Source organism: Klebsiella sp. BIGb0407 (assembly GCF_024807845.1).
In the GTDB taxonomy this organism is placed as follows: Bacteria; Pseudomonadota; Gammaproteobacteria; order Enterobacterales; family Enterobacteriaceae; genus JGM124.
In genome coordinates, this window is sequence record NZ_JANUEQ010000006.1 from 230,687 (window position 1) to 288,357 (window position 57,671).

The window sequence follows — 57,671 nt, forward strand, 5'->3', positions numbered from 1 at the left end:
ATATTTTATTTTCAATGGGATATATAAATTATTCGTTATGCTAACTATTCACAGACAGCATATAGCGACCTGCTAAATTATGTTGCAGAGTGCGATTACCGTTTCTCAGGTAAATTTGAACGATTGTAACGCAAAAAAGAGTATTTTCGCAGTCTTGCGAAGCCATTATTAGTGCGTATGATAGCTTCACTGGAGTTGGCGGTTGTTTCGCCTTTTGTATTTTATCTGTTCACAGCCATTCGACCCAGGAATTCGTAACATGCGTATTGAAGAAGATTTGAAGTTAGGTTTTAAAGATGTTCTTATCCGCCCGAAACGTTCTACTCTGAAGAGTCGCTCTGACGTTGAACTCGAACGTCAATTCACCTTCAAGCATTCAGGTTTATCCTGGTCTGGTGTACCGATTATCGCTGCGAATATGGATACGGTTGGCACCTTTGAAATGGCCCATGCTCTGGCTTCTTTCGATATCCTCACTGCCGTTCACAAACACTATACTGTTGAACAATGGCAGAAATTTGTTCAGTCATCTTCTGAAGAACAGCTGAAATTTGTCATGGTTTCTACCGGCACTTCTGACGCTGATTTTGCGAAAACGAAGCAAATTCTGGCGCTGACGCCGATGCTGAAATTTATCTGCATCGATGTAGCTAATGGTTATTCTGAACATTTTACCCAGTTTCTCAGCAAGGCTCGTGATGCCTGGCCAGATAAAGTCATTTGTGCCGGAAACGTGGTGACCGGTGAAATGTGTGAAGAGCTGATCCTGTGTGGCGCAGATATCGTTAAAGTCGGTATTGGCCCGGGTTCAGTTTGTACTACTCGTGTGAAAACCGGCGTTGGCTATCCACAACTTTCTGCCGTGATTGAATGTGCCGATGCGGCACATGGTCTGGGCGGACAGATTGTCAGTGACGGTGGTTGTAGCGTACCTGGTGATGTCGCAAAAGCCTTTGGCGGCGGCGCTGACTTTGTGATGCTCGGTGGAATGCTGGCGGGTCACGAGGAAAGTGGTGGCACGGTTGTTGAAGAAAACGGTGAAAAATTCATGCTGTTCTACGGTATGAGTTCAGAGTCTGCGATGACCCGTCATGTTGGTGGTGTCGCCCAGTACCGTGCAGCCGAAGGTAAAACCGTGAAGCTGCCATTACGTGGGCCGGTAGAAAACACCGCGCGTGATATCCTCGGCGGCCTGCGTTCAGCCTGTACCTATGTGGGTGCCTCTCGTCTGAAAGAGCTGACTAAACGTACTACCTTTATCCGCGTTGCAGAGCAAGAAAACCGCGTATTTAATAGCCTCTAATCGGCAATAATAATGGCGCAGCTTTGCTGCGCTATGTTATCCCATCACCTCGCCCAGGTTAAAAATGGGCAGATACATGGCAATCACCAGTACGCCAATAATTGCGCCAATAATCACTATCATCAAAGGTTCGAGCCGTGCGGTGAGGTTCTCAGCCTGTTCCTCGGCTTGCTGAGTATGCCAGTTTGCCAGGCGTTCCAGCATTAAATCCAGTGATCCGGACTCTTCACCAACCCGAATCAATTGCCGGCATAAGGGTGTAAAACAGACTGTTGTCCCTAGTGCCTGCCAGAAAGGCGTTCCCACGGCGATTTCACCTCTGATATTGTTAATCTGCTGATGCCAGAGTCGTTGTGACAGGGTGTTACCTGCTGCTGACAACCCTTGTAATAGCGGAATACCGGCTTGCTGAGTCAGTGCCAGAACGGTAAATATCTGGCTCAGGATCTGACCACGCCAGAGAGGGGCAATAAGCGGAAGAGTCAGTAACACTCGCTGCTCCTGTATTTGCCATTCTGGCTTGTGCTTACGGACAAACATTATCATCACTCCCAGCAATATTAGCAGAGGTCCGCCAGGTAAAGCCCACTGTGTGAGCCATTCAGCACCCGTAATAATTGTTCGGGTCAGCGTGGGAAGTGGAGCATTAAATGACTGATAGATCTGTGCAAACTCCGGCAATACAAAACCCAGCATACCGACAGTCACCATTGAGGCGATAAGCAGAATAAAGAGTGGATAACGCAGAGCCTTATGCACTTTCTTTTGTAGCTGATAAAGCTGTTCTTGTTGTATCGCGAGGTGCTGGCAGCACTCTGCAAGTTTACCCGTGAGTTCGCCGGTATGGAGCAGGGCGATAAAGAGAGGCGGAAAGATTCGCGGCCAGGCTTGTAATGCTTCTGCAAAGGGTATGCCTTTAGTGACCTGACTTTTAATATTTTGTAGCAGGGCAGACCACTCCGGTTTGGGATGCTGTTCGGCTATTAGCGTTAAGGTATCTGTCAGGGTGATACCCGCTTTGAGTAACACGGCTATTTGTTTTATGAATTCAATCTTATCGGGCATTGCGGAACGAAACAGCGATATTCCCCAGCGCCTTCTGGCCGAGACTAACAATAACTGCTGTTCCGCCAGCTGCTGCGTCAGAGTGGATTTTCCGTTAATTAACATTACACCCCGTTTGAGTGCGCCCTGGCTATCAATCGCTTTCCAGTTCCAGAGATGAATATCAGCCATCATGGTGGCCCAGAACGCGATAAACCTCATCCAGGCTGGTTATTCCTTGAGCCGCGGCGCGACAGCCATTTTCGAACAGCGTCGTCATTCCCGATTGCCTGGCGATATCTTCCAGTTCAGTTGCATTCTGGCCCTGGTTGATAAGGCCTCCCAGCGTTTCAGAGACAGGGAGCACTTCAAAAAGTGCGGTACGCCCGTAATAGCCGCTGTAACAGTGGTTGCAGCCTGTAGCTTGCCAGTAGGCTGCTGATAATGGCTGTTCAGGCGAGTTTTGCGGCGGCTGGCGGCAATGCAGGCAAAGTTTTCTTACCAGGCGCTGAGTGACTATCAGCCGCAAACTTGAGGTCAGGACATCACGTGGAATATTGAGTTGTTCCAGGCGCATTAAGGTTCCAATGGTGGAGTGGGTATGCAGCGTTGACAGAACCAGATGCCCGGTTTGAGAGGCTTTAATGGCGATATCGGCCGTTTCACTGTCACGAATTTCGCCGATCATTATCACATCAGGATCCTGGCGTAACAGTGCGCGCAAAAGCGTGCTATAGGTCAGGCCTGCTTTAGTATGGAGTTGGGTTTGATTTAAGCCGCTTAACGGGATCTCAATAGGATCTTCAACCGTACAAATATTACGATGAACCTGATTTAATCGGGTCAGGGCGCTATAGAGTGAAAGTGTTTTACCGCTGCCTGTTGGGCCGGTTATCAGTATCAGCCCTTGTGGAGAAGCGAGAGCGCGGTGAAAACGTAACGACTCTTCAGCAGGCATACCCAGCGTATCAATATCAAAACAGTGGCTGGTTTGCTGTTGCAGGCGTAACACCAGTTTTTCACCGTAACGACAAGGCAGGGTGGAAACCCGAAATGAAGCCTGATGCTCTCCATCCTGATAATCCATCTGTCCATCCTGGGGCAGGCGTTTTTCTGCAATATCGAGACTGGCCAGAACTTTAAGCCTGGCGGTGAGTTGAGCGGCAATCGAGCCGGGCAGTAAGGGCTGAGCATGCAGTACGCCATCAATGCGCAAGCGAATGCGATAAGTCGTCTGACCGGGTTCAAAATGGATATCTGAGGCGCGCTGCTGAATGGCGGTGCTCAATACTTCATTTAATAGCTCGGCGAGGGAATTGCCTGATACCTCTTTGCTGGCTGACAGAGCATAGAGAGCCTGCCATAGCGCTATCCGTTGAACGGGCCAGGTCTCTAGTTGAATCGGCTTATCGCAGATAAAACTTAATGCAGAGAGCATCTGTTCTGCTGGTGGCTTCGACGATGCAATACGTAAAGCCTGGTCTGTCTCTTCTATCAGTAGCGCATTATATTGCTGACAAATGGAGCCTATTTGTTGTGACGTCGTCATTACATTGCGCCATCATTATCAAAATGGAAAACGTCTTCACAGGAATGAAGCAGTTTACTGTTCTGAGGTGCACGACACTCGCGTGTCCAGCGTATTGTGCCTTCACTGGCATTCCACTGTGGAGTGAGTACCACAATCAACCCTTGAAGCGTTTCCCGCCCGGCTAAAGCTACTACCCCACGAGTGATATTCATTTCACCGATATAACGTGTCGTATAAGGGAGAGGGATATCATGGCTGCCACTATTACAGTTTTCCAGGCCACCCTGGGTTAATCCACATAGTTCGATATGATTACGCTGGTGACCAAAGGTTTGCAGCATATCGGTCAGCGCCGCTTTACTGATATAGCCCTGATAGGCGGGAATACCGATGGCACTGAGGATGGCGATGATGGCGATAACCACCATCAGTTCAATTAAGGTGAATCCTTTCTGGTTATGCATAGCCTGCTCCGGGTGATGTATTAATCCCAGAGTGACAGGCACAACTTACGATAACCAGCCAGCAAAAAATCAAACAGGGAGTGTGCTTCAGGAAAAGCGGGGAGGGTTGCAGAGGATGACAATGAAAGTGGAAGCAGCAGCGATAACAGCACAACAGGGCGAGTTTAACCTCGCCCTGTCAGTGTACTTATTTAAAGCGCATCGACAGGTCGAGGGCGCGAACATGTTTGGTCAGTGCGCCGACCGAGATATAGTCAACGCCAATCTGAGCCAGGCTACCGATGGTCTCTTTGGTGACATTTCCAGAGACTTCGAGGCGCGTTTTTCCCTGGGCCATTTCAACCGCTTTGCGCATCTGCTCTTCATCGAAGTTGTCGAGCATAATGATATCAGCACCTGCATTCAGGGCTTCGGTAAACTCTTCCAACGACTCAACTTCCACTTCGACCGGCACATCCGGATGCAGCCAGAAGGCTTTTTCTACTGCCTGACGCACTGAGCCTGAAGCAATAATATGGTTTTCTTTAATCAGAAAAGCATCGGATAAGCCCAGGCGATGGTTGCTGCCGCCGCCGCAAAGTACGGCATATTTTAAGGCAGTACGTAACCCAGGCAGAGTTTTCCGGGTATCCAGCAGGCGCGTTTTCGTGCCTTCGAGTAGTTTAACGTAAGTGCGGACTTCGCTGGCGACACCGGAGAGAGTCTGTACAAAGTTCAGGGCGGTACGTTCACCGGTTAATAAAATGCGCGCTGAACCTTCCAGTTCAAACAACGGCTGGTTAGCGGTAATTTCATCACCATCTTCCACATGCCAGGTAATTTTGACGCTTTTATCTAACTGGATGAATACTTCTTCAACCCAGCGTTTACCGCAAAAAATGCCATCTTCACGTGTAATAATCACCGCATGAGAGCGACTGTCGGCAGGTAATAACTGAGCAGAGATATCATTATCTGGGGAGGCATCTTCGCCTAAGTCTTCACACAAGGCTTGTGAAACAGCTCTGGGAATATCAAGACTCATACGTTCAAGAAGCTCGTCACGTCTGTGGTCGGGATTATAAATACGCGGCGGCATGATAAAACTCCAAATGAATAAGTGATTAATGTTTCATGCTACTCTGAAGCGATATCAAGTACCACTCAAAGGAGAGCCTCGGATGCACCTGAAAGACGGTTGGTTGTCGGATGTTAAACACGTCCCCTCCCCACATTGTGACGAACGTCCGGAGGAAGAAAAGCCATCATTGCTGATCGTGCACAATATCAGTTTGCCGCCGGGAGAGTTTGGTGGTCCGTTTATTGACGCTCTGTTTACCGGAACTCTTGATCCACAAGCCCACCCCTATTTTGCCGGAATTGCCCAGTTACGTGTTTCTGCGCATTGCCTTATTCGTCGGGATGGTGAGATTATTCAATATGTTCCGTTTGATAAACGGGCATGGCATGCTGGCGTCTCTCAATATCAGGGGCGGGAACGCTGTAATGATTTTTCTATTGGTATCGAGCTGGAAGGGACAGATACTCTGGCCTATACCGAGGCGCAGTATCAGCAGCTTGCACAGCTGACTGCATTATTGATAGAACAGTATCCCCAGATAGCACAACATATGACGGGGCACAGCGATATTGCCCCAATACGTAAAACCGATCCCGGACCGGCATTTGACTGGCGCTATTTCCATCAGCATGTCGGCCAGATAATAAATAAGGACAGCCAATGACACTCTTTACTCTGTTGCTGGTATTTATTTGTGAACGGTTTTTTAAAACCGGCGAACACTGGCAGTTTGATAGTCGGCTGAGTGTCCTGTTTAAACGCATCACTCATTTTTCTCTGGCAGGAACGCTGGTGATGACAGCGCTTTGTATGCTGGTGGTCTTCCTGGTAATGGAAACCTTGGAGGGCGTGCTGTTTAATCTTCCGTTACTGGTCTTTTGGGTTGCGCTGGGCGTGTTGTGTATCGGTGCTGGAGAGGTACGTTTACACTATCATGCCTATCTTAAAGCGGCGCATCATGACGATGCTAATGCCAGGCAGGCGATGGCGAGTGAGCTAACGCTTATTCACGGCATTCAGCCAGAATGCAGTGAAAGAGAGTATTTACAGGAATTACAGAATGCGCTGATATGGATTAACTTCCGCTTCTATCTGGCACCGCTATTCTGGTTAGTTATCGGTGGCTTATGCGGACCAGTGTTCCTGGCCGGTTATGCTTTTCTGCGCGCATGGCAAACCTGGCTAGTACGCTATCATTCCCCGCACGAGCGTTTACGCTCCGGGATTGAGGTGATTCTGCATGTGGTGGACTGGGTGCCGGTTCGGCTGATTGGCGTTGTTTATGCGCTGTTAGGGCATGGGGAGAAGGCGCTTCCTGCCTGGTTTGCTTCACTGACCGATCGCCATACATCCCAGTATCAGGTGTTGACGGAGCTGGCTCAATATTCGTTAGCGCGTGAACCGCACTTTGATAGCATTAAAACCCCTAAAGCTGCGGTTTCCATGGCGAAGAAAGCCTCGCTGGTGATTATTGTCGTGGTATCGTTACTGACGATTTACGGGACATTGATCTGATAATGATTAACCAGGAAGGGGTCTCCTTCCTGGTTTTTAGTGCAGACTTATGCAGCCTTACGTTTCTTCTCTTTAATCAAGTAGCCTACCGCCAGAACGGCAATCCACACCGGGATCAGCCAGACAGAAATCGCCATTCCAGGTGTCATCAGCATAATGACCAGTACTGCGGCCATAAACACCAGGCAGAGCCAGTTACCCCAAGGATAGAATAATGCCTGGAAGCGGGTGACAACGCCTTTCTGCTGCATCGCACGGCGGAACTTAATGTGCGCGAGGCTTATCATCGCCCAGTTAATGACCAGGGCTGACACCACCAGTGCCATCAGCAGGCCGAATGCCGAGTCCGGTGCCAGGTAGTTGATCAGCACGCACAGAGCGGTAAAGGCCGCGGAAGTCAGCAGGGTATTAATTGGCACGCCACGCTTATCGACTTTTTTCAGGAACTTCGGTGCATTGCCCTGCTGCGCCAGACCAAACAGCATACGGCTATTACAGTAAACGCAGCTGTTATAGACAGAAAGTGCCGCAGTCAGTACCACGATGTTCAGCGCATTCGCCACAAAACTATCGCCTAGTTCATGGAAAATAAACACAAACGGGCTGACTTCGGAGGTTACACGGGTCCACGGCATCAGCGACAGTAAGATAGTCAGAGAGCCAATATAGAAAATCAGAATACGGTAGATAACCTGATTGGTGGCTTTAGGAATACTCTTTTCCGGATTATCGGCTTCTGCTGCAGTAATACCTACCAGCTCAAGCCCGCCGAAGGAGAACATAATGATAGCCATCATCATGACCAGCCCGGTCATACCGTGAGGTAAGAACCCGCCCTGATCCCAGAGGTTACTGACGGAGGCCTGTGGGCCGCCATTACCACTGAACAGCAACCAGCCGCCAAACAGAATCATCGCAATAACCGCCACGACTTTAATGATGGCAAACCAGAACTCCATCTCACCGAATACTTTGACGTTATTCAGGTTGATAAGGTTGATAATCACGAAGAAGGCAGCAGCGGAAACCCAGGTTGGGATCTCCGGCCACCAGAACTGAATATATTTCCCTACCGCAGTTAGTTCGGCCATGGCGACCAGAACATACAATACCCAGTAGTTCCAGCCGGAAGCAAAACCGGCGAAAGGTCCCCAGTATTTATAGGCAAAGTGGCTGAATGAACCTGCTACCGGTTCTTCAACGACCATCTCACCTAATTGGCGCATGATTAAAAATGCAATAAACCCTGCAATCGCATAACCCAGAATAATTCCCGGACCTGCAGACTGAATAACGGATGCGCTACCCAAAAATAACCCGGTACCGATAGCTCCACCCAGCGCGATGAGCTGAATATGGCGGTTTTTGAGGCCGCGCTTCAGCTGGTCGTCTTGCTGCAGACTTTCCATCATAGAACCCCGTAAAAATATCTGCGCCGTATCTGCCCGTTATACTGTACAGAGATAGGCGCTGGTGTTGTTGTATTATCCCGTAGTATGTAAATTTATATTTACACTTATGGTTTTTGTTATTTTGCGGGTATGACTTCCGCTCAGCAAAGAATAGTGATAATCGCCAGCGTTTGCACCTGCTTTATAGGGGGTAATAATAGGAAAAATGAATGAAATGAGAGATGAACGACAATAATGCCAGCACAAAGAGTCTTAAAAATGAACAATAAGCAGTGAATTAATATGAAACGATTTTAATTGCAGAGGGTCTGATGATTACCGAAGAGGGTTACTCGCTCATTTTAGCGACAGCCACAATGTTAATACCTGTTTATCAATTTGAAACGTTCTTTCTGTAAGGTTAGGAAAATGTGCTCGGGTTAATGTTTTCTGGCAAAACCTTTATGGACAGAAGGTGAATACTTTGTTACTTTTAGCCCTAAGAACTGATAATTGGTCTTACCAATTAACTCTGAGCTACCGGCAAAGATAGGGTACGATGGCCTACAGCAAAATCCGCCAACCGAAATTATCCGATGCGATTGAGCAGCAGTTAGAGTCTCTCATCCTCGAGGGGACCTTGCGCCCTGGTGAAAAGCTGCTTCCTGAGCGCGAGCTTGCAAAGCAATTTGATGTTTCACGTCCCTCATTGCGTGAGGCGATTCAGGGTCTTGAAGCGAAGGGGTTATTACTCCGTCGCCAGGGTGGTGGCACTTTTGTACAAAATAGCTTGTGGCAGAGCCTGAGCGATCCGCTGGTTGAACTCCTTTCCGAACACCCTGAATCTCAGTTTGACTTGCTTGAAACTCGTCATGCGCTGGAAGGGATTGCTGCATACTATGCAGCACTTCGCGGAACGGATGAAGACCTTGAGCGCATCAGTCATTGCCATACCGCTATTAAAGACGCTCAAGAGTCTGGCGACAGTGATGCCGAGTCTGACGCAGTAATGCAGTATCAAATTGCTGTCACTGAAGCTTCACATAATGTTGTTCTGCTTCATCTGTTACGCTGTATGGAACCGATGCTTGAGCAAAACGTTCGCCAAAATTTTGAATTACTCTATGCCCGTAGCGAAGTGCTGGGGCAGGTGAGTAGCCATCGCGCCAGCATTTTTGCGGCGATTATGGCTCGCCAGCCCGAACAGGCTCGAGAAGCCTCGCATCGTCACCTGGCTTTTATTGAGGAAATATTGTTGGAACGTAGTCGTGAGCAAAGCCGTCGTGAACGCTCGCTTCGTCTCTTCCAGCAACGCAAGGATTAAGCGTTATACATACCCAAAATAATTTGAGTTGCTTGAAGTATGACGGGTATAAGCGCGCGGTAATGAAAGGTAGAACCTGTCTTATTGGATTTTTCCACAAAAGTGCAATAAGACAGGTTCCAGATAATCAACTTTAAACACAGATAAGGAATACCCCCCATGTCAGAACGTTTACCCAATGACGTGGATCCGATCGAAACTCGCGACTGGCTCCAGGCGATCGAATCGGTCATCCGTGAAGAAGGTGTTGAGCGTGCTCAGTATCTCATTGACCAACTGTTATCTGAAGCCCGCAAAGGCGGAGTGAAAGTAGCGGCTGGTGCAGGTACCAGCAACTATGTAAACACGATAGCTGTTGAAGATGAGCCGGAATATCCGGGCAATCTGGAACTGGAACGTCGTATTCGTTCTGCTATCCGCTGGAACGCCATTATGACCGTACTGCGTGCGTCTAAAAAAGACCTCGATCTGGGCGGCCATATGTCATCATTCCAGTCTTCAGCAACAATCTATGAAGTGTGCTTCAACCACTTCTTCCGTGCACGCACTGAGGCTGATGGCGGTGACTTGGTTTACTTCCAGGGCCACATCTCTCCGGGCGTTTATGCTCGTGCCTTCCTTGAAGGTCGCTTGAGCGAAGATCAGATGAATAACTTCCGTCAGGAAGTTCACGGTAACGGTCTGTCTTCTTATCCGCACCCGAAATTGATGCCAGAATTCTGGCAGTTCCCGACCGTATCTATGGGTCTGGGTCCAATCGGTGCTATCTATCAGGCTAAGTTCCTGAAATATCTTGAGCACCGTGGTCTTAAAGATACGTCTAAGCAAACCGTTTATGCCTTCCTGGGCGACGGTGAGATGGATGAACCAGAATCCAAAGGTGCGATTACTATCGCAACCCGTGAAAAACTGGATAATCTGGTCTTCATCATTAACTGTAACTTACAGCGCCTTGATGGCCCGGTTACAGGTAATGGCAAAATTATCAACGAACTGCAAGGTATCTTTGAAGGTGCTGGCTGGAACGTGATTAAGGTTATGTGGGGCGCCCGTTGGGACGAACTGCTGCGTAAAGACACCTCCGGTAAACTTGTTCAGCTGATGAACGAAACCGTTGACGGTGACTACCAGACCTTTAAATCTAAAAACGGCGCTTATGTTCGTGAGCACTTCTTCGGTAAATACGCAGAAACTGCTGCTCTGGTTGCTGACTGGAGTGATGATCAGATCTGGGCTCTGAACCGTGGTGGTCATGATCCTAAGAAAATCTACGCTGCGTTCAAAAAAGCACAAGATACCAAAGGTAAAGCGACTGTTATCCTGGCCCATACCATCAAAGGTTACGGCATGGGTGAAACCGCAGAAGGTAAGAACATCGCTCACCAGGTGAAGAAAGTGAACATGGATGGCGCACGCTATATCCGTGATCGTTTCAATGTGCCAGTATCCGATGAAGACTTGCCAAACCTGCCTTATATTAAATTTGCTGAAGGCAGCGAAGAGCATACCTATCTGCACGCTCAGCGTCAGAAGCTGAACGGCTACCTGCCGACGCGTATGCCAAAGTTCACCGAGAAACTGGATCTGCCTAAACTGGAAGATTTCCAGCCGCTTCTTGAAGAGCAGAACAAAGAAATCTCTACCACCATCGCTTTCGTTCGTGCCCTGAACGTCATGCTGAAGAGCGGTATCAAAGATCGCCTCGTGCCAATCATTGCCGATGAAGCGCGTACCTTTGGTATGGAAGGTCTGTTCCGTCAGATCGGTATCTACAGCCCGAACGGCCAGCAATATACTCCGCAGGACCGTGAGCAGGTTGCTTACTACAAAGAAGACGAAAAAGGTCAGATTCTGCAAGAAGGGATCAACGAACTGGGTGCCGGTTCTTCATGGCTTGCTGCTGCGACTTCTTACAGCACCAACAACTTGCCAATGATTCCATTCTACATCTACTACTCCATGTTCGGTTTCCAGCGTATTGGCGACCTGTGCTGGGCAGCAGGTGACCAGCAGGCGCGTGGCTTCCTGGTAGGGGGTACTTCAGGTCGTACGACTCTGAACGGTGAAGGTCTGCAGCACGAAGATGGCCACAGCCATATTCAGTCACTGACTATTCCTAACTGTATCTCTTATGACCCTTCTTACGCTTATGAAGTGGCTGTCATTATGCATGACGGTCTGGAGCGTATGTATGGTGAGAAACAAGAGAACATTTACTACTACATCACGACTCTGAACGAAAACTACCACATGCCGGCTATGCCAGCAGGTGCCGAGGAAGGTATCCGTAAAGGTATCTACAAACTCGAAACTCTGGAAGGTAGCAAAGGTAAAGTTCAGCTGTTAGGTTCAGGTTCTATCCTGCGTCACGTTCGTGAAGCAGCACAGATTCTGGCAAATGACTACGGTGTAGGTTCTGATGTCTTCAGCGTAACTTCCTTCACTGAACTGGCACGTGATGGCCAGGATTGTGAGCGCTGGAACATGCTGCATCCAACCGAAGAGCCACGTGTACCTTACGTTGCTCAGATTCTGAGTGAAGCGCCTGCTGTTGCTTCCACCGACTATATGAAATTGTTCGCAGAACAAATCCGTAACTTCATCCCAGCCAGCGACTATCGCGTTCTGGGTACCGATGGTTTCGGTCGTTCTGATAGCCGTGAAAATCTGCGTCACCACTTTGAAGTTGATGCTTCTTATGTGGTTGTTGCGGCACTGGGTGAACTGGCTAAACGTGGTGAGATCGATACGCAAGTGGTAGCTGACGCTATCAAGAAATTTAATATCGATGCAGATAAAGTAAACCCACGTCTGGCGTAAGAGGTAAATAGACAATGGCTATCGAAATCAAAGTACCAGACATCGGTTCTGATGAAGTTGAAATCACCGAAATTCTGGTCAAAGTGGGCGATAAAGTTGAAGCTGAACAATCGCTTATTACCGTAGAAGGCGACAAAGCCTCTATGGAAGTCCCGTCTCCACAGGCAGGGATCGTCAAAGAGATCAAAATCTCTGTTGGTGAGAAAACTGAGACTGGCAAACTGATTATGATTTTCGAATCCGCCGAAGGTGCAGCAGCTGCTGCACCGGCGAAGGCTGAAGAGAGCAAAGCACCAGCAGCACCGGCTGCTGCAAGTGCAGCAAAAGAAGTGACTGTGCCAGACATCGGTGGTGATGAAGTTGAAGTTACCGAAATCATGGTTAAAGTCGGCGACAAAGTTGCTGCTGAGCAGTCACTGCTTACCGTTGAAGGCGACAAAGCTTCCATGGAAGTTCCGGCTCCGTTTGCTGGCACCGTGAAAGAAATCAAAATTGCCGCTGGCGATAAAGTGTCTACCGGTTCACTGATCATGGTCTTCGAAGTTGAAGGCGCAGCACCTGCGGCGGCTCCGGCCTCTGCACCTGCTGCAGCCGCTGCGGCACCTGCTGCTGCAACCGGTGCTAAAGACGTGAACGTTCCGGATATCGGCGGTGACGAAGTCGAAGTGACCGAGATTATGGTTAAGGTTGGCGACAAAGTTGCTGCCGAACAGTCACTGATTACCGTTGAAGGCGATAAAGCTTCCATGGAAGTTCCGGCTCCGTTTGCTGGCACCGTGAAAGAAATCAAAATTGCTGCTGGCGATAAAGTGTCTACCGGTTCACTGATCATGGTCTTCGAAGTGGAAGGCGCAGCGCCTGCTGCGGCTCCAGCACCGACTGCTGATGCACCTGCTCCAGCTGCCGCTAAACCAGCAGCTCCGGCAGCTAAAGCTGAAGGCAAGTCTGAGTTTGCTGAAAACGACGCTTACGTTCACGCTACCCCACTGATTCGCCGTCTGGCGCGTGAGTTTGGTGTTAACCTGGCGAAAGTCAAAGGAACCGGACGTAAAGGCCGTATCCTGCGTGAAGACGTTCAGGCTTATGTGAAAGACGCGGTTAAACGTGCAGAAGCGGCACCTGCGGCTGCGGCTGCCGGTGGCGGTCTGCCAGGCATGCTGCCATGGCCGAAAGTTGACTTCAGCAAGTTTGGTGAAGTCGAAGAAGTTGAACTGGGTCGTATCCAGAAAATCTCTGGTGCTAACCTGAGCCGTAACTGGGTGATGATCCCGCACGTTACGCACTTCGACAAAACCGATATCACCGATCTGGAAGCGTTCCGTAAGCAACAGAACGTTGAAGCTGAAAAGCGTAAACTGGATGTGAAAATCACCCCAGTCGTCTTCATTATGAAGGCTGTTGCCGCGGCGCTTGAGCAGCTGCCACGCTTTAACAGTTCACTGTCTGCAGATGCTCAGACGCTGACGCTGAAGAAATATATCAATATCGGTGTTGCGGTTGATACGCCAAACGGTCTGGTTGTGCCAGTATTCAAAGATGTGAACAAGAAAGGCATCATTGAACTGTCACGCGAACTGATCGAAGTGTCTAAAAAGGCACGTGCGGGTAAACTGACCGCAGGCGATATGCAAGGCGGATGTTTCACCATCTCAAGCCTTGGCGGTATCGGAACGACTCACTTTGCCCCAATCGTGAATGCGCCAGAAGTGGCTATTCTCGGTGTCTCCAAGTCAGCTATGGAGCCAGTCTGGAACGGTAAAGAGTTCGTACCGCGTCTGATGATGCCAATTTCGCTCTCCTTCGATCACCGTGTTATCGACGGTGCGGACGGTGCGCGCTTTATCACCATCATCAACAATACGCTGTCAGATATTCGCCGTCTGGTGATGTAATTGACGAAGCCGGCCAATCGGCCGGCTTTTTTCTGTTAATCTCATCAAGTTATCAAGGATTAACGGACGTATACCTAAGACGTTTTGTCGTTTGTTGTTTCAAAATTGTTAACATTTTTGTAAAATAATCAGCGATAGAACGTCCCGGTGGATGATGGGCGTTAAAATAACTAAATAACGTCAGACTGCCGGAAACCAATTAAGAGGTCATGATGAGTACTGAAATTAAAACTCAGGTCGTGGTACTTGGGGCAGGTCCTGCGGGCTACTCTGCTGCTTTTCGTTGCGCAGACTTAGGTCTGGAGACTGTCCTGGTTGAGCGTTATAGCACCCTGGGTGGTGTTTGTCTGAACGTCGGCTGTATCCCTTCTAAAGCTTTGCTGCACGTGGCTAAAGTGATTGAAGAAGCGAAAGCGCTGGCTGAACACGGTATTGTTTTTGGTGAACCAAAAACCGATATCGACAAAATTCGTACCTGGAAAGAAAAGGTTATTAACCAGCTGACCGGTGGCCTTGCAGGTATGGCTAAAGGCCGTAAAGTTAAAGTCGTTAACGGTCTGGCTAAATTTACTGGCGCTAACACCCTGGTGGTTGATGGCGAAAATGGCCCGACTACCGTTAACTTCGATAATGCGATTATCGCAGCGGGTTCACGTCCAATTGAACTGCCATTTATCCCGCATCATGACCCACGTATCTGGGACTCAACTGACGCGCTGGAGCTGAAAACCGTTCCTGAGCGCCTGCTGGTTATGGGTGGTGGTATCATCGGTCTGGAAATGGGTACCGTTTACCATGCTCTGGGTTCACAGATTGACGTAGTTGAAATGTTTGACCAGGTCATTCCAGCGGCAGATAAAGACATCGTTAAAGTCTTTACCAAGCGCATCAGCAAGAAGTTTAACCTGATCCTGGAAACCAAAGTTACCGCCGTTGAAGCTAAAGAAGACGGTATCTATGTGACCATGGAAGGCAAAAAAGCGCCTGCCGAACCACAACGTTATGATGCAGTGCTGGTTGCTATCGGCCGCGTACCTAACGGTAAGAATCTTGATGCAGGCAAAGCTGGCGTTGAAGTTGACGACCGTGGCTTTATCCGCGTTGATAAGCAAATGCGTACCAACGTGCCGCACATCTTTGCTATCGGCGATATCGTCGGTCAGCCAATGCTGGCACACAAAGGTGTACATGAAGGCCACGTTGCCGCTGAAGTTATCTCTGGTCTGAAGCACTACTTCGACCCGAAAGTGATTCCTTCAATTGCCTATACTGAGCCAGAAGTTGCCTGGGTAGGTCTGACTGAGAAAGAAGCGAAAGAGAAAGGTATTAGCTACGAAACGGCTACCTTCCCATGGGCGGCATCTGGCCGTGCTATCGCTTCTGATTGTGCAGACGGCGTGACCAAGCTGATTTTCGACAAAGAAACGCATCGTGTTATCGGTGGTGCTATTGTTGGTACTAACGGCGGCGAGCTGCTGGGTGAAATCGGCCTGGCGATTGAGATGGGTTGTGATGCTGAAGATTTAGCACTGACTATCCACGCTCACCCAACCTTGCATGAATCTGTCGGCCTGGCCGCAGAGATCTTCGAAGGCAGCATTACGGATTTACCTAACGCGAAAGCGAAGAAAAAATAATCCGGGTTCTATCCTGCCATCTAAAAAACGATCCATAATGGGTCGTTTTTTTTGTTTATAGCTCATAACGAAAAGTAATCTGTCAGCCTTAACGATTCAGCCAAGATTTAATGTTGCTTTTTTGTAAACACATTAACAGTGGCTGCAAATCCTGCTATGCTGCCCGACGCGAGACCGGGCATTTACCCTACAGACTGCTGCTCACAGGAGCGTGAAGAGAGAAGCCTGGTGGCGCCATATGATAATGATAGTGAGGAGAATGTCGTGCTAGAAGACTACCGTAAGCACGTGGCTGAGCGTGCTGCTGAAGGGATTGTTCCAAAACCCTTAGATGCCACCCAATTGGCCGCATTGGTTGAATTGCTGAAAAATCCACCGGCAGGCGAAGAAGAATTCCTGCTGGACCTTATTACCAATCGTGTCCCGCCAGGTGTTGATGAAGCGGCTTATGTAAAAGCGGGCTTCCTGGCTGCTATCGCCAAAGGTGAAGCAACCTCTGCGCTGATTTCCCCTGAGAAAGCTATTGAACTACTGGGTACCATGCAGGGCGGTTATAATATTCATCCGCTCATCGATGCCCTTGATAACGAAACTCTGGCACCAATCGCTGCTAAAGCACTCACCCATACGCTGCTGATGTTCGATAACTTCTACGATGTAGAAGATAAAGCAAAAGCGGGCAACACCTACGCTCAACAGGTTATTAAAGCCTGGGCTGATGCCGAATGGTTCCTTTCTCGTCCAAAACTTGCTGAGAAAATTACTGTTACCGTCTTCAAAGTCACCGGTGAAACTAACACCGATGACCTTTCCCCAGCCCCTGATGCCTGGTCGCGCCCTGATATCCCACTTCATGCTTTAGCGATGCTGAAGACTGAACGTGAAGGTATTGAACCAGACAACAACGGTACTATCGGCCCGATTAAGCAAATCGAAGCCCTGAATAAAAAAGGTTTCCCGTTAGCTTATGTAGGTGACGTAGTCGGAACCGGTTCTTCACGTAAATCCGCCACTAACTCCGTACTGTGGTTTATGGGCGAAGATATCCCATACGTGCCTAACAAACGCGGCGGCGGTGTAGTACTCGGCGGTAAAATTGCGCCAATCTTCTTTAACACTATGGAAGATGCCGGTGCTCTGCCAATCGAGGTTGACGTCTCTGACCTGAATATGGGGGATGTGATTGACATCTATCCATACCTTGGCGAAGTACGTAATCACGAAACCAACGAACTGATTGCTTCCTTTGAGCTGAAAACTGACGTTCTGCTGGACGAAGTTCGTGCGGGTGGTCGTATTCCACTGATCATCGGTCGTGGCCTGACAACCAAGGCGCGTGAAGCTTTATCTCTGCCGCACAGTGACGTTTTTGTCCAGGCGAAAGATGTTGCTGAAAGTACTCTCGGTTACTCCCTGGCACAGAAAATGGTTGGCCGTGCTTGCGGCGTAGCAGGTATTCGTCCGGGCGCTTACTGTGAACCTAAGATGACCTCTGTCGGTTCCCAGGACACCACCGGTCCAATGACCCGTGATGAGCTGAAAGACCTCGCCTGCCTCGGCTTCTCAGCCGATTTAGTGATGCAGTCTTTCTGCCACACTGCGGCTTATCCTAAGCCGGTTGACGTGACCACTCACCATACTCTGCCGGACTTCATCATGAACCGTGGCGGTGTTTCGCTGCGTCCGGGAGACGGCGTTATTCACTCCTGGCTGAACCGTATGCTGCTGCCAGATACCGTCGGTACCGGCGGTGACTCCCACACCCGTTTCCCGATTGGTATTTCTTTCCCGGCGGGCTCCGGTTTAGTCGCGTTTGCTGCGGCAACCGGCGTGATGCCACTGGATATGCCTGAATCAGTACTGGTGCGCTTTAAAGGCGAAATGCAGCCGGGTATCACCCTGCGTGATTTAGTGCATGCGATTCCCCTGTACGCTATTCGCCAGGGCTTGCTGACGGTTGAGAAAAAAGGGAAGAAAAACATCTTCTCTGGCCGCATCCTGGAAATTGAAGGTCTGCCAACGTTAAAAGTTGAGCAGGCATTTGAACTGACCGATGCCTCGGCTGAGCGTTCTGCTGCTGGCTGTACCATCAAGCTTGATCGCGAGCCAATTGAAGAGTACCTGAACTCGAATATCGTGCTGCTGAAGTGGATGATTGCTGAAGGTTATGGCGATCGTCGTACTATCGAACGCCGTATTCAGGGCATGGAAAAATGGCTGGCGGATCCACAGCTGATGGAAGCCGACGCTGATGCAGAGTATGCGGCAGTGATCGAAATCGATCTGGCTGACATCAAAGAGCCTATTCTGTGTGCGCCGAACGATCCTGATGATGCGCGTCTGCTGTCTGATGTCGCTGGTGAGAAGATCGATGAAGTCTTTATCGGTTCTTGCATGACCAACATCGGTCACTTCCGTGCGGCAGGTAAACTGCTGGATAGCCACAAAGGGCAACTGCCTACGCGTCTGTGGGTGGCTCCGCCAACCCGTATGGATGCCGCACAGTTGACCGAAGAAGGTTACTACAGCGTGTTTGGTAAGAGCGGGGCACGTATCGAGATCCCGGGTTGTTCCCTGTGTATGGGTAACCAGGCGCGTGTAGCAGACGGAGCGACCGTTGTCTCCACCTCTACCCGTAACTTCCCGAACCGTTTAGGAACGGGCGCGAACGTCTTCCTGGCATCCGCTGAGCTGGCTGCTGTCTCTTCTCTGTTAGGTAAATTACCGACGCCAGAAGAGTATCTGACCTATGTCTCTCGCGTGGATCAAACGGCAGCGGATACTTACCGTTATCTGAACTTTGACCAGCTCAGTCAGTACACTGAGAAAGCAGATGGCGTTATCTTCCAGACTGTTGTTTAAGCTTTAGTCAGCGCGAGCTGAAGAAAAACTAAAATAGAATGGCGACCTCTAAGGGGTCGCCATTTTTTTATCCTTCCTGTTCACCGGCTGTGAGGACTTCAATTCTCATACTCGTCAGGGTCTCTTGTGCCGTCATGGGTAACCCGCTATCGGTAATGACACGATTAAATGCGGTTAAGGGGGTGACCAGGTGGGTGGCGATACGTCCATATTTTGAGGTGTCACACAGCAATATATGGTGACTACTGGATTCTATCGCGGCGCGTTTGACCGCCACTTTATCTTCGTTTGGCGTCGAAATACCGCGTAAACTCCATGAAGATGCAGAGATAAACGCGATATCAATAAATAAGTTCCGCAATGACTGAGCTGCGGCTTCACCGACAGAAGAGCGGTTTTCCCGACATAGCGTACCGCCGGTATGGATAACCCGACACAAACTGTTATCGATAAGAAAACCGGTAATGGCAAAATCATTGGTGACTATCAGCAAATCACTGCGCTCAGCCAGTTCACGGGCCAGCGAAAGCGTCGTCGTACCTGCGTCGAGATAGATACAGCTATTGAGTGGAATATGTCGGGCAGCCAGTTTACCAATAGCGGCTTTCTGCTGGCTGAACATGACGGACTTATCCTGGTGAGAAGGTTCACTGGCTAAACGCTCAGGTGAACGTACCCCCCCTGAAACCGAAAGCAGTAACCCGTCCTCTTCAAGCTTTTGTATATCACGGCGTACCGTCATATGTGAGACGTTAAGACGCTCGGTCAGTTCGTTAATGCTCACGACGCCACGATCCGCGATCAGCGCCAGAATCTGTTGATGACGCTCTACCGGAATCACTGTTTCTGTCCTTTGTTCAAAATAAACCTCATGGTAAATATTGTGATAGGTGTCTGTCAGTGCATCATTATTATCATAAATTCACGTATTCTACTACCGGGGGTATCGTGGTTTTTAGACAATAATTTCAACTAAGTATAATAGTTAACTAACTGATATAAATGATTATTGTTAATTCTTGTTATGCGGTATTTATCATTCCGGGAGAGGGATTACTGTGAGTGTTAAAATATGTGATATCCATCACCGAAAAATCCGATCGGATCCCTTACATTTAACATCAGAGAACAAATAATCACTAATTTTAACAAAGGCTGCCATCATGAAGAACAATTCTGACTATGCTGTTGCCGTAATCGGCTTAGGTTCCATGGGTTTTGGTGCTGCGTCATCTTGCATCAAAGCAGGTTTAGCGACTTATGGTGTCGACCTTAATCCGGATGCACTGTCACGCCTCCAGCAGGCGGGTGCTATCCAGGCGGAAAGCAGGATAGATAGTTTTGCCGATAAGCTGGATGCGGTACTGCTGCTGGTAGTCAATGCCGCTCAGGTGAATGCGATTTTGTTCGGCGAGTCTCAAGTGGCGAGCAAATTAAAACCGGGAACCGTGGTGATGGTTTCTTCAACCATCTCGGCTCAGGACGCGAAGCAGATAGAACAACGTCTGAGCGAACATCAACTAATTATGCTGGATGCCCCGGTATCAGGCGGCGCAGCTAAAGCCGCTGCTGGCGATATGACGGTCATGGCTTCCGGATCCGATCTGGCTTTTGAAAAACTGGCTCCAGTGCTGGATGCCGTCGCCGGTAAGGTTTATCGCATTGGCGAAGAAATTGGCCTGGGTGCAACGGTCAAAATCATTCACCAGTTACTGGCAGGCGTACATATTGCAGCAGGTGCTGAAGCGATGGCTCTGGCAGCTCGCGCTGATATCCCGCTGGACATTATGTATGAAGTGGTTACCAACGCGGCGGGTAACTCATGGATGTTTGAGAACCGTATGAAGCACGTTGTTGACGGCGACTACACCCCGAAATCCGCGGTAGATATCTTTGTGAAAGATTTAGGCCTGGTGACCGATACGGCGAAAGCGCTGCATTTCCCTCTGCCGCTGGCATCGACGGCATTCAATATGTTTACCAGCGCCAGCAATGCGGGTTATGGCAAAGAAGATGACAGTGCGGTTATCAAAATTTTCAGCGGCATTACTCTGCCAGGAAAATCGGAGGCATGATGATTAAGTTAGGGGTTATTGCTGATGATTTCACCGGGGCCACGGATATTGCCAGCTTTCTGGTCAACAATGGCCTGGCCACCGTTCAGTTGAATGGCGTACCGAGCGCAGACTTTCAGGTGGAAGCAGAAGCGGTCGTTATCAGCCTGAAATCTCGCTCCTGCCCGGCAAGCGAGGCGGTCGCTGATTCGCTGCATGCTCTGGAGTGGTTGCAGCAGCAAGGGTGCCAGCAGTTTTACTTTAAATACTGCTCAACCTTTGATAGCACAGAGAAAGGTAATATTGGTCCGGTGACTGACGCCCTGCTGGATAAACTGGGCGAGACGCAGACCATTATTTCACCTTCTTTGCCGGTTAACGGCCGTACGGTATATCAGGGCCATTTGTTTGTCATGGATCAGCTGCTGAGTGACTCGGGTATGCGCCACCACCCGGTTACGCCGATGACTGACAGTAATCTGTTACGCGTTATGGAAAAGCAGGCTCAGGGACAGTGCGGTTCCGTTCCTTATTCGGTGATGGAACAGGGGGCTGAAGCGGTCAGACAGCGTCTTCAGGTACTTAAAAATGAAGGCAAACGTTATGTGGTGCTGGATGCGCTGAACGAGCAGCATTTGCTGACTCAGGGCGAAGCGCTACGTGATATGAAACTGGTCACGGGGGGTTCAGGTCTGGCCATTGGTCTGGCGCGTCAGTGGGCCGGGGAAACACAAAATAGCCAGCCAGCAACCGATGCGGGTAAACCACACTCAGGCTCTGCGGTAGTACTATCCGGCTCTTGCTCTGTGATGACCAATAAACAAGTGGCCCGCTATTTACAGCAAGCGGCGGGGCAGGTGATTGATGTTGCTCGCACCCTGCAAGGTGAGCCAGAGCAACAGGCCTATGTACAGGAACTCACGGACTGGATAGAAGCCCATCGTCAGGATGTACTGGCCCCATTGCTTTATGCCACCTCTTCGCCAGAAGTCCTGGCGGAAATACAGCAACGTTTTGGCTCAGAAGCCAGCAGCCAGGCAGTAGAAAAACTGTTTGCCGATATTGCTGCCAGACTTCAGCAGTCAGGTTTTGAGCGCTTTATCATTGCCGGGGGAGAGACCTCCAGTATTGTTGCTCAAACTTTAGGTATTCAGTCGTTTCATATTGGTCCGACGATTTCCCCTGGCGTACCTTGGGTCCGTTCCACCGATAACACACTTTCACTGGCATTAAAGTCAGGCAACTTTGGCGATGAAGACTTCTTCGCCCGAGCGCAAAAGGAATTTCACTATGCGTGACGCTATGCCAAACCCAGATAACTACTCTGCCAGCGAGCTGCAAGCCCGTCTGGAAATGGTCAAACTCGGGGCTTCTTTTTTCCAGCGTGGCTATGCCACGGGTTCAGCAGGGAATCTTTCCCTGCTGCTGGAAGATGGCAACCTGCTGGCAACGCCTACCGGGTCTTGCCTCGGAGAGCTGAATGTCGACACCCTGTCAAAGGTGACGATGAGTGGTGAATGGTTATCAGGTGATAAACCGTCAAAAGAGGTCAGTTTCCACCGGGCAATCTATCAGAATGATCCTGAGTGTAAGGCTATCGTCCATCTGCACAGTACCTACTTAACGGCACTGTCTTGTCTGGAAGGCCTGAATACTGAAGATGCTATCAGACCTTTCACGCCTTATGTGGTGATGCGGGTCGGTAAAGTGCCTGTGGTTCCTTACTATCGCCCGGGCGACGCCCGTCTCGGTGAGGATTTAGGCAAGCTAGCTTCCCGCTATAAAGCGTTTCTGCTGGCTAACCATGGCCCGGTGGTGACAGGAAAAAACCTGCGTGCCGCTGCCGATAATATGGAAGAGTTGGAAGAAACCGCCAAATTAATATTTATTCTTGGCGACAGAAAAATACGCTATCTCACCGAGCCTGAAATAGCTGAACTTTCCTGAAGATAACGGAGTTAATGATGCCTAAGTTTGCTGCCAATCTTTCGATGCAATTTACCGATGTGCCTTTTCTTGAGCGTTTTAAGGCAGCAAAGGATGCAGGTTTTACTGCCGTCGAATATCTGTTCCCTTATGAATATCCCGCTGAGTTACTGGCGGAGAAATTAACTGAAAATGGTCTCCGGCAGGTGCTGTTTAATACCGCACCCGGGAATATTGCCGCGGGAGAGTGGGGGCGTAGTGCTCTGCCGGGCCGTAGCGCTGAGGCACATGCGGATATTGATAACGCGCTGGAATATGCCCGGGTATTAGGTTGTCCTTCGGTGCATATTATGGCGGGAGTCGTTCCTGAGGGCGCTGATGTCGCAGCATATGAACAGGCTTTTGTCGAAAATATTCGTTATGCGGCGGATAAATTTGCCTCTTATGGCATCAATATTATGCTGGAAGCTTTGAGCCCTAAAGTGAAGCCGGGTTATTTAATGGCGAGCCAGTATCAGACTCTGGCATTACTGAAGCAAATTGATAAACCGAATGTGTTTATTCAACTCGACTTTTTCCATGCGCAAATCGTCGACGGTAACCTGACACAGATTATTCATGATTTAGCTGAACATGTCGGACATATTCAGATTGCCTCCGTCCCGGCGCGTCATGAACCGGATGAAGGCGAAGTCAATTATGATTATATCTTTGAAGAGTTAGACCGGGTTAACTATTCAGGCTGGGTTGGCTGTGAATATAATCCACGCGGAAATACAACCGATGGCCTGGAATGGCTAAATAAATGGCAGTGAAATAATAATTATTTCACTAAAATAAAGTAAGTATTAAATTATCTATACCCAAAATAATTCGAGTTGCCTGTAGGCGCCAAGTCCAACCTGTCGATGAGCATAGATAAACTATGTGATTCGACAGGTTGGACGCAGGCAACACCCAGGCAATTCGAAGTATGAAGGGTATATAAATAGAATCGGCCCCTTTTATTAAGGGGCTATTTAACACCTGCATTTAAAATATAGTCATCGCTTGCCAATAGCGAATAATAAAAAATATTCTTGAGGATAGAAATATGGCCACCTCGCTCTTACTCTGCATTGCACTGGCAGGCGTGTTGCTGCTGCTACTGATGGTTATTAAGTTTAAAGTACAGCCGTTTATTGCCTTACTAGTGGTCAGCCTGTTGGTTGCTTTAGCGACCGGTATTCCAACCCAGGATGTGATGAAAGTTGTCACCACCGGAATGGGTGGCGTACTGGGATCGGTGGCGATTATTATCGGCCTTGGCGCGATGCTGGGCAGGATGATTGAAGTCTCTGGCGGAGCTGAGTCACTTGCACACCGTTTTGCCGAACTGATGGGGCCGGCACTTGTTATTGCAGCCCTGACTATCGCGGCATTTATTCTCGGTATTCCGGTATTCTTCGATGTTGGCTTCATTATCCTTGCGCCAATAATTTATGGTTTTGCCAAGGTAGCTAAAGTCTCACCCATCAAATTTGGTTTGCCTGTTGCGGGTGTGCTGCTGACGGTTCACGTTGCTATGCCTCCTCATCCGGGACCGGTCGCTGCGGCAGGTATTTTAAATGCCGATATTGGCTGGTTAACGATTATCGGGTTACTGGTTTCTATTCCGGTCGGTATTATTGGCTACTGGATAGCCAAAAAAATGAACCGCCGGGAATACTCTCTGTCTGTTGAAGTGCTTGAGCAGCTACAGCTTGCTAAGCCAGAAGATACCACGCCCGGAACCGCCCCGGTCTCTGCGCCTTCTGCGGGGCTGATTGCTGCGCTGATTGTCATCCCGATCGCTATCATTATGCTCGGTACGGTGTCCGCGACAGTGTTGCCTGCGGGTAATCCGATTCGTAACACCATGGCACTGATTGGATCGCCGACAGTTGCCTTACTGATTGCTTTAGCCCTGGCGATGTGGCTTATTGGCCTGCGTCGCGGCTGGTCGCTGGAAAAAGTCAGCGGCGTGATGGGCGATGCTCTGCCTACTGCAGCAATGGTTATCATGGTAACCGGTGCCGGTGGCGTATTCGGTAAAGTGCTGGTGGAGTCAGGGATTGGTAAAGCGCTGGCAGATACCTTAACCGATATTCATCTGCCTCTGGTGCCTGCTGCCTATCTGCTGTCCCTGGCGTTACGTGCTTCGCAAGGTTCTGCTACCGTGGCGATTCTCACCACTTGTGGTTTGCTGAGTGAAGCGGTGACCGGGCTTAATCAGCTTGAGTTAGTGCTGGTGACCCTGGCGGCCTGTTTCGGTGGTTTAGGTCTGTCCCACGTTAATGACTCTGGCTTCTGGATTGTCACTAAATACCTCGGGCTTTCGGTGGCTGATGGTCTGCGTACCTGGACAGTTCTGACGACTATCCTCGGATTCTCAGGCTTTGCCTTCACCTGGGCAATCTGGTCATTTGTCTGATGTTCTGACGAAAAGAGTGGCTCACAGGTATGATGTGAGCCACTGTTAATATCACAAGAAGATTAATCAGACAAAAATCTGAAGAGGGTGTTTGACTCTTTCAGGCTTAAAGCTCAGGCATAGCCCAATCCAGAATGTAGTCATCTTCTGACTGATCCTCACTGGAGCTGTCTTCTGAATCCGGATAGGCGTCAAGCACTGGCAGAGCCTCACCGGAGTCGTCTTCTGAATCCAGATCGTAATAAATCTCTGACAGATCCTCATCAGAATTGTCCTCCCACTGTAAGTTCGCTGGGACACTGTTAATCCAGTCATATATAGTACTTAGGGGTTTATTTAGTATTTCTGAAATCTCTTTTGCAGATTTTCCTTGTCGTCTTAATTCCAGTGCCTCTTTTTTTATTGAAGCCTTGTTGGGTGTTGTTGAATTAATTTTTTTCCAGATATTAAGCTTGTGATGTACAGTTCTTAGGGGTTTATTTAGTATTTCTGAAATTTCTTTTGCAGATTTTCCCTGCTGGTATAATTCTATCATCCTGTTATGTATTGAAACCTTCTCAGTTATTTCTAGATTAGATTTTTTCCAAATTTTGTATTCATGATAATAACGTAGTCCTGAAGAGGAAAGACCTGTTTTTATTTGTATTTCGTGAATGCTTAATTTACCTTCACGCAAAAGCGATCTGGCTTCATCAAATTGTTTTTTTCTCGCTTCATATGTTGTTTTTAATTTTTCATCACCCTCTCTTAACTGACTGGAATGTTGAATGACAGACTTACGCTCTTTGCTGAGTTTATGAGAAAAAATCCCCTTGGTTCCTATATTGTTTTTTAATAGAAGCAATTCAGCATCAAGATCTATATCATGGGAAGATTTAATATGACGTATGTTGGGAACCAAATTAACTAATGCTTCTTCAGCATTATCGTGAATTTTTATAATATTAATGCCATTATCAGTTGCCCATTTTTGTAGATTATTTTCCTCTTGTGGGCTGTTGAATACAATATGTGAATTATTCTTATCGTCCAGACCAATAACTATTTTATTTGCAGAGTCTTTATAGGAGGTTAACTGATTTTTAGCCTCAGATAAATAATGACTCATTATCACCTCTGATTTTGATTTTATAGGTTGAACTGTACTGTGAGTTTTACGTAATTCACTTATTTCATCTAGCAAGGATTTCTCTGTATTTTGAATTTTTTCGGAGGCTGCTATATATCGAAGTTTCTTTTGTAATAAAATGAATGATTCATAAGAAATATTTGTCTGTAATTGAATTTCTTGTCTCGAGTATCCGCTTGTAATCATTTGTTTTATTTTTTCTTCCTCTTCTTTCTTTAGTGGATTACGTGATTTTGCGAATTTTAATTTATACTCATCCATAGAGCGTAATGTTGAAACTGGTATATTTGTTTTTTGTGATATCTTTTTAAGATCTTCATTGGTTAATGAGTTTTTTTCATTCATAAAACTAATAGCCATACTTTGTGAGTATTCTCGTTCTATCTTTCTATTTCGCATGATTACTTGTATTTCAGGCCAGTGCTTTATTGTTGTGTGTGGAATTCCCGTTTTTCTTGCAACCTTGCTTACTGATAAACCCAAGTTTAATAAACGAATTGCCCATATTTGAGGTGATTCCGAAGGTAGTTGTAATAGATTATTCCTGAAAGGATTCAATACAATTACAGACTGAGTTCGACTTGCTCCGGAAGTTGATGGTAGCTCTGAGCACAGGTTAGAATTATCAGCTCTCTTTACTCTACGGATATTATTGCCAATATCTATTGGTTGCCTCATGAAAATATTTTTATCGGAGCGTGTATTTCTAATTAAATTATTAGTAAGCATAGATGAGACAGGTGCCAGTATGCCATTTTTCAGACATTCATATTTAGTACCAAATTTTTCTCCTGTTATTGGGTTTTTCGCCACGTAAATATTTTGATTGTTTTTTGCTTTAATAATGGCAACAGGTATCTCCCGTTTTGTTCCTGGCAATATTCCCGTTGTCATTGCACTTGATGTTTCCTGAGAAATTTTAGTGATTCTGGCATCAAGTTTTTTTGCTAAAGTCATTGTTTTTGAATTCTGGAACATCGAATTTATTATTTTTAGTCCATACTGTCTACTGACTTTCACTGTACGAGCGAGAAGTGAAAAGCCAGGATCCAGGGTCATAAGCGCGGTTTTTCCCAGTGAAGTCAGCTCCATGGTCGTTGGAAGAGTGACTTCCTGTAGTATATTTTTCCCTACGGCTCTGATTCCCTGTTTCCCCCCTATAGCTGTATTGATGAGACATCCTCTGACCAGACTCAGACCAAATTTTCCACCAAGAATTGAGGCTTGTCCTATAAGGGGAATCATTGATATTGTATCTAGCATGCAGGCAGGAATCGCCTTTTTAGGATTACCTTGAATACCATGTTCAATACATTCATAAAAAGGAATGTATTTTTTTATCTTGTTCCATTTTGCTTGTAGATCAGATTTATCATTACCTTTTTCATAAAGATTATTAAATAATTCGGTACGGTGGATATGACTTAGTGTATCGATAAGAGATTTGATATGATCACTTTCTGTTGTCAGAGCGGTCTTGAGGAGTGAGAATGATTCGTTGAAATTTTTAAATAATCCAATATGTTCATAAGTACTCTCTAAATCTGGGTGGAAGATATTATTTATACGATAATCAATAAGGTTACGATCTAAATGAATTATTCTGTAACCTTCCTGACTACCTCTCAGTTCTTGTAATGCATATATTCTTTCTTGTTTATCTTGGCTAACTGAAAAAAGATCTACATTGTTCAGTATGATATCTCCTGGAAGATCATCTATTATATGTCCTCCCGCAATCATGGCTTTGAGATTTATTTTTAGTTTCACATTGTGTATCATGGTTCTGGGTGAGGATATAAACTCTAAATCATATTCTGTTAACGCATTGAAAGCGGATAAAATAAAGTATTTATCAATCTCATAAAAGCTATTTGCAGCAGCCGTAGTTAACTTTTGGTACTCATTTTCTAAACTTCCCGGTGCGCTATCGCAAGGTTTGATATAACCACTCAGATAGAGCTGTTTTGCAGCATTTTTAATTCCTTTGGCACTGAATTTATCTGGTTCTAAATGAGAGCAATTTTCTATTATAGAATCTGCTAGTCTCCCCTTAGATAACCATTTATTTATTTCGGAATGATAGAGGTTGTATTTTTTTTCAAAATCCTTTCTTACCTCCATCTCTATTTTATAGTTTAAGTACTTCTCGGTAATATCAGCATCATTCATCTTTTCATTTTCTTTTGACTCTGGGGTACTTGTCGAATAAAATAAAATTGCTGGTGTTGTAAAATATGCCATTTGATCTATATGAATGCCTTCAATCATAGCTAAAATCCATATTTCCTTACCCGTTGATATTATTTCCTCGGTGGTGATGTTTTTTTCTTCAATATCATTGATGAAACGTGATCCAGCATATAAATTAGCGAAGTCATCATGATTTAACGGTATGGAGGTAGTTTGCTTATCCTTGAATACGAGAAAAGGCATCTCCTCTAACAGGATTTCTTTCCACATTATGGACAAGAATGATTTTTCAAATTTTGATAATTTATTAATATGAAAAGATCTAACTTCAGGCAGCCTGTCCACAGGTAACAGGCGATGAATATCATTGATGGTATAGTTTTTTGATATATCCATTTTAATTTTACTATCAAGGTATTTTTCAGGCGTTGCGCCAATAATATTCTGGAAAACCCAATATCTAACTACCGATTCTGCTTGTTGGATGGACAGTATCTCATCTTCATTTTCGCCATATATTCCGCTATCAGCAAGAATGGTTTGTGCCAGAGATTTTGTCCTGGATGTATATTCTATATTGCGGTTTTCACTGTTATAAAGATGCATTGATATTTCATAAAGCATTTTTTCCTTAGTGATTGGTTTATTAAAGGGGAGTGCTCCTTTATCACGTAGCATATTTTTTACTCTATCATTTGTTATTTTTAGAGTAAATTTAATATCGTCTTTCCATTGAACATCATTATATGTAGGTGTAGATGCAGATAGATGCCGCCGGTGATGGCGGAGCCTGTTAGCCACATCATCATGATAAAGGGTATGATGGCCGAATGCGTCTTCAAGACTTCCGCCAGTTTCCTGAATAGTAGAGGCAGTCCCTGATCGTTGGCTATTTTTTGGAGTACCAGAGGTCGCTGTCCCTGCATGATAATACTTATACCCCGCATATCCCACCCCACCCAGCACACCGGTACCCGCCAGCAAACCAGCCCCGACCAAGCAACGTTGTAGCAGGCTTCCTTTCCAAGCCTGAGGGACGGAGGGTTCACTATTGGGGGTAGAAAGTGAATGCGCTTTCTGACGCAGGGCTTCACCCTGGGTAAGGATCTCCTGCAGTTCAGTTCCTTCTTCGTCGCTGATATTACCACCGGAATTTTTGTCTCCTGAACCCTGAAGGCAGCGCCAGACGCGAGTCAGAAACCCATCAGTTACAGGTACTGAAGTATTTTTATTAATGAGTAATGTTTGTGTGCTGTTACGAATAATGTGTATATCTGAAGTGAGGGGAGATGATTCAATGTGATTCTGTGCAATATCCTCATCTACGTTAATTTTTCCAGGAACAGGGTTTGCAGAGGTTTCTTTCACTATATTATTACTAAGCATCGGTTTTTCTCCGTGATTGAGTTAAATAGTGACTACTACGATATTGATAGCAGCTATATGGATGTTGTTTTTTATGGTGCTATTTTTATATTAAATAACATCACAGTATGGTTTTGGTGGAGGGGAGATACTCACTGGTGCGACAGTTTTCACCCGGTAATTCAAGGGGTAGTGGACAGTATTACGTATATTCTGAAAAGACCTGTGCTCAGTTTATCTTAATCTGTCCGTTTTAGGGTTGAGTCATGCTATTAATTATAATCTTGTATAATAATATGTTGTCAGTTTTAAGTTATATATTACCCCTGACTACGCTAAGGGGACCATCATGATGGTGAACTGATGTGGCGAGGTCTGCGATAATATCTACCAGAAAATCTGCATTTTCTATGAAGATATTTGCTCTTAATACCGAATCACTCTTAATGATCTCTTTGAGTTCATGTTTATCAACATTGAAATGAGTGGAATCCTTGTAATATTTCAGGAAAGACTCATCAAAGTCGATATATTGATTATTAATTCCCAGTGCAGCATCATTAAATTCTTCTATAGCATTTGTAGTATCAGTGTGACCATTGACAGAAAAATCGAATGTTCCAGATATATGTGATACTTCATGTAATACCGTGGTATGGAGTTTAGTGGGGATATCTGCAGGACTGAAGTAGTCAGCCATAATAATAACCTTTCTACCCGTATCCTTTTTGTATACAAATGAGATTAATTTTCTGTAATCATTAATGTAGTCGTGTGAATCTATATTTGCTGATGCGAGATAGATATTGTTAATTTCATTTTTAAAGTAATCCTTCATATTTCGCACATGGTATTTTAACCTGTTAATGGATTCCTTTTTTATAAAGGATAAAATATTGGCATCAACTATAGTATGAAGTTTCATTTTCTGAGCTAAATAATCTTTTATTTTCAATAGGTTTTTATTGGGTTGTAATAAATCATCCACTTGTTGTTTTTCTATTAACTGAAATTGACTATCCAGATCATCAACAAGTTTTTTTGCCAGTAATATTGCTTCCTTATACTCTGGGATATTATCTCTTAGCTGTGAAAAACTTGCTGGGATTGATTCTATATTCTGATTGAAACGGTATAGCATAACACTATCTTTATTATAAGTATGCCAGATGAGTTTTTTGATATATTTTCCTGCAGGAGAGAAATCAGATAAAAGATGTGGCCGTTCTACAGGCTTTCGTTTATTTCCTTTTATTATAAAGTTCGTTGCTGGTGGCATGGTTTTTTCTGGAGGTAAAAAATTCATTCGCGGTGGAATACTCTTTATATCTGTTATTTTAATCAGCGGATTGACGGCAATGACAGTCTGAGCTGCTCTTGAGGTTGATGGTTTCTCAGAACATAGCTTATGTTTATTTCCTGTTCTTTTAACTCTGCTAATATTATTATAATTAATATTTATCGGTTTCCTGAGATGAATTTTTTCATCAGCGCGTTTATTTCTAATTAGAGTAGTAGTGAATGAGGGGGAAACAGGCGTCAGTATTCCATTTTGCGTACAGGTATATTTAGTACCAAATTTTTCTCCTGTTTCCGGGTTTGTTTTTACATAAACATCTTTTCCCCTCCGTTTTCCAATAGTAGTAACAGGCACCTCCAGTTTTGTTCCCGGTAACATTCCGACAACCTGTGTACCTGACGTTGTATGGGGGAGATGGATAACTCTAAGAAAAAGATTGTTGGCCAGGTCAGAATGTTTTTTATCACGGGAAATCAGCGCTACTATTTTTTTACCAAACTGCCTGCTTGTGAAGCTTGCGATCTTTGTCATTATTTCAAAACCAGGATCCAGGACCCTGAGAGCCTCTTTTCCTACTGAGGTGAGTTCCACTGCCGTTGGCAGACTGACCTCCCTGAGTATACTTTTTCCAGAAGCATTAATTCCTTGTTTGCCCAGAGTAGCCATACCCTTGTGAATTCCCAGGGTTAGTCCCGTACCAAACTTAACACTCAGTTTTGCTGCCTGGCCAAGAAGAGGAATTAATGATACGGCATCTAAAGTACATTCAAAACTCGACGCTACAATATTTTTTTCAATAATACTATTGGTACAGTCGTAAAAAGGAATGATATGTTTAACGATATGCCATACTCTCTGTAAGTCAGAATATTCATTGCCGAAATTATAAAGGTCGTTAAAAAGAGTCATGCGGTGACTATCACATAGGGAGTCAATAAGCGGTTCAATATTTCCGTGTTCTGTTTCAATCAGTTCTTTATCGATTTTAAATGATTCATTGAACGTATATCTGTCAAGGTAAAAGAACATATAATATATGTATTTCAAATCCCCGGGGAAAAACCATGGCGGATTTTTTTTGTGAATAAAGTCATCATCAAAAATATCATTTTTCAGATAATCATGGAGGTTACGATCTACACGAATTAACTTGTAATATTCACGATTGCTTTGTGTCTCCTTTAAAGCATATATTCTTTCTTGTATATCTTGTTGAACAGAAAAAATAACTGTGCTGTTTAGCGGTACGTTTATTTCTTTAGCAGGATTTCCATTCTTTATGAACCTTGTCAGGTAACTGGAATTTACTAATATTTTACTCCGATATATTACAGAATCAGGGGAAGATATAAATGCCTGTTCATCTGCAGGTAGAGCACTCAATGCAGGGAGAATAAGATATTTATCAAGCTTACGAAAGCTATCAGCAACATGGGTTGTCAGCTGAGTATATTCATCATCCAGATCCTCTGGTGCACTGTCACAGGGTTTCCTCAAACCATTCAGATAATGTTGTTTTGCAAAGACTTCTGCTGCTTCTCGTTTCTGGGCGGGAGTTTGTATTATTTTAGGGTCATAGATAGAGCCAGGCATCAGCTCGGGGCAATTTGCTATAATCTCATCGGCCAGATCTCCCTTAGTGAGCCATGATGATACTGCTGAAAGATAATTATTGTATTTTTCATTAATGTCTTTTTCTACAGAGTTGATTTTTGAACGATAGTTTAGATAGTTGTTAATTATATCAATGTCATCCTGGTTTTTATTTTTAGTCTCCTCTGATGATAAAGTATAAAAGAAAATTGCGGGTGTTCGGTAATATTCTATTTTATCTTCGGAAATACCCTCTGTTATAGCTGAGTCCCACAATGATTTACCCGTTAATATTATATCATCAGCGGAAAATCCTTCTCCCTGGATATTGTTTATAAAACCTGATCCTGAATATAAGTTAGCGAAATCAAAATCATTTAATAGTATCGATTTTATTCTTTGATCGCTGAGTCCCAGAAATGGCATCTCCTCCAATAGGCATGTTTTCCACATTAACTGTAAGGAAGATTGCTCAGATTGCGTTAACCTGCCAGGGCGGAACTGCCCCACCACCGGAAGGCTATCCGCAGGCAGCAGGCGATGAATATCATCGACGGTATAGCTCCTCGATATATCTGAATTTATTTTATTTGTAATATAAACTTCAGGCGTCGTTCCAAGGATATTTTGGAATATCCAGTATCGGACTACCGATGCTGATTGTTGATTGGAAAGATTTTCATTAGGTTTTTCACCGTATATCCCACTACCAAAAAGTATTTTCTGTGACAAGGTTTTTATCTTATCTTCATTTTCGGGATGGATGTTTTCGTCATAATGAAGATACTGCGATAGCGCATGAAGCATTTTTTCTTTATGCTTTGATCTCTTGTTTAATAATAATCCTTCACGATAGAGTAGTTTTATTATGCGGCGATTAATTTTTTTGAGAGCGTTGTGAAAATTATTTTTCCATTCGCCATCATTTAAGTTCGATGCCGTAGTGTTATAGCCAGGCGCAAACAGATGCCGGCGATGATGGCGGGTTCTGTTAGTCGGGTCCTCAAGACCTCTGTGGTAACTCTCAGGCATTTTGGCGGCCTCCGGAGTGCTATGGGGTGGCCGTGGTTGCAGACTCTTTCCTGGGGGATGAGTGCTTGATGTCCCGGAATTATAATACTTATACCCCGCATATCCCGCCCCACTCAGTATTCCGCTACCCGTCAGTAAACCCGCTCCGACCAGGCAACGTTTTAACAGACTACCTTTCCAGGCTTGAGGAATAGAGGCCTCGTTACTCAAGCCCGAAAATGAATGGGCTTGCTGACGCAGGACTTCACCCTGGGTAAGGATCTCCTGTAGTTCAGTTCCTTCTTCGTCGCTGAAATTGTCACCGGAATGCTTACCGCCTGCAGCCTGAAGACAGCACCAGATGCGAGTCAGGAACCCATCGGTGACAGGTTCAGGAGTATTTTTCTGAATGAATAACTTTTGTGGGCTGTTACTGAGGGAACCTATCTCCGAAGTGAGTGGCGATGATTCACTGTTATTCTGAAGAATATCATCATCCACTTTATATCTGCCTTGAAGAGGGCTTGTAGATGGTTCTTTCACTGTATGGCTGAGCATTTTTTTCTCCGTGATTGAGCGAAATAATGACTACTGCCATAGAGATGTTGTTTTTTATGGTGTTATTTTTATATTAAATAACACCACAATATGGCAAAGGCGATTTGGAGATACTCGCTGGTGTGATAGTTTTCATCGGGTCGCTTGGGGCTGAAGGCGGTACTACCTGTACTTCTGAGAAAACACATTTTTGGTTATAAAAAGCAACATTTCTGGTTTGCAGAGTAGTTGCCACATGCTTCATCGACAGGCACAATCGTCGCCCAATATTCTTGGTATGGCGGGGCTAAAACCACCGTATTGAGTACAGAATTGTCTCAGATTGGCCTGATACCATTAATATCAGGCACAGCCTTAGTTATATTGTACCAAGTAACAATTCACCAACAGGAAATTCACATACCATGATTCAGCGTATTCTCCCGGTTGTCATTGGGTTAAGCCTCCTGATAAGCGGATGCGCAAAAAAACAAGAGCCGCAGGATAGCGTCAGCTTTAGTATGGGTGCTACCTTGCTAAAGGTTGCGCATCTTCCCTCACCCATAGCTGACGGTTCTGATTTGTTTATCACTGTCGATGGTAAAGAAGCGGGCCAGCTCCCTGTGGGCGAAGCTATGCTGCTCCAGGTCCCCGCTGGCGAACATGAGGTTGGTGGTTATGCTCGCTCCCTGATAGGTCGAGTGACTATTCCAGGCTTAAAAGTCACCACTGTCGCGGACCAGCCACGTTTTGTTGCTTACCGAGTCGCGCGGAACACGCCGCTCTTTAGCGTGCGTGGGATTGACCCTCTTCCAAAGTCGGCACCTCTCCCAGAAAAACAGGTGGCCCAGTCCGAACCCGTACCGGTACCAGAGATAACGCAAATTAGCCCGCCTGCGCCTGAGAGCACTCCTGAAAGCACGCCAGCTGATTCATCCGAGGTGGCGACACCTGCTAACCAGGAAAGTGCCACCCCAGCGGTACAGAACGAAACGCCAAAAGCATCGACTTCTGCGGACAGCGAAGCCACCGTCACGCCAGCAGCATCAGATCCTTCCCCGGCAACAGCAAAACCTTCGGCAGATGCAGAGTCACCCGCCGCTGAGAAGCCAAAGCAGCCAGAGTCAACGGTTTCTGAAAATGCTGTTCCTTAAGTAACCTGTTTCAGATTTTTTGCTCCGTGTTTGATTGTTAAAAATGACGCAGTGGCACGGTTTTCTTGTCATAATTGGCGTATTAATACCAGCAACACGGGGTGTTAAACCCGAAACAGGAATGCATCATGGAATATGAATTTTTACGAGACATTACAGGCCAGGTTCGCGTTCAGATGTCGATGGGCCATGAGGTCGTCGGGCACTGGTTTAATGAAGAGGTGAAAGGTGACTTAACCTTGCTGGATAACGTTGAACAGGCGGCGTTATCAGTGAAAGGAAGCGAGCGGCAGTGGCAGCATGTCGGGCATGAGTATACCCTGTGGCTGGATGGGGAAGAGGTGATGATCCGTGCCAATCAGCTCGCTATCTCCGGGGACGAAATGGAAGAGGGGATGAGTTACTACGACGAAGAGAGTCTCTCTTTCTGTGGCGTGGAAGATTTTCTGCTGGTGGTAGACGCTTACAGGGAATTTTTACAAGGTAGATAATAGTGTGGAGCATCATTGCTCCACATTGTCTTACACCGCAGGCATATTGCGGGCGTAGTAGATCTCACGCATCTCTTTCCACAGCAAATCGGTTATTGTTTTGCGCTCTTGTGGGCTGAGATCCTCGGGGTTGATATTAAATAGATAGTGTTTAAGATCAAACTCCTTCAGTAACATCTTGGTATGAAAGATGTTCTCCTGATAGACATTCACATCCACCATATCGTACAGCGCTTTCATATCCTCAGACATAAAATTCTGAATCGAATTAATTTCGTGATCGATAAAATGTTTCATGCCGTTTACGTCGCGGGTAAAGCCCCTTACCCGGTAATCGATGGTGACGATATCGCTTTCTAGCTGGTGAATCAGATAGTTCAGTGCGTTCAGCGGCGAAATGACTCCACAGGTTGAGACTTCAATATCAGCCCTGAAAGTACAGATCCCACCTTCCGGATGACTCTCCGGATAGGTATGAACGCAGATATGGCTCTTATCAAGGTGCGCGACAATAGCGTCGGGTAGCGGGCCGGGATGTTCAGACTGATCGATACTCTGGGGGTCAATAGGTTCTTCACTGACCAGAATAGTGACGCTGGCCCCCTGAGGTTCGTAGTCCTGGCGGGCAATATTTAAAATATTAGCACCGATAATTGAACAGGTTTCGCTGAGGATCTCAGTCAGACGATTAGCATTATACAATTCATCAATATAAGCGATATAGCCATCACGCTGATCGTCCGTTTTGGCATAACAGATATCATAGATACAAAAACTGAGGCTTTTGGTCAGATTGTTAAAGCCATGGAGTTTAAGCTTTTTCAATTTATAAACATCTCCTCAGGAGGACGATAAGGCATTTTGCAAATATTGTGGCAGTGCAAAGGCCGCGGTATGAATTGCCGGGTTGTAATAGCGGCAAGTGATACCCGCTTTATGGAAGCGTGCCTGAATCAGTTCACTCGACAAATGGCGCATGCCTGGATTATCGCTGGCCCATGCAAAGGTCATGATACCGCCAAAATAGGTCGGGATGGCGGCCTGGTAGAAACTCACATCCTGAAACGAGTGGCTGAGTTTTTGATGGCTGTCAATCGCCTCATCTTGCTGCAGGAAGCAGACCCCATTTTGAGCCACAAAAATACCGTTGGGGTTGAGACAGCGATGGCACCCTTCATAAAATGCAGAAGTGAAAAGTGATTCACCGGGGCCGATAGGATCGGTGCAATCGGAAATGATCACGTCAAAGATTTGTGATGTCTGATTAACGAAATTAACACCGTCGTCAATAACCAGTTTAAAACGCGGATCGTCGTAGCTTCCGGCACTGTGATTAGGCAGATACTGGCGGCAAAAAGAGACGACTCCTGCGTCAATTTCTACCATTGTGATGGTTTCGACTGTTTTATGACGCGCCACTTCGCGTAGCATTCCGCCGTCACCACCGCCGATTATCAGAACATGTTTTGCCTGGCCATGGGCGAACAGAGGAACGTGAGCCATCATTTCATGATAGATAAATTCGTCACGTTCGGTGGTTTGCACTACGCCATCCAGCGCCATAACACGACCGAAAGCCTCGTTCTCGAAAATAATCAGATCCTGATGATCTGTCTTTTCATGATAGAGCACATTGTCGATGGCAAAGTATTGGCCAAACTTATCATGTAGCGTTTCTTGCCACACCGATTTTTGGATCATCGCTGATACCTCTTCTATTAACTCTATTGAAAAGAAAGCAAAATATCATAGCTAACAATGGCATGGGATGCACGGTCATTATTTCAACAGGAAAACAGAGGGGAGGCTTATTTTACATAAGCCAGTAGATTAAGGGAGTCTTGTGCCAGGGCTTTACATTTTTTATCGGTGGGTATTTTTATTCCACTCAGATCATTGTAGCTTTCTTCACCCAGTGTTTTCATATTCACCAGATCGTAGTTACTCAGATCCCATTTATTCTGTTGGGCAAAGAACACCAGCGCACGGCGTATCTGTTCATTGGGCAGGCTTTGATAGCCACAATCATTTTTCAAAAATACAAACACGGCCGTTAAATCAGCCAGGTCTTCAGCTTCAGATTCACTCAGCGCCATACTGCTGGCAGAGTAGCTCAACAATGCACCCAGTAATAATGTCTTTACTCTGATGTTCATCCCATCCACCATCTCATATCAGATAATAAACGTTAACACAGTTAAACCGGACGAGACGATATTTATTATTCTGTTTATCATCCTCTTTTCCTTGGCTGACAAAAGGAGTTGAATGTGCATCGTCGTGATTTTATTAAGTATTCTGCCGCTCTGGGGGCTTTTAGTGTACTACCGCTCTGGAGTCGTACAGCCTTAGCAGCGACACGTCCTGCATTGCCAGTCCCTGCACTACTAACTGCTGACGCTAAAAATCATATCCGTTTGAATATTAATGCTGGAACCACTCAGTTCGCGGATAAACTCGCCACCACTTATGGCTACAACGGCTCTTTGCTGGGACCTGCGTTAAAACTGCGTCAGGGTAAAAGCGTCACCGTTGATATCATGAATAATCTGCCAGAAGAGACGACAGTCCACTGGCATGGTCTGGAAATACCGGGTGAGGTTGATGGCGGGCCGCAGGGTATCATTAGTGCAGGTGGAACCCGGAGTGTGACCTTTACGCCACAACAGCGGGCAGCAACCTGCTGGTTTCATCCCCATCAGCACGGACAAACCGGACGTCAGGTTGCGATGGGGCTGTCAGGCCTGGTACTGATTGACGATACTGAAAGCGGTATGCTCCGCCTTCCTTCCCTTTGGGGTATAGATGACGTTCCGCTGATAATCCAGGACAAACGTTTTACTCCCCAGGGACAAATTGATTATCAGTTGAATGTCATGACGGCTGCGGTTGGCTGGTTTGGCGATACCTTATTGTGTAATGGTGCGGTTTATCCGCAGCACGCAAACCCGCGTGGATGGTTGCGTTTACGTCTGTTAAATGGCTGTAATGCCCGTTCGTTAAAAATTGCCGCCAGTGATAATCGTCCTCTATATGTTGTCGCCAGCGATGGCGGCTTTCTGGCAGAGCCGGTGAAACTCAATGAGCTGGAACTCTTGATGGGGGAGCGTTTTGAAGTTCTGGTGGATACCTCTGACGGCCAGCCTTTTGACATTGTCACCTTGCCGGTTCAGCAGATGGGTATGACGGTTGCACCTTTTGATAAGGCTGTTCCGGTTGTTCGTATTCAACCGCTTACTATTCCAGGCTCAGGTCTGTTGCCCGATAAGCTGGTGGATGTTCCAGCCTTGCCTGCATCAAACGGGCTGACGGAGCGTCATTTCCATCTGATGATGAACCCTGAGCTTGATATGCTCGGGATGCAGGCCTTGATGAAAAAATACGGTATGCAAGCTATGGCGGGTATGGGGCATGGTGCAATGGATCACTCTGCGATGGGACATGGTGCTAAGGAAAATAGCAGTGACTCAATGGGACATATGCAGCATGGCAAAGGACAGCATGGTGGGATGGCACAGGGTAACGGTAAGCCTGCCTTTGACTTCCATAATGCCAATAGTATTAACGGCAAGCCTTTCGAAATGAATACCGCGGCCTTCAGGGTACCGAAGGGCCAGCTTGAGAAGTGGGTTATTTCCGGTGTCGGCGATATGATGCTGCATCCGTTTCATATCCATGGCACTCAGTTCCGTATTTTGACCGAGAACGGTAAACCGGTTGCCGCGCATCGACAGGGCTGGAAAGATACCGTGAAAGTGGAAGGGGCGGTCAGTGAGGTGCTGGTTCGCTTTGATCATAGCGCCGCACAGGAACATGCCTATATGGCGCACTGTCATCTGCTGGAACATGAAGATACGGGCATGATGGTAGGTTTTAGCGTCGCTTAATATTGTTTATTTCGGGAGTCGCTGCAAAAGAATCACGCGTGCAGCTTCTCCCTTTCCTTGAATCTGATCGTATCTGAATCAGTGGCCTGATCGACGACGTTGTGCGGCTAATCCTTGCACTGCGCAAGCAAGTACGGCCAGCATACCGCCAAGAATGGATACGCCAGCCCAGCCTTCTAAATCCCAGACCAGAGTGGCCGCGGCTGAACCTCCTGCACCGCCAAGAAACATGGCACCCATAAATACGGTATTCAGCCGTGAACGAGCCTCGGGTTTAAGCGTGTAGACAATATGCTGATTAGAGACCAGCACGCTTTGTACTGCAAAATCGAGCAGGATACATCCTACCACCAGGCCAATAACCGAGGCCCAGATACCGAATAAGCACCAGGCAATCAGCGTCAGTAGAGTTCCCCCTAAGATAATTTTATACGGGCCATGTTTATCGGCGATACGCCCTGCAAAAGGTGCGGCCAGAATGCCTATAGCCCCAACAATGCCAAACAGACCCGCAGCTTGCGCATTCAACCCGAACATAGGTTCCTCCAGACGTAGAGCCAGCACGGTCCAGAAAACGGTGAACGAGCCAAATAATAATGCCTGAGTAATAGCTGCAATACGTAGCTCACTAAATTCACGCCATAAATCAATAATAGAGCTCATCAACCGGAAGTATGAGGTTTTTGCTGATGGCTCACTGCGCGGTAAAGAACCAGCCATAAGGCCACCCGCAATCAAGGCCAGGGGAACACCCAGCCAGAACATGGCCCTCCAGCCATAATGAGTGGCAACAAATCCTGAAAGAGTGCGGCTGAGTAAAATACCGCAGAGTACGCCTGACATCACGGTACCGACGACGGCTCCTCTCCGTCCCGGTTCTGCGAGTTGTGCCGCAAAGGGCACTATCTGCTGGGCAACGGTCGATGCCATACCGAGAAAAAATGAGGCGATAAGCAATATCGCAGCAGAAGGGGCGAGAGCTGCCGCGACCAGCATGACCGTCAGTATAATGAACTGAGTGATAATAATTCGACGGCGCTCAATTAGATCGCCCAAAGGAACCAAGGCGAACAAGCCAATGGCATATCCGAGCTGTGTAGCCGTTGGCACTAGTGCCGTCATTGAACCCGGAAGTTCTTGCTCCAGAATTCCTAGCATCGGCTGGTTATAGTAGATATTGGCCACGGCCAGACCGGCGGAGACGGCCATGGCAAACGTCATGCCGGTACTCAACTGTGGTGAACCGCTTAACTCTTTTTCCAGCACACTGGTGTTACCCATGATGATTCCTCAGGCCTCCTGCCACAAATCTCAGACGTTGAAATTGTGGGGGCCGCGACTTGAGGCTAACTATGGCGCTATCACGAAAAATAGTGTAGATGTGTAATATGTTAGGTCAGTGTAACGGAAATCGAGATAATGAAGTTTGAGGATATTGAAGTCTTTGTTGAAGCGGTGCAAGCCGGTAGTCTGGCGGGTGCTGCACGACGGCTTTCTCTGAGTTCAATGGCGGCCTCCAGAAGCTTGAATAACCTTGAAATGGAACTCGGTGTCAGGCTGGTGCACCGCACCACGCGCTCACTTTCACCCACCAGTGACGGAGAGATGTTTTATCCTCACGCGGTTTCTTTACTGGAAGGGCAGGCGAATGCGCTGGCAGATCTGCGCCCTGAAGGTAGCGCGCTCACCGGGCATCTACGAATAACGGCTTCGGAAGCCTTTAGCAGAAGGGTTATCGCGCCTGGGTTACCCGCGTTTATGCAGCAACACCCCTTACTACGTGTTGACTTGCTGAGTACCGATGAACAGCTGGATATCGTTGATAAAGGCATTGATGTGGCGATACGTATTGCCCCGCTGCGTGATAATCGGCTGGTCGCCCGGCGGCTGGCGGCTAACCCACGCGTACTGTGCGCTGCACCTTCTTATCTGAGTGCATGGGGCTCGCCTGAATTAGTCAGCGATCTGCTATCCCACAGTTGTCTGGTTAATATAGGCACATCACACTGGACTTTTGAATGCGGAGAAAAGCGTATTCGCCAGAAGGTGTCAGGTCGTTTTGCGGCGAGCTCAATCGATTCGATATTCGAAGCCTGTGTGGGAGGGCTTGGCATAGCCAATGTCTCCCGCTGGTATGCCTCCCCTTTCCTTCAGTCCGGCGTGGTGAGAGAGGTTGTACTGGAGGATGCCGAGCCGGAGACGCTGAATATTTGGGCTGTCTATCCCACTTCCCGGCTGGTTCCCCTAAAGGTCAGAATGTTTATCGAGGCGTTAGAGCAGCGTCTTGCACAGGCTGACTAAGAGGTCTTCTGTTCCTTTTTAATCGTTAACGATATTCAAAATAGATAAAAATGCGTTAAGGAACAGCGCGATTTTGTTCATGCTTGAAATTATTCGGTTTGTTTACTTTCGGTTAAAATTTCTTTTTCTCATTGAAAATGAGAATTATTTATGTGATTTATACTCGCTTTGATGGCTGCCGTCCGGGAAAAGTTAATGTCCAATATTGAGCTGCAGGTGCTGTTTGAGCGTCATGCCCGGCCGCTGTTGGCGTACCTGAAAAGCCAGCTGAATGACGCGCAGCTGGCTGATGACCTGATGCAGGAAAGTTTTGCACGACTCACCGAGCATTATCCGCAGGGAAAAATCCAGGATAGTGAATCTTATTTGTTCCGCACGGCCAAGAATTTGTTGTTCGATCATTATCGCCAGCAGCAGCGGCGGCAAACCATCGCGTTCAGTGATGATGAGATGGTCCACTTTCCCTGCGGCGAGCCCGGCGCTGAACAGCGCGCGATTGACCATCAGCAGGTCGAGATCATCATTGCCCAATTGTTGACCCTGCCTGAGCGGACGCAAACCATTTTCCGTCTCAGCCGGTTTGAAGGCCTGGCTCAGACGGAAATTGCGGCGCGGCTCGGCGTATCGCTCAGTACCGTCGAAAAACATCTGGCGCAGGCGCTGGCCGCCATGATGTGTGGAATACAGAAATAATGATATTTTTTACGGGAATTATCCCGTTCAAACGTCTTAATAATAAACCCGGATAGTCAGGAATCAGTGAAATGAGTCACTCGAGTGAGGCAATACGACAGCAGGCCGCGCTATGGGCTGTGAAAATGGCCGAGCGATCGCTGACCGAGGATGAAGAACGGGAAATGACCGCGTGGTTTGAGGGCGATCCGCAGCACGCCGATGCGCTGATTAAGGCGCAGCAACAGTGGATTATGCTCGGCACGTTGTCCCGTTCAACTTCTGCTGACGCTCTCTTGAAGGCAGACGCTTCCACTGTGGTTCCCCTGACCACTAAGGTGATAAATCGTCGCCGTTGGTCTCACTGGGCGACAGCGGCCGTTATCATACTGGCATCATTGCCTGCGCTGTTTCTGCTTCCCGATGCCTGGCTGCGCTGGCAGGCTGATTATTACACGGCCACCGGAGAAATACGCCAGGTAACGCTACCGGACGGTAGCCGAGTGGATCTCGATAGCCATAGCGCCATTGCGCTTGATTTTAATAATGAGGAGCGACGCGTCAGGCTTCTGTCCGGAAACGCTTGGTTTACTGTTGCTCCGCTTGGCAAAGACGAGATACGGCCTTTTCGCGTTGAAGCGGAGGGCGGCATGACCCAGGCTCTTGGGACACAGTTTAGTATCGATCTTAACGGCGGAGGTGCGGACGTAGCGGTGCATGAACACAGTGTCCGGGTCAGTTATCAAGGGCAGTCTTTAGTGCTGACTGAACAGCAGGGCGCGCGCTATGCTGATAATCACCTGGTACGACACTCGGTTTCACCCTCGCAGTTTGCCTGGCGACGCGGCTGGTTAATTATCGACAAACAGCCGGTCAGCGACGCAGTAGCGCAGATAAACCGCTATCAAAACCAAAAGGTTATCGTCGTTAACCCGACGCTCAGAAAACGGATAGTCAGTGGTACTTTCACTCTCAATACCTCTGAAAACGCCATCGAAACCTTGCGTCAGACGCTGGGTGCGGAATTAGTGACGTTGCCTGGCATGACGCTGATGTACTGATTCTGATGGTCGGTATGGACGTATTTTTCCTCGAGCGTACATATTTTTAACTTTTTATTAAAATTTTTTACGGGTTAATGCCTATCGCACGTCTTTATTGTTGAATGAGATTGATTTCTATTATCAACAATAATCGAGTAAACACATGCATCAGCTACTCCCCCATTTATGCAAAGGCCGCGATCCTCTTGCTTTTACCCTATCGCTGACTTTAGCGCTGGCAACGCCAGCCTTCAGCCAGGTTGCTTCACCGACGGCTGAGATATTAAATAACAGCAAAAAATTCGCTATTCCCTCGCAATCGCTACAAAGTGCTCTGCTACGCTTTGGCGAGCAGTCCGGCGTGCAGGTTTCATTTGAAGATCGTACGGTAGAGGAGATGACGTCGCAGCCACTGAACGGTTCGATGCCGGTGGCCGGTGCACTACGTCAGCTGATTGGCAACAATCCTGTCACTACGGAAGTGGGTGATAATGGCCAGGTTATCCTCCGTGCGCGCCCAACCAGTGCATCTGTGAAAGATGAAACTATGGTGGTGGTTGCCCCTTTAAAATACCGTCCCGATGACTGGGTCTATGAGCAACCTCGCTCTGTCAGCGTGATCAATCGTAAGCAGTTGGATGACAGACCTGCACGGCATGCGGCGGATATCCTTGAACAGACGGCTGGCGTTTACTCCAGCGTCAGCCAGCAGGATCCCGCTTTGTCGGTGAATATTCGCGGTATTCAGGACTATGGCCGTGTCAATATGAACATCGATGGAATGAGAATGAACTTCCAGAAAAGCGGTCACGGGCAACGTAATGGCACGATGTACATCGATCCGGAACTGCTAAGTGGGGTGACCATCGATAAAGGCACAACCGGTGGTATGGGTAGCGCGGGTACACTTGGCGGTATAGCCACATTTAATACACTGAATGCCAGTGATTTTATCCATGAAGGCAAAGAACTGGGCGGCAAGTTACACGCAAGTACTGGCGACAATGGTACCCGCTTTATCGGTAGCGGCGTGCTGGCGTTTGGCAATGAGACAGGGGATATACTGCTGGCTGCCAGCGAGCGCGATCTGGACGATTACTGGCCGGGAAACCAAGGTGAGATCGGCAATATTCGTATCAACAACGATACCGGCAATTACGATCGCTATGCCCACGCGTTAAAGAATAATAAGATCACCGACAGTCGTTATAAGATGTTGTCGCATATGGCGAAGGTTGGCTGGAATCTGTTTGATGACCAGCGCTTGCAGCTGAGCTATTTACAAACTCAGGTGAATTCGCCGACGGCCAGTACGCTGACAGCAATTGGCGACGGGAATGACCGGATCTTAGGCTGGAAACAGACTGGTTACGAGAAGGTGATGGCGCGTAGCGCCGTGGTGGATTATAACTTTACGCCGCACGATAGTCAGTTGATTGATCTGCACACCAAATTCTACTACGTAGATACCGATTCGCAGGGGGATTCCTGGGGCAGCGAAACCTCTGACGATTACTGGACAAAAACCCGCCTTCGTACCTATGGTGCGCAGTTACAAAACACGTCGCATTTCTCTCTTGCTCCGGCACACCTGATGAAAGCAAATTACGGTGTTGAATATTACTATGATAAATCCACCAGTCGCTCAACATCTGAGGATATGGAAGGCGTGACCCCCAGCGGGAATCGTTCTATTTTTAGCCTGTTCTCTACGTTAACTTATGAATATAACGACTGGTTAACAGTCGAAGGTGGGCTACGCTACGATCGCTATCGCCTGCGTGGTATTACCGGAATGAACTATCCGGAAGCCACTTATACTATTGATAACCCCTGTACCGAACGCCGTCTGAGCGGCTGTATTATTTCCAACTCTTATCATGAATGGTCGGTGGATCGTGAGCACTCGCGCGTCTCGCCAACCATGGCGCTGGCGATAAGGCCAGGCGTGGAGTGGCTTGAGATGTATACCACCTGGGGACGTTCATGGCGCCCGCCTGCGATCACGGAAACCCTCACCAGCGGCAGCGCACACGGCAGTTCTACACAGTTCCCTAACCCGTTCCTGAAGGCAGAGCGCTCCCGTGCCTGGGAAGTAGGCGTGAATCTGTTGAAATCCGGTCTGCTACAGGAAGAGGATCGCCTGGCGTTTAAAGCGGCTTACTTCGATACTCAAGTGTCAAATTATATCAGTATGGCAATTAACCGTGAGAAGCCCGGCATCACACAACCGGGGCTGGGTAATGCTGCCTATGTGAATAACCTCAACAATACCCGTTTCCGTGGAATTGAGTATCAACTCAATTACGATATGGGCTTTATTTATACCGATTTTACTTATACACGTATGATCGGCAAAAACGAATTCTGTTCACGGAAAGCCTGGCTGGGTGGCAAGCAACAAGGGGCGGGGAGCGCCAATAATTGGTACTGGGAAGCAAATGATGAGGCAAACAATGCTGTGATCTGCGACGGAGGCAGCCAGTTCAGTTCATCGTCGCTTCTGCCCGGCGATCGTGGCTCGTTTACCTTAGGCGGACGTGCGTTCGAGCGTAAACTGGATGCAGGCGTTACGGTACGTTTTGCTCCTGGATATCAGGATCACAGCATTCCAAGCAACTCCCCCTATCTGGCGGACTGGCCGCGCTATACCCTGTTTGATCTCTACGCCAGCTATCGCCTGACGGATAATCTGATGTTACGCGGGTCCGTAGAAAATGCCACTAACAGGGCCTATGTGGTCAGCTATGGTGAAACCTTAGGCAATACTTTAGGCCGCGGACGCACCGTACAGGGCGGCATCGAATACCGCTTTTAACTCCTATGACGCGGCGCTGTTCGGGCATGATTTGCACGGCAGTTAGTCAGGATATAATGCTAACTTATTGATCGTATTTAGTATGATTCAGTTTTACTGGGCATAAAATACTCTCGATAGGTTGGCATTATTACGCGGTGCGGATAAAACATTCACTATGGGAATTCTCGTAGTGCTGCCAGAAATCCTCCCAATATTGTATACTCCTTCAATTCCTCTGTGTTCATGCTTGCGTATCATTTCGGCTTTGTGCAGTTATCCGTATATCAATCGGTGTATCAATTTCTACTGAAATGAACAACTTGAATGCAAGATTAATATATAAAAATTAGTGAGATATATAGTTAATGAAACATACCGTTGAAGTCATGATCCCGGAAGCGGAACTTAAAGCCCGTATTGCGGAACTGGGTCGTCAGATAACCGAACATTATCGCGATAGTGGCAGTGATATGGTGCTGGTGGGATTACTGCGTGGGTCATTTATGTTTATGGCTGACTTATGCCGTGAAGTCCAGGTTTCTCACGAAGTCGATTTTATGACTGCTTCTAGCTATGGTAGCGGCATGTCTACCACGCGTGATGTGAAAATCCTGAAAGATCTTGATGAAGATATTCGTGGCAAGGACGTGCTGATTGTCGAAGATATTATCGACTCTGGTAACACACTGAGTAAAGTGCGCGAGATCCTCAGTCTGCGTGGGCCTAAATCACTGGCTATCTGTACGCTGCTGGATAAACCTACCCGTCGTGAAGTCCAGGTTCCGGTTGAGTACGTTGGTTTCTCTATTCCCGATGAGTTTGTCGTCGGCTATGGCATTGACTACGCCCAGCGCTATCGCCACCTGCCTTATGTTGGCAAAGTTGTGATGCTGGACGAGTAAAAACTCTCAGTAACAGGGCCTGAACAGGCCCTGTCATCGCATTCTGATACTCCACAGCAACTCAAAACCTCTTTAAAGGCCGTTATCGCTAACTACATCGGTTAAGTTTATTGAGAAGATGCTAACTCGCGATGACCGCGATTGGTTTGCTTAAGATTCGCGATGCCGCAGCGGTAACCCTGTTCCAGTGAGGCTCGGCTGGTTGACGTGACTTCTAAATCCCGTAAGCGTCCATCATGGATACCATAAACCCAGCCGTGAACAGTCACTTTCTGGCCGCGTTTCCAGGCGGATTGCATGATGGTTGAGTGGCCAATATTGTAGACTTGCTCCATAACATTGAGCTCACACAGAGCATCCATTCGTTCTTCTGGCGGTAATTGACCCAGCAGCGAACTATGCTTAAACCATAAATCGCGAATATGCAGTAACCAGTTATCGATAAGACCGAGTTCAGGGTTATCCACCGCGGCCTGAACACCGCCACAGCCGTAGTGGCCACAGATAATGATATGTTCAACTTCAAGTACATCCACAGCGTACTGAACCACAGACAAACAGTTCAGATCGGTATGTACAACCAGGTTGGCTACATTACGATGGACAAAAAGTTCACCAGGTTCAAGCCCCGTGAGACGTTCCGCAGGTACACGACTGTCGGAACAGCCAATCCACAAAAAACGGGGTTTTTGGGTTTGTGCGAGTCGCTCAAAAAACCCTGGATCTTCATTAATGATTAAAGAAGACCATTGTTCATTGTTACGGATTATCGTATCGATATCGGTCATAAAAGGTGAACTGCCTGTAACTGAATGATTGCGTTCAGCTAATATAGGGCAACTTAAATTATTATACACGTCATACTTAAAGCTACGGGTACCTTGGTTTGACTGGATATCTCCCGGTAGCTCAAATTATTTTGTATACAGTATCGAAAAGGTAAGTGAATACCCATGACAATTGCATTGGAACTGGAACAGTTAACCAAAACCTATCCTGGTGGTGTCCGCGCTTTACGCGGCATTGATTTACGCGTGGAGGCAGGAGATTTTTATGCCTTACTGGGCCCCAACGGTGCCGGTAAATCAACGACGATCGGAATTATCAGTTCACTGGTTAATAAAACCTCCGGGAATGTACGCGTTTTTGGCTATGACCTGCAAAAAGATGTGGTCAATGCCAAGCGTCAGCTTGGACTGGTTCCCCAGGAATTCAACTTTAACCCGTTTGAGACGGTACAGCAGATAGTGGTCCATCAGGCTGGCTATTATGGTGTAGAACGTCCTGAAGCGATTAAACGCAGTGAAAAGTATTTAAAACAGCTCGACTTGTGGGAAAAACGCAATGAACGTGCGCGGATGTTATCAGGCGGCATGAAGCGCCGTTTAATGATAGCCCGTGCCTTAATGCATGAGCCGAAGTTGTTGATCCTCGATGAACCAACCGCAGGCGTCGACATTGAGCTACGACGTTCGATGTGGGGATTTCTGAAAGATCTCAACGATAAAGGCACGACCATTATTCTCACCACACACTATCTTGAAGAAGCGGAAATGCTCTGCCGTAATATCGGCATCATTCAGCATGGTGAGCTGGTAGAAAATACCTCGATGAAGTCTTTGCTGGCAAAATTAGAGTCCGAGACCTTTATCCTCGATTTAGCACCGAAAAGCCCGCTGCCGGTACTGGAGGGCTATCGCTATCGTTTAGTCGATACCTCAACGCTGGAAGTCGAAGTGTTGCGTGAGCAGGGCATTAATAGCGTGTTCAGTCAGCTCAGCGCACAAGGGGTACAGGTGCTGAGTATGCGTAACAGGGCTAACCGTCTTGAAGAATTGTTTGTAACGTTGGTGAATGGAGCTCAGGCATGATGCATTTATATTGGGTCGCCCTGAAAAGTATCTGGGTTAAAGAAGTCCATCGTTTTGCCCGAATCTGGATACAAACCCTGGTACCGCCAGTGATTACCATGTCATTGTATTTTGTCATCTTCGGTAATCTCATTGGTTCACGTATTGGCGAGATGCATGGCTTCAGTTATATGCAGTTTATCGTTCCTGGCCTTATTATGATGTCGGTAATAACTAACGCCTACGCTAATGTGGCGTCATCGTTTTACAGTGCCAAGTTCCAGCATAATATTGAAGAACTGCTGGTGGCCCCGGTTCCGACCCATATTATTATTGCCGGTTATGTTGGCGGTGGCGTTGCGCGCGGTCTGTGTGTTGGCATCCTGGTCACCATAGTGTCGTTATTTTTCGTTCCCTTCCAGGTACACTCCTGGCTGTTTATCGCCCTGACCCTGGTATTAACCGCAGTACTGTTTTCCCTGGCGGGATTATTGAATGCGGTATTTGCGAAATCTTTCGATGATATCAGCCTGATCCCAACCTTTGTTTTAACCCCGCTGACCTATCTGGGCGGAGTGTTCTATTCCCTGACCCTGTTACCGCCTTTCTGGCAGGCTATGTCGCAGCTGAACCCTATCGTTTATATGATTAGTGGTTTCCGTTTTGGCTTCCTGGGGATAGCGGACGTGTCTCTGATAACCACTGTCGGAGTACTCGTCAGCTTTATTGTTGGTTTTTATTTGCTGTGCTGGTATTTGATTGAACGTGGTACCGGATTGCGTTCCTGATATCTTTGTTTTGTCCTCCTGGTGACAGGAGGACAGGAGTTCTTGCTGCTTACTAACCATGGATGATGCCTATGCTAGGCTGGATTATTGCCGGACATGAGTCCTATGCCCGGGACATGCTGGATGCACTTGAAAAACGCCTGGGGCCGCAGCCTCAGTGCTGTGCAGTCAACTTTGAAAAAGGGCTGAGTACTAATATGCTGGCGCGAATGATGTGCGATGCACTTCATGCCTGTGATTCTGGTGATGGGGTGATTTTTCTCACTGATATTACCGGTGAAGCACCTTATCGTGCCGCAGCATTACTCAGTAATAAACATGATTTCTGTGAAGTGATTTCCGGCGCCAGCTTATCGTTACTCTGCACGATGAGTGAAAATCGCACTTTGTTGTCCAGCCAGACTTTTCGGGAATATATAGTAACGGCAGGGGGAGAGTCAGTGACCAGTCTCTGGCATCAGCAACAAAAGAACCCGCCTTTTGTTCTGCTCGAACGAGAATATTAGTCAGCAAGTACCCCGCCTGAAAAACAGACGGGGAGGGCATCAGGCAACCTGGACTGGCACCGCTTTAGCGAGACGTTTCATCTCATTAGCGCCGTCAAAATAGGCCACTTTAGGCTGCCAGGTACGGGCTTGTTCATCCGGCATGGTGACATAGCTGGCGATGATTAAAATATCGTCCACCGATGCACAGTGAGCTGCAGCGCCATTAACAGAAATGATTTTTGAGCCACGTTCGCCAGCGATAGCGTAGGTAGAAAAACGTTTTCCGTTAGTCACGTTGTAGATATCAATGGCTTCGTATTCGAGAATTCCGGCCGCTTCTAAAAAGTCCTGATCTATTGCACAGGAGCCTTCGTAATGGAGATCGGCCACGGTCACTTTGACGCGGTGTAACTTGCCTTGCAGCATGGTGCGGATCATAACTAAACCTTTTTGGTTGATGACTTCCGGGCTATTAACGCCCATGTTCTGTCATCCTTTTCAACCGACTTTGTCAGCATCATCAATGAATGGACGCAGTATTACCCGTTTTTATAATGTTGTCTACGGGACGAGTTTAACCACTTGATTATCAATCAAGCGTGCTTTACCTAACCAGGCAGCCACTAAAATAACGGCTCTTTGGCTGCCCTCAGCCAGCGGCTGTAAGGTATCGGCATCACGAATATCCAGTGCATCAGGCCGGAAGCCTTTCTGTTCAAGAACCTGGTTAGCAAGCTGTGTCATCGACTCAAGGTCGCGTTGTCCGTCCAGCAGGCTCTGGGCCAGCGTAGTAATAACCTGATTGAGTGCCGGGGCTGATTTACGCTCATCTGCGCTCAAATAACCATTACGGGAACTGAGCGCCAGGCCATCTTTGGCTCTGACGGTCGGGACACCAATAATCTCAATGTCATAACCCATATCTGCGACCATTTTGCGGATCAACGCCAGTTGCTGATAATCCTTCTCGCCAAAACAGGCGATATCAGGTTGTACCAGGTTAAACAATTTACTGACAATCGTTGATACACCACGGAAATGGCCAGGGCGGCTCTCGCCTTCAAGAATGGTTGAGATACCCGGTACGTCAACCGTAGTCTGGGTATCCAGTCCCTGAGGATAGATATCCGCCGGCGCCGGGGTAAACACTAAATCAACTTTTTTACGGTTCAGTTTTTCACAGTCGTCTTGCAGGGTACGTGGATAACGGGCCAAATCATCCTGACGTTCAAACTGCATCGGATTGACGAAGATACTCACTATCACGATATCTGCACTGGCTTTAGCGCGTTCAACCAGCGTCAGATGACCTTCATGCAGGTTACCCATCGTCGGCACCAGAGCAACGCGCTTACCTTCCTGACGGAAACGACGGATCTGCTGGCGCAGCAGCGGTAATGTCTCAATAATTAACATAACCGTTCTCCTTTACTGAAAACTATGTTCATCGCCCGGATACTGACCGGATTCAACTTCGCTAATGTACTGGCGAACCGCTGCTCGTGCATCACCGGTTTGTGCAAGGAAGTTTTTGGCAAACTTAGGAATATGGCCGCCGGTAATACCGAAAGCGTCATGCATCACGAGGATCTGACCATCGGTTACGTTACCTGCTCCAATACCAATCACCGGGATTATCAGGGCTTCGGTAATACGTTGCGCCAGCTTGACCGGGACACACTCTAATACCAGCAGTTGTGCTCCAGCGGCTTCAAGCGCCAGAGCCTCATCGAAAATGGCTTGCGCGGCATCTGCATCTCGCCCCTGGATTTTATAGCCACCAAAAATATTAACCGATTGTGGCGTCAGACCAATATGCCCGCAGACAGGTACTGCGCGTTCGGTTAGCTGACGAACCGTATCAGCCAGCCAGCGCCCACCTTCGAGTTTCACCATGTTCGCGCCAGCTTGCATCAGCGTTGCTGCGTTAACAAAGGTTTGTTCGGGGGTGGCATAGGACATGAATGGCAGATCGGCGATAACCAGTCCGGCAGGCATACCCCGGCGTACTGCACGGGTATGATAGGCAATATCTTCAACGGTGACAGGCAGAGTGGAGTCATGACCCTGAATGGTCATACCCAGTGAATCACCAACCAGAACAACGCTAATACCTTCATCTGCAAATAATTTAGCGAAACTAAAATCGTAAGCCGTCAGCGTGGCGAATTTTTTCTTGTCTTGCTTTAACTGACGCAGTGTCGAGATTGTGGTGGCTTTCATGATCTTCTCCAGAGAAAAGAGCTGACAAATGGACCGATGTACCGATCACCAGGCCGTAATTCCCTCAAGGGAAAGTGTTGCCAGTGTATCCCGCACAGTATGTCCATCAGGGAAACGACATTCAGGCGCAATCTCCAGCAATGGCAGCAGCATAAACGCCCGATTTTTCATGTCATAATGAGGTACTGTCAGGCGTGAGGTGGTGATGACTTCGTTGCCAAACAGCATAATATCGAGATCTAAAGTCCGTGGTCCCCAGCGTTCCTCTTTACGCACTCGACCCTGTTCCAGCTCAATACGTTGTGTCTGACTGAGTAGCGCATCGGCTGACAAAGTGGTTTCCAGAGCAACGGCGGCATTGAGATAGTCGGGCTGATTGGGAGGGCCTAAAGGTGGGGTACGGTAAAACGAAGAGATAGCCACAATGTGGCTATCTGCAATGGCAGCAATCGCTTCCAGTGCTGAAGAGACTTGTTCCAGCGGGGAAGCCTGATTACTGCCAAGAGCGATATACGCGAGGGTCATGCCTGGCCGCGTGAGGTAGGCTTACGCGGGCGACGATGACGACGGCGAACCGCAGGTTCATCACCCAGATTAACCAGCATATCTTTTTGCAGCGTAGGAGTGGCGACCTGGAACTCTCCCCACCATTTGGTCAGGCGTAACAGTTCCTGGTTATTTTCCACTTCAGCACGCAAGGCCAGTAAATCATAAGCCGCGCGGAACTTAGGATGCTCCATAAGCTTCCAGGCGCGTTTGCCCTGACGGCGTGACAGACGTAATTGCAGTCCCCAGATATCACGGACTAACGTCGTAATACGCTTAGGAATAGCCAGCGCACGACAGGCTTCATCCAGCACGTCATTCATTGCCATCGCGAAAGCGTCGTAATAGGCAAGCCCGCTTTCCTGGGTAATCTTCTGTGCCATTTCCAGCTGTGGATACCAGAGCATTGCCGCGAACAGAAATGCCGGGTTAACGCGCATATCATTCTGAATACGGTTATCGGTATTTTTCAGCACCAGCTCAATCATATGTTCCATTGAGCTATCGTTTTGCTCAGTGAAATTACGCGTAATCATCGGGAACATTGGCTGGAACAGATGATACTGACGCAGCAGCAAATAGGTTGGGTAACCGTAGCCTGCCTGCAGCAGTTTCAGCGATTCTTCGTACAGACGTGCGGGTGGCACATCATTGAGAAGCGTGGCCAGACGGGGGATAGGTTCAGCCGTCTCCGGGCTTATCGTCATATTCAACTTGGCAGCAAAACGCACCGCACGCAACATCCGGACCGGATCTTCACGATAGCGGGTTTCAGGCGTGCCAATCAGACGAATAATACCCTGGTTAAGGTCGGACAGGCCGCCGACATAATCGCGTACCGCGAAGTCAGCAACGCTGTAATACAGGCTGTTAATGGTAAAGTCACGGCGCTGTGCATCTTCTTCAATCGAACCGAAGATATTATCGCGCAGCAACATACCATTTTCGCCACGTTGAGATATCTGCCTGTCTTCAGAAGGCTGCTCTTCATGGTGGCCACGGAAAGTAGCGACTTCGATAATCTCTGGCCCAAACATAATATGAGCCAGACGAAAACGGCGACCGACAAGGCGACAGTTACGGAACAGTTTACGTACCTGCTCGGGGGTCGCGTTAGTGGTCACATCGAAATCTTTCGGTTTTGTACCCAGCAGAAGATCGCGGACACCGCCACCCACCAGATAGGCCTCATATCCCGATTTATTCAAGCGATAGAGCACCTTGAGGGCGTTTTCACTGATATCTTTGCGAGAAATAGCGTGCTTGTCACGCGGAATAACCGTGATGTGCGGGAGAGACTCACTCTCCTCGGCCACGACATCAATGATATTACCATTGCTGATATTATCATTATCGCGGTTAAGCACCTTGCGGCAAAAATTAGCGACTCGGGTAAAAATAGTCCACCTCGGTAGTGTCAATCATGGGTACAAAAAAAACAGCGGCTAATAATAGCCTGGTGTAGAGCATTTGAGAATCATGTATTCACCGGTACGCGTAATAGCGACCAGTTATCGACGGCGTTTATCAGTAATTTTTCCAGTGATAAATCCGCCCAGTTATCTTCAACAGCTTGATTTAAAAAGCGTAATGCTTCAACAAGGACCGGGCGAGGGTCACCTGAAGGCAAAGCGGGAGCATGATTTTGCTTCGACAGTTTTTCTCCCTGTAAATTCAGCGCCAGCGGCAAATGAATATAAGAGGGCGTTTGCCAGCCAAATTGCTGATATAAAGAAATTTGCCGTACCGTGGGTTCAATTAAATCGGCACCACGGACAATCTCTGTAATTCCCTGATGATTATCGTCCACCACCACGGCGAGATTATAAGCAAATAAGCCATCGCGACGGTGAATAATAAAATCTTCCCGCGCCAGTGCACTATCCGCATGCAGCGTGCCGGATAGCAGGTCAGTAAACTGCATTACCGGATGTTGCTGGATAAAGCGCACAGCAGCATTCTCGGGGTCATTATTGCGTTTGCGGCAATATCCATCATAGATGCCTCCCAGCTGATGGATACGACTGCGGGTACAGGTACAGTAATAACTCAAACCTGCGACACGCAAGGTATCCAGGGCTGCACGATAGGCTTCATGGCGCTGTGACTGCCACAGTACGCTGCCATCCCAGAATAAACCGTAGTGCTCCAGCTGCTGCAAAATCGTCGTAGCGGCACCGGGAATTTCACGCGGGGGATCAATATCTTCTATACGCACCAGCCATCGCCCTTGTTTGGCGCGCGCTTGCAGATAACTGCCGAGAGCAGCCACCAGTGAGCCAAAATGTAAGGCGCCAGAAGGTGAGGGGGCGAAGCGACCGATATAATCTTGAGTGGGCATATTCGGATGATGTCGTGGCAGGATGATAACAAATATCCCGGGGATTATGGCTAACCAGAAGCTTTCTGGTCATCTGTCGATGTGGAAGAGTAAGGATGGCAGACCCATCCTTACTCGTTAAGACGGGCTATTAGCCTGTCATCTGTTTTTCACGGATTTCTGCCAGTGTTTTACAGTCAATACACAAATCAGCTGTCGGACGCGCTTCAAGACGACGAATACCGATTTCAACGCCACAAGATTCGCAGTAACCGAAATCTTCGTCTTCTGCTTTTTTCAGCGTCTTTTCAATCTTCTTGATCAATTTACGTTCGCGATCGCGGTTACGTAATTCGAGGCTGAACTCTTCTTCCTGGGCAGCACGGTCTACCGGGTCCGGGAAGTTAGCAGCTTCATCCTGCATATGCGAAACAGTACGGTTAACCTCGTCCATGAGCTGAGAACGCCATGCTTCAAGAATACGTTTGAAGTGCGACAGCTGGGCTTCGTTCATATACTCTTCACCCGGCTTCTCTTGGTATGGCTCCACCCCAGCGATGGCGAGAATACTCAGGGACGATGTCTTACGCTTTTGCCCTTCTTGCATGTTTTTTCTCCTTGACACGCACTTATCGATCCCCTGTCGGGGTAAAATCAGGCCGCTATAAATAGCAGAACCGCTTCAGGATGGCAATTATATAACCCTATCTATTGACAATCATGTGAAGAAACGCGTATCTGCAAAAACAACCATAAATAAAGTGTCACGCTCTCTATTCATTATAAAACATTACGTTAAATAGACAGGTAACGGCGTAGTTAGAGTCATGTGTGTGGCAAAAAGTTCGGCTTTCAGCGCGATAATTTCAACGCCACACTGCTGTGCTTCTGTTAACAACTGCGCGTACTTTGTATCAATATGTCGCGCCGGTGAAACGCTGGTGATAGCTGAGTGCAACACTGCAAACAACATCACTGCACGCTCTCCCTGTTTAACGACATTAATTAACTCTCTTAGATGCTTTTGTCCACGTAAACTCACTGCATCAGGAAAAAAACCTTTACCCTGCTCAAATAAGGTGACTGATTTTACTTCGATATAGCAGTTTACTTTGTCATCCGCGCTTAGCATAAAATCGATACGGCTACCTTCGCTACCGTATTTCACTTCATTTTGGCATTTACTGTAACCCGCTAAAGATACCGGGGGATCGGTGAGCAGTCGTTCCTTGACCAGTTGATTGGCCCGTAGCGTGTTTACACAAATCATTTCTTGCTGCTGAGTTTGGGTTAGCTCCCAGCTATTGGGATACTTACGCTTCAGATTATCTGAGGTTGAGTACCAGACCGTATCTCCGGGCGTGGCACATCCGGTCATGGCACCGGTATTCGGGCAATGCAGCGTGATAACTTCACCTTGTGGAGTGACGACATCGGCCAGAAAACGTTTATAGCGCTTAATTAACGTCGCTGATTGTAGCGGTGGGATAAACTCCATTTCGGACTCCTGATAGATATCAGTTTACGGCTCTGATAGCGGCCATTTTTCCAGCACTTGATAGTGCGTTCGCCCCTGTTTAAAGTCTGAAGAATAGAGCGCAAACTCAACAGGTCGAAATGACCAGCTAAAACCCGGAGCCGGTAGAGCTACGGCTTGAGTGGCCTGACGATACAGCGATATATGGGGGTGAAACGGCATTGCGGCCTGATAACAACCACTGCGAGCAGCCTGGGCACGCAGCATATCGGCCAGTTGCAGAAGTCCTCTCGGGGCTTGTTTCGGCCCGACCCAAATAACGCCTG

46 protein-coding genes (1 of these 46 cut by a window edge) are annotated in these 57,671 nt (G+C 47.4%); 24 read left to right on the forward strand and 22 right to left on the reverse strand.

The window, feature by feature from the left end:
• The first annotated feature begins 259 nt into the window (after positions 1-259).
• The gene (locus M2387_RS18275; RefSeq protein WP_259051438.1) at positions 260-1,303 is read left to right on the forward strand and encodes a GMP reductase; all 1,044 of its coding nucleotides are present in this window, start codon (positions 260-262) and stop codon (positions 1,301-1,303) included.
• Between the two features lie 36 nt (positions 1,304-1,339).
• On the opposite strand, the gene hofC is transcribed toward M2387_RS18275, so the two are convergent.
• The 4 genes from hofC to nadC form a co-directional block, all read right to left on the reverse strand.
• The gene (hofC, locus tag M2387_RS18280) at positions 1,340-2,569 is read right to left on the reverse strand and encodes a protein transport protein HofC (RefSeq protein ID WP_259051440.1); all 1,230 of its coding nucleotides are present in this window, start codon (positions 2,567-2,569) and stop codon (positions 1,340-1,342) included.
• Positions 2,532-3,896: a type II secretion system protein GspE gene (gspE, locus tag M2387_RS18285; protein WP_259051442.1), complete on the reverse strand. Its 1,365-nt coding sequence runs from the start codon at positions 3,894-3,896 to the stop codon at positions 2,532-2,534. The genes hofC and gspE overlap by 38 nt, the downstream gene beginning before the upstream one ends.
• On the reverse strand, positions 3,896-4,342 hold the full coding sequence (gene ppdD, locus M2387_RS18290) for a prepilin peptidase-dependent pilin (RefSeq protein WP_259051444.1): 447 nt from the start codon (positions 4,340-4,342) through the stop codon (positions 3,896-3,898). The genes gspE and ppdD overlap by 1 nt, the downstream gene beginning before the upstream one ends.
• A gap of 187 nt (positions 4,343-4,529) precedes the next feature.
• A complete protein-coding gene (gene nadC / locus M2387_RS18295; RefSeq protein WP_259051445.1) occupies positions 4,530-5,420 on the reverse strand; it encodes a carboxylating nicotinate-nucleotide diphosphorylase in 891 nt (296 codons plus the stop codon).
• Between the two features lie 82 nt (positions 5,421-5,502).
• Between nadC and ampD the strand changes: the two genes are divergently transcribed.
• The gene (ampD, locus tag M2387_RS18300) at positions 5,503-6,066 is read left to right on the forward strand and encodes a 1,6-anhydro-N-acetylmuramyl-L-alanine amidase AmpD (RefSeq protein WP_259051446.1); all 564 of its coding nucleotides are present in this window, start codon (positions 5,503-5,505) and stop codon (positions 6,064-6,066) included.
• On the forward strand, positions 6,063-6,917 hold the full coding sequence (gene ampE / locus M2387_RS18305) for a beta-lactamase regulator AmpE (protein ID WP_259051447.1): 855 nt from the start codon (positions 6,063-6,065) through the stop codon (positions 6,915-6,917). The genes ampD and ampE overlap by 4 nt, the downstream gene beginning before the upstream one ends.
• Positions 6,918-6,964: 47 nt before the next feature.
• Here the strand turns inward: ampE and aroP are convergent, their stop codons facing one another.
• Complete coding sequence (aroP, locus tag M2387_RS18310) at positions 6,965-8,329, reverse strand: aromatic amino acid transporter AroP (RefSeq protein WP_259051448.1); 1,365 nt, start codon at positions 8,327-8,329, stop codon at positions 6,965-6,967.
• Positions 8,330-8,867: 538 nt separating this feature from the next.
• On the opposite strand from aroP, the gene pdhR reads away from it, so the two are divergent.
• From pdhR to acnB, 5 genes are all read left to right on the forward strand, one after another.
• Positions 8,868-9,632, forward strand: a complete 765-nt coding sequence (gene pdhR / locus M2387_RS18315; RefSeq protein ID WP_259051449.1) for a pyruvate dehydrogenase complex transcriptional repressor PdhR — start codon at positions 8,868-8,870, stop codon at positions 9,630-9,632.
• Positions 9,633-9,791: 159 nt separating this feature from the next.
• A complete protein-coding gene (gene aceE / locus M2387_RS18320; RefSeq protein WP_259051450.1) occupies positions 9,792-12,452 on the forward strand; it encodes a pyruvate dehydrogenase (acetyl-transferring), homodimeric type in 2,661 nt (886 codons plus the stop codon).
• Between the two features lie 14 nt (positions 12,453-12,466).
• The gene (aceF, locus tag M2387_RS18325) at positions 12,467-14,344 is read left to right on the forward strand and encodes a pyruvate dehydrogenase complex dihydrolipoyllysine-residue acetyltransferase (protein ID WP_259051451.1); all 1,878 of its coding nucleotides are present in this window, start codon (positions 12,467-12,469) and stop codon (positions 14,342-14,344) included.
• Between the two features lie 212 nt (positions 14,345-14,556).
• On the forward strand, positions 14,557-15,981 hold the full coding sequence (gene lpdA, locus M2387_RS18330; RefSeq protein WP_259051557.1) for a dihydrolipoyl dehydrogenase: 1,425 nt from the start codon (positions 14,557-14,559) through the stop codon (positions 15,979-15,981).
• Positions 15,982-16,245: 264 nt separating this feature from the next.
• Entirely contained in the window at positions 16,246-18,843 is a 2,598-nt protein-coding gene (gene acnB, locus M2387_RS18335) for a bifunctional aconitate hydratase 2/2-methylisocitrate dehydratase (protein WP_259051452.1), read from the forward strand.
• Between the two features lie 67 nt (positions 18,844-18,910).
• Here the strand turns inward: acnB and ygbI are convergent, their stop codons facing one another.
• Positions 18,911-19,684: a DNA-binding transcriptional repressor YgbI gene (gene ygbI, locus M2387_RS18340; RefSeq protein ID WP_259051453.1), complete on the reverse strand. Its 774-nt coding sequence runs from the start codon at positions 19,682-19,684 to the stop codon at positions 18,911-18,913.
• Between the two features lie 322 nt (positions 19,685-20,006).
• On the opposite strand from ygbI, the gene ltnD reads away from it, so the two are divergent.
• From ltnD to M2387_RS18365, 5 genes are all read left to right on the forward strand, one after another.
• Positions 20,007-20,918 (forward strand): L-threonate dehydrogenase, encoded by a 912-nt coding sequence (gene ltnD, locus M2387_RS18345; RefSeq protein WP_259051455.1) that lies wholly within the window; start codon positions 20,007-20,009, stop codon positions 20,916-20,918.
• A complete protein-coding gene (otnK, locus tag M2387_RS18350; RefSeq protein ID WP_259051560.1) occupies positions 20,918-22,195 on the forward strand; it encodes a 3-oxo-tetronate kinase in 1,278 nt (425 codons plus the stop codon). Before ltnD ends, otnK begins: the two co-directional genes overlap by 1 nt.
• Positions 22,188-22,844: a 3-oxo-tetronate 4-phosphate decarboxylase gene (otnC, locus tag M2387_RS18355; RefSeq protein WP_259051457.1), complete on the forward strand. Its 657-nt coding sequence runs from the start codon at positions 22,188-22,190 to the stop codon at positions 22,842-22,844. Before otnK ends, otnC begins: the two co-directional genes overlap by 8 nt.
• A 17-nt stretch (positions 22,845-22,861) precedes the next feature.
• The gene (gene otnI, locus M2387_RS18360; RefSeq protein ID WP_259051563.1) at positions 22,862-23,638 is read left to right on the forward strand and encodes a 2-oxo-tetronate isomerase; all 777 of its coding nucleotides are present in this window, start codon (positions 22,862-22,864) and stop codon (positions 23,636-23,638) included.
• Between the two features lie 278 nt (positions 23,639-23,916).
• On the forward strand, positions 23,917-25,275 hold the full coding sequence (locus M2387_RS18365; RefSeq protein ID WP_259051460.1) for a GntP family transporter: 1,359 nt from the start codon (positions 23,917-23,919) through the stop codon (positions 25,273-25,275).
• A 106-nt stretch (positions 25,276-25,381) separates the two neighbouring features.
• Here the strand turns inward: M2387_RS18365 and M2387_RS18370 are convergent, their stop codons facing one another.
• Both M2387_RS18370 and M2387_RS18375 read right to left on the reverse strand, forming a co-directional pair.
• Positions 25,382-29,983 (reverse strand): helix-turn-helix domain-containing protein, encoded by a 4,602-nt coding sequence (locus M2387_RS18370; RefSeq protein ID WP_259051463.1) that lies wholly within the window; start codon positions 29,981-29,983, stop codon positions 25,382-25,384.
• Between the two features lie 292 nt (positions 29,984-30,275).
• Positions 30,276-34,424 (reverse strand): hypothetical protein, encoded by a 4,149-nt coding sequence (locus M2387_RS18375; RefSeq protein WP_259051465.1) that lies wholly within the window; start codon positions 34,422-34,424, stop codon positions 30,276-30,278.
• Between the two features lie 404 nt (positions 34,425-34,828).
• Here M2387_RS18375 and M2387_RS18380 point away from each other — a divergent pair, with 404 nt between their 5' ends.
• Positions 34,829-35,557: a hypothetical protein gene (locus M2387_RS18380; protein ID WP_259051467.1), complete on the forward strand. Its 729-nt coding sequence runs from the start codon at positions 34,829-34,831 to the stop codon at positions 35,555-35,557.
• A 128-nt stretch (positions 35,558-35,685) separates the two neighbouring features.
• Positions 35,686-36,048, forward strand: coding sequence for a protein YacL (gene yacL, locus M2387_RS18385; RefSeq protein ID WP_259051469.1), 363 nt, complete (start codon positions 35,686-35,688; stop codon positions 36,046-36,048).
• Positions 36,049-36,078: 30 nt separating this feature from the next.
• On the opposite strand, the gene speD is transcribed toward yacL, so the two are convergent.
• The 3 genes from speD to M2387_RS18400 all read right to left on the reverse strand — a co-directional run bounded on the left by speD (position 36,079) and on the right by M2387_RS18400 (position 38,204).
• Positions 36,079-36,873 carry an adenosylmethionine decarboxylase gene (speD, locus tag M2387_RS18390; protein WP_259051472.1) on the reverse strand — a complete coding sequence of 265 codons (795 nt, stop codon included), beginning with the start codon at positions 36,871-36,873 and terminating at the stop codon, positions 36,079-36,081.
• Between the two features lie 15 nt (positions 36,874-36,888).
• Complete coding sequence (gene speE / locus M2387_RS18395; RefSeq protein WP_259051475.1) at positions 36,889-37,749, reverse strand: polyamine aminopropyltransferase; 861 nt, start codon at positions 37,747-37,749, stop codon at positions 36,889-36,891.
• Positions 37,750-37,856: 107 nt separating this feature from the next.
• The gene (locus M2387_RS18400) at positions 37,857-38,204 is read right to left on the reverse strand and encodes a YacC family pilotin-like protein (RefSeq protein ID WP_259051477.1); all 348 of its coding nucleotides are present in this window, start codon (positions 38,202-38,204) and stop codon (positions 37,857-37,859) included.
• A gap of 114 nt (positions 38,205-38,318) precedes the next feature.
• On the opposite strand from M2387_RS18400, the gene cueO reads away from it, so the two are divergent.
• A complete protein-coding gene (gene cueO / locus M2387_RS18405) occupies positions 38,319-39,935 on the forward strand; it encodes a multicopper oxidase CueO (protein WP_259051480.1) in 1,617 nt (538 codons plus the stop codon).
• A gap of 78 nt (positions 39,936-40,013) precedes the next feature.
• Here the strand turns inward: cueO and M2387_RS18410 are convergent, their stop codons facing one another.
• Positions 40,014-41,216 carry an MFS transporter gene (locus M2387_RS18410; protein WP_259051482.1) on the reverse strand — a complete coding sequence of 401 codons (1,203 nt, stop codon included), beginning with the start codon at positions 41,214-41,216 and terminating at the stop codon, positions 40,014-40,016.
• 138 nt (positions 41,217-41,354) lie between these two features.
• On the opposite strand from M2387_RS18410, the gene M2387_RS18415 reads away from it, so the two are divergent.
• The 5 genes from M2387_RS18415 (at position 41,355) to hpt (ending at position 47,653) form a co-directional block, all read left to right on the forward strand.
• Positions 41,355-42,236 carry a LysR family transcriptional regulator gene (locus tag M2387_RS18415; protein ID WP_259051483.1) on the forward strand — a complete coding sequence of 294 codons (882 nt, stop codon included), beginning with the start codon at positions 41,355-41,357 and terminating at the stop codon, positions 42,234-42,236.
• A 195-nt stretch (positions 42,237-42,431) separates the two neighbouring features.
• Positions 42,432-42,929: an RNA polymerase sigma factor gene (locus tag M2387_RS18420; RefSeq protein ID WP_259051484.1), complete on the forward strand. Its 498-nt coding sequence runs from the start codon at positions 42,432-42,434 to the stop codon at positions 42,927-42,929.
• A 71-nt stretch (positions 42,930-43,000) separates the two neighbouring features.
• Positions 43,001-43,969 carry a FecR family protein gene (locus tag M2387_RS18425; protein WP_259051485.1) on the forward strand — a complete coding sequence of 323 codons (969 nt, stop codon included), beginning with the start codon at positions 43,001-43,003 and terminating at the stop codon, positions 43,967-43,969.
• Between the two features lie 145 nt (positions 43,970-44,114).
• Positions 44,115-46,769 (forward strand): TonB-dependent receptor, encoded by a 2,655-nt coding sequence (locus M2387_RS18430; protein ID WP_259051486.1) that lies wholly within the window; start codon positions 44,115-44,117, stop codon positions 46,767-46,769.
• Between the two features lie 347 nt (positions 46,770-47,116).
• Positions 47,117-47,653 (forward strand): hypoxanthine phosphoribosyltransferase, encoded by a 537-nt coding sequence (gene hpt, locus M2387_RS18435; RefSeq protein ID WP_259051487.1) that lies wholly within the window; start codon positions 47,117-47,119, stop codon positions 47,651-47,653.
• A gap of 107 nt (positions 47,654-47,760) precedes the next feature.
• Here hpt and can read toward each other — a convergent pair whose 3' ends face one another.
• Complete coding sequence (can, locus tag M2387_RS18440; protein ID WP_259051488.1) at positions 47,761-48,441, reverse strand: carbonate dehydratase; 681 nt, start codon at positions 48,439-48,441, stop codon at positions 47,761-47,763.
• Positions 48,442-48,606: 165 nt separating this feature from the next.
• Between can and M2387_RS18445 the strand changes: the two genes are divergently transcribed.
• From M2387_RS18445 to M2387_RS18455, 3 genes are all read left to right on the forward strand, one after another.
• Complete coding sequence (locus tag M2387_RS18445) at positions 48,607-49,524, forward strand: ABC transporter ATP-binding protein (RefSeq protein ID WP_259051491.1); 918 nt, start codon at positions 48,607-48,609, stop codon at positions 49,522-49,524.
• Positions 49,521-50,291, forward strand: a complete 771-nt coding sequence (locus tag M2387_RS18450) for an ABC transporter permease (RefSeq protein ID WP_259051493.1) — start codon at positions 49,521-49,523, stop codon at positions 50,289-50,291. Before M2387_RS18445 ends, M2387_RS18450 begins: the two co-directional genes overlap by 4 nt.
• A 71-nt stretch (positions 50,292-50,362) precedes the next feature.
• Positions 50,363-50,797, forward strand: coding sequence for a PTS sugar transporter subunit IIA (locus tag M2387_RS18455; RefSeq protein ID WP_259051496.1), 435 nt, complete (start codon positions 50,363-50,365; stop codon positions 50,795-50,797).
• A gap of 39 nt (positions 50,798-50,836) precedes the next feature.
• Here the strand turns inward: M2387_RS18455 and panD are convergent, their stop codons facing one another.
• From panD to thpR, 9 genes are all read right to left on the reverse strand, one after another.
• Positions 50,837-51,217: an aspartate 1-decarboxylase gene (panD, locus tag M2387_RS18460; protein WP_259051564.1), complete on the reverse strand. Its 381-nt coding sequence runs from the start codon at positions 51,215-51,217 to the stop codon at positions 50,837-50,839.
• Between the two features lie 123 nt (positions 51,218-51,340).
• Entirely contained in the window at positions 51,341-52,195 is an 855-nt protein-coding gene (gene panC / locus M2387_RS18465; RefSeq protein ID WP_259051498.1) for a pantoate--beta-alanine ligase, read from the reverse strand.
• A 12-nt stretch (positions 52,196-52,207) separates the two neighbouring features.
• Positions 52,208-53,002, reverse strand: a complete 795-nt coding sequence (gene panB / locus M2387_RS18470; RefSeq protein ID WP_259051500.1) for a 3-methyl-2-oxobutanoate hydroxymethyltransferase — start codon at positions 53,000-53,002, stop codon at positions 52,208-52,210.
• Positions 53,003-53,047: 45 nt separating this feature from the next.
• Entirely contained in the window at positions 53,048-53,527 is a 480-nt protein-coding gene (folK, locus tag M2387_RS18475) for a 2-amino-4-hydroxy-6-hydroxymethyldihydropteridine diphosphokinase (protein ID WP_259051503.1), read from the reverse strand.
• The gene (gene pcnB / locus M2387_RS18480) at positions 53,524-54,891 is read right to left on the reverse strand and encodes a polynucleotide adenylyltransferase PcnB (protein ID WP_409040083.1); all 1,368 of its coding nucleotides are present in this window, start codon (positions 54,889-54,891) and stop codon (positions 53,524-53,526) included. Before pcnB ends, folK begins: the two co-directional genes overlap by 4 nt.
• 134 nt (positions 54,892-55,025) lie before the next feature.
• Positions 55,026-55,889 carry a tRNA glutamyl-Q(34) synthetase GluQRS gene (gluQRS, locus tag M2387_RS18485; protein WP_259051504.1) on the reverse strand — a complete coding sequence of 288 codons (864 nt, stop codon included), beginning with the start codon at positions 55,887-55,889 and terminating at the stop codon, positions 55,026-55,028.
• A 130-nt stretch (positions 55,890-56,019) separates the two neighbouring features.
• On the reverse strand, positions 56,020-56,475 hold the full coding sequence (gene dksA, locus M2387_RS18490) for an RNA polymerase-binding protein DksA (RefSeq protein ID WP_259051505.1): 456 nt from the start codon (positions 56,473-56,475) through the stop codon (positions 56,020-56,022).
• A 183-nt stretch (positions 56,476-56,658) separates the two neighbouring features.
• Positions 56,659-57,366 (reverse strand): DNA/RNA nuclease SfsA, encoded by a 708-nt coding sequence (sfsA, locus tag M2387_RS18495; RefSeq protein ID WP_259051506.1) that lies wholly within the window; start codon positions 57,364-57,366, stop codon positions 56,659-56,661.
• Positions 57,367-57,390: 24 nt separating this feature from the next.
• A protein-coding gene (gene thpR, locus M2387_RS18500; RefSeq protein ID WP_259051509.1) for an RNA 2',3'-cyclic phosphodiesterase crosses the window boundary here: on the reverse strand, positions 57,391-57,671 show its 3' portion. Its footprint extends 253 nt past the window's final position; only the last 281 of its 534 coding nucleotides appear in the window; its start codon lies off the right edge, out of view; its stop codon occupies positions 57,391-57,393.

Excerpts from the sequence above, each read along its gene's own strand:
- M2387_RS18275 (WP_259051438.1), top strand. The coding sequence starts at position 260 with ATGCGTATTGAAGAAGATTTGAAGTTAGGTTTTAAAGATGTTCTTATC.
- hofC (WP_259051440.1), bottom strand. The coding sequence starts at position 2,569 with ATGAGGTTTATCGCGTTCTGGGCCACCATGATGGCTGATATTCATCTC.
- gspE (WP_259051442.1), bottom strand. The coding sequence starts at position 3,896 with ATGACGACGTCACAACAAATAGGCTCCATTTGTCAGCAATATAATGCG.
- ppdD (WP_259051444.1), bottom strand. The coding sequence starts at position 4,342 with ATGCATAACCAGAAAGGATTCACCTTAATTGAACTGATGGTGGTTATC.
- nadC (WP_259051445.1), bottom strand. The coding sequence starts at position 5,420 with ATGCCGCCGCGTATTTATAATCCCGACCACAGACGTGACGAGCTTCTT.
- ampD (WP_259051446.1), top strand. The coding sequence starts at position 5,503 with ATGCACCTGAAAGACGGTTGGTTGTCGGATGTTAAACACGTCCCCTCC.
- ampE (WP_259051447.1), top strand. The coding sequence starts at position 6,063 with ATGACACTCTTTACTCTGTTGCTGGTATTTATTTGTGAACGGTTTTTT.
- aroP (WP_259051448.1), bottom strand. The coding sequence starts at position 8,329 with ATGATGGAAAGTCTGCAGCAAGACGACCAGCTGAAGCGCGGCCTCAAA.
- pdhR (WP_259051449.1), top strand. The coding sequence starts at position 8,868 with ATGGCCTACAGCAAAATCCGCCAACCGAAATTATCCGATGCGATTGAG.
- aceE (WP_259051450.1), top strand. The coding sequence starts at position 9,792 with ATGTCAGAACGTTTACCCAATGACGTGGATCCGATCGAAACTCGCGAC.
- aceF (WP_259051451.1), top strand. The coding sequence starts at position 12,467 with ATGGCTATCGAAATCAAAGTACCAGACATCGGTTCTGATGAAGTTGAA.
- lpdA (WP_259051557.1), top strand. The coding sequence starts at position 14,557 with ATGAGTACTGAAATTAAAACTCAGGTCGTGGTACTTGGGGCAGGTCCT.
- ltnD (WP_259051455.1), top strand. The coding sequence starts at position 20,007 with ATGAAGAACAATTCTGACTATGCTGTTGCCGTAATCGGCTTAGGTTCC.
- otnK (WP_259051560.1), top strand. The coding sequence starts at position 20,918 with ATGATTAAGTTAGGGGTTATTGCTGATGATTTCACCGGGGCCACGGAT.
- otnC (WP_259051457.1), top strand. The coding sequence starts at position 22,188 with ATGCGTGACGCTATGCCAAACCCAGATAACTACTCTGCCAGCGAGCTG.
- otnI (WP_259051563.1), top strand. The coding sequence starts at position 22,862 with ATGCCTAAGTTTGCTGCCAATCTTTCGATGCAATTTACCGATGTGCCT.
- M2387_RS18365 (WP_259051460.1), top strand. The coding sequence starts at position 23,917 with ATGGCCACCTCGCTCTTACTCTGCATTGCACTGGCAGGCGTGTTGCTG.
- M2387_RS18370 (WP_259051463.1), bottom strand. The coding sequence starts at position 29,983 with ATGCTTAGTAATAATATAGTGAAAGAAACCTCTGCAAACCCTGTTCCT.
- M2387_RS18375 (WP_259051465.1), bottom strand. The coding sequence starts at position 34,424 with ATGCTCAGCCATACAGTGAAAGAACCATCTACAAGCCCTCTTCAAGGC.
- M2387_RS18380 (WP_259051467.1), top strand. The coding sequence starts at position 34,829 with ATGATTCAGCGTATTCTCCCGGTTGTCATTGGGTTAAGCCTCCTGATA.
- yacL (WP_259051469.1), top strand. The coding sequence starts at position 35,686 with ATGGAATATGAATTTTTACGAGACATTACAGGCCAGGTTCGCGTTCAG.
- speE (WP_259051475.1), bottom strand. The coding sequence starts at position 37,749 with ATGATCCAAAAATCGGTGTGGCAAGAAACGCTACATGATAAGTTTGGC.
- M2387_RS18400 (WP_259051477.1), bottom strand. The coding sequence starts at position 38,204 with ATGAACATCAGAGTAAAGACATTATTACTGGGTGCATTGTTGAGCTAC.
- M2387_RS18410 (WP_259051482.1), bottom strand. The coding sequence starts at position 41,216 with ATGGGTAACACCAGTGTGCTGGAAAAAGAGTTAAGCGGTTCACCACAG.
- M2387_RS18415 (WP_259051483.1), top strand. The coding sequence starts at position 41,355 with ATGAAGTTTGAGGATATTGAAGTCTTTGTTGAAGCGGTGCAAGCCGGT.
- M2387_RS18420 (WP_259051484.1), top strand. The coding sequence starts at position 42,432 with ATGTCCAATATTGAGCTGCAGGTGCTGTTTGAGCGTCATGCCCGGCCG.
- M2387_RS18425 (WP_259051485.1), top strand. The coding sequence starts at position 43,001 with ATGAGTCACTCGAGTGAGGCAATACGACAGCAGGCCGCGCTATGGGCT.
- M2387_RS18430 (WP_259051486.1), top strand. The coding sequence starts at position 44,115 with ATGCATCAGCTACTCCCCCATTTATGCAAAGGCCGCGATCCTCTTGCT.
- hpt (WP_259051487.1), top strand. The coding sequence starts at position 47,117 with ATGAAACATACCGTTGAAGTCATGATCCCGGAAGCGGAACTTAAAGCC.
- can (WP_259051488.1), bottom strand. The coding sequence starts at position 48,441 with ATGACCGATATCGATACGATAATCCGTAACAATGAACAATGGTCTTCT.
- M2387_RS18445 (WP_259051491.1), top strand. The coding sequence starts at position 48,607 with ATGACAATTGCATTGGAACTGGAACAGTTAACCAAAACCTATCCTGGT.
- M2387_RS18450 (WP_259051493.1), top strand. The coding sequence starts at position 49,521 with ATGATGCATTTATATTGGGTCGCCCTGAAAAGTATCTGGGTTAAAGAA.
- M2387_RS18455 (WP_259051496.1), top strand. The coding sequence starts at position 50,363 with ATGCTAGGCTGGATTATTGCCGGACATGAGTCCTATGCCCGGGACATG.
- panD (WP_259051564.1), bottom strand. The coding sequence starts at position 51,217 with ATGATCCGCACCATGCTGCAAGGCAAGTTACACCGCGTCAAAGTGACC.
- panC (WP_259051498.1), bottom strand. The coding sequence starts at position 52,195 with ATGTTAATTATTGAGACATTACCGCTGCTGCGCCAGCAGATCCGTCGT.
- panB (WP_259051500.1), bottom strand. The coding sequence starts at position 53,002 with ATGAAAGCCACCACAATCTCGACACTGCGTCAGTTAAAGCAAGACAAG.
- folK (WP_259051503.1), bottom strand. The coding sequence starts at position 53,527 with ATGACCCTCGCGTATATCGCTCTTGGCAGTAATCAGGCTTCCCCGCTG.
- gluQRS (WP_259051504.1), bottom strand. The coding sequence starts at position 55,889 with ATGCCCACTCAAGATTATATCGGTCGCTTCGCCCCCTCACCTTCTGGC.
- dksA (WP_259051505.1), bottom strand. The coding sequence starts at position 56,475 with ATGCAAGAAGGGCAAAAGCGTAAGACATCGTCCCTGAGTATTCTCGCC.
- sfsA (WP_259051506.1), bottom strand. The coding sequence starts at position 57,366 with ATGGAGTTTATCCCACCGCTACAATCAGCGACGTTAATTAAGCGCTAT.